45 protein-coding genes (1 of these 45 only partly in view) are annotated in these 55,477 nt (G+C 37.8%); 26 read left to right on the forward strand and 19 right to left on the reverse strand.

The features are described from left to right. From ACZIX2_RS08155 to ACZIX2_RS08230, 16 genes are all read left to right on the forward strand, one after another. On the forward strand, positions 1-424 hold the 3' portion of the coding sequence (locus ACZIX2_RS08155) for an acylneuraminate cytidylyltransferase family protein (protein ID WP_463339598.1). Its footprint begins 248 nt before the window's first position; only the last 424 of its 672 coding nucleotides appear in the window; its start codon lies off the left edge, out of view; it ends in the stop codon at positions 422-424. 202 nt (positions 425-626) lie between these two features. Then, complete coding sequence (locus tag ACZIX2_RS08160) at positions 627-1,667, forward strand: N-acetylneuraminate synthase family protein (protein ID WP_463339599.1); 1,041 nt, start codon at positions 627-629, stop codon at positions 1,665-1,667. 55 nt (positions 1,668-1,722) lie between these two features. Next, positions 1,723-2,844: a UDP-N-acetylglucosamine 2-epimerase gene (neuC, locus tag ACZIX2_RS08165; RefSeq protein WP_463339600.1), complete on the forward strand. Its 1,122-nt coding sequence runs from the start codon at positions 1,723-1,725 to the stop codon at positions 2,842-2,844. Positions 2,845-2,906: 62 nt separating this feature from the next. Then, positions 2,907-4,310 carry a UDP-glycosyltransferase gene (locus ACZIX2_RS08170; protein WP_463339601.1) on the forward strand — a complete coding sequence of 468 codons (1,404 nt, stop codon included), beginning with the start codon at positions 2,907-2,909 and terminating at the stop codon, positions 4,308-4,310. A 214-nt stretch (positions 4,311-4,524) separates the two neighbouring features. Next, a complete protein-coding gene (locus ACZIX2_RS08175; RefSeq protein WP_463339602.1) occupies positions 4,525-5,958 on the forward strand; it encodes an MBOAT family O-acyltransferase in 1,434 nt (477 codons plus the stop codon). Between the two features lie 985 nt (positions 5,959-6,943). After that, positions 6,944-7,822 carry a hypothetical protein gene (locus tag ACZIX2_RS08180; protein WP_463339603.1) on the forward strand — a complete coding sequence of 293 codons (879 nt, stop codon included), beginning with the start codon at positions 6,944-6,946 and terminating at the stop codon, positions 7,820-7,822. 54 nt (positions 7,823-7,876) lie between these two features. After that, the gene (locus tag ACZIX2_RS08185) at positions 7,877-9,034 is read left to right on the forward strand and encodes a glycosyltransferase family 4 protein (RefSeq protein ID WP_463339604.1); all 1,158 of its coding nucleotides are present in this window, start codon (positions 7,877-7,879) and stop codon (positions 9,032-9,034) included. Continuing rightward, positions 9,034-10,581 (forward strand): glycosyltransferase family 2 protein, encoded by a 1,548-nt coding sequence (locus ACZIX2_RS08190; protein ID WP_463339605.1) that lies wholly within the window; start codon positions 9,034-9,036, stop codon positions 10,579-10,581. Before ACZIX2_RS08185 ends, ACZIX2_RS08190 begins: the two co-directional genes overlap by 1 nt. A gap of 244 nt (positions 10,582-10,825) precedes the next feature. Then, complete coding sequence (locus tag ACZIX2_RS08195; protein ID WP_463339606.1) at positions 10,826-12,445, forward strand: hypothetical protein; 1,620 nt, start codon at positions 10,826-10,828, stop codon at positions 12,443-12,445. A gap of 30 nt (positions 12,446-12,475) precedes the next feature. Next, complete coding sequence (locus tag ACZIX2_RS08200; RefSeq protein ID WP_463339607.1) at positions 12,476-13,348, forward strand: hypothetical protein; 873 nt, start codon at positions 12,476-12,478, stop codon at positions 13,346-13,348. Between the two features lie 36 nt (positions 13,349-13,384). Beyond that, the gene (locus ACZIX2_RS08205; protein WP_463339608.1) at positions 13,385-14,383 is read left to right on the forward strand and encodes a glycosyltransferase family 2 protein; all 999 of its coding nucleotides are present in this window, start codon (positions 13,385-13,387) and stop codon (positions 14,381-14,383) included. A gap of 3 nt (positions 14,384-14,386) precedes the next feature. Next, the gene (locus ACZIX2_RS08210) at positions 14,387-15,358 is read left to right on the forward strand and encodes a glycosyltransferase (RefSeq protein WP_463339609.1); all 972 of its coding nucleotides are present in this window, start codon (positions 14,387-14,389) and stop codon (positions 15,356-15,358) included. After that, a complete protein-coding gene (locus ACZIX2_RS08215; RefSeq protein WP_463339610.1) occupies positions 15,355-16,476 on the forward strand; it encodes a glycosyltransferase family 4 protein in 1,122 nt (373 codons plus the stop codon). The genes ACZIX2_RS08210 and ACZIX2_RS08215 overlap by 4 nt, the downstream gene beginning before the upstream one ends. Before the next feature lie 524 nt (positions 16,477-17,000). Further along, complete coding sequence (locus ACZIX2_RS08220) at positions 17,001-18,077, forward strand: glycosyltransferase (RefSeq protein ID WP_463339611.1); 1,077 nt, start codon at positions 17,001-17,003, stop codon at positions 18,075-18,077. Position 18,078: 1 nt separating this feature from the next. Next, positions 18,079-19,419 carry an O-antigen ligase family protein gene (locus ACZIX2_RS08225; protein ID WP_463339612.1) on the forward strand — a complete coding sequence of 447 codons (1,341 nt, stop codon included), beginning with the start codon at positions 18,079-18,081 and terminating at the stop codon, positions 19,417-19,419. Next, the gene (locus ACZIX2_RS08230) at positions 19,391-20,416 is read left to right on the forward strand and encodes a glycosyltransferase family 4 protein (protein ID WP_463339613.1); all 1,026 of its coding nucleotides are present in this window, start codon (positions 19,391-19,393) and stop codon (positions 20,414-20,416) included. The genes ACZIX2_RS08225 and ACZIX2_RS08230 overlap by 29 nt, the downstream gene beginning before the upstream one ends. A 519-nt stretch (positions 20,417-20,935) precedes the next feature. Here the strand turns inward: ACZIX2_RS08230 and ACZIX2_RS08235 are convergent. Continuing rightward, positions 20,936-21,505 carry a transposase gene (locus ACZIX2_RS08235; RefSeq protein WP_463339614.1) on the reverse strand — a complete coding sequence of 190 codons (570 nt, stop codon included), beginning with the start codon at positions 21,503-21,505 and terminating at the stop codon, positions 20,936-20,938. A 290-nt stretch (positions 21,506-21,795) separates the two neighbouring features. Next, complete coding sequence (locus ACZIX2_RS08240; RefSeq protein ID WP_463339615.1) at positions 21,796-22,128, reverse strand: transposase; 333 nt, start codon at positions 22,126-22,128, stop codon at positions 21,796-21,798. Between the two features lie 365 nt (positions 22,129-22,493). Between ACZIX2_RS08240 and ACZIX2_RS08245 the strand changes: the two genes are divergently transcribed. Further along, positions 22,494-23,102, forward strand: a complete 609-nt coding sequence (locus ACZIX2_RS08245; RefSeq protein ID WP_463339616.1) for an acyloxyacyl hydrolase — start codon at positions 22,494-22,496, stop codon at positions 23,100-23,102. A 50-nt stretch (positions 23,103-23,152) separates the two neighbouring features. Here the strand turns inward: ACZIX2_RS08245 and lgt are convergent, their stop codons facing one another. From lgt to ACZIX2_RS08275, 6 genes are all read right to left on the reverse strand, one after another. Further along, complete coding sequence (gene lgt, locus ACZIX2_RS08250) at positions 23,153-24,076, reverse strand: prolipoprotein diacylglyceryl transferase (protein ID WP_463339617.1); 924 nt, start codon at positions 24,074-24,076, stop codon at positions 23,153-23,155. A gap of 63 nt (positions 24,077-24,139) precedes the next feature. Further along, positions 24,140-24,385: a membrane protein insertion efficiency factor YidD gene (yidD, locus tag ACZIX2_RS08255; protein ID WP_463339618.1), complete on the reverse strand. Its 246-nt coding sequence runs from the start codon at positions 24,383-24,385 to the stop codon at positions 24,140-24,142. Between the two features lie 212 nt (positions 24,386-24,597). Next, complete coding sequence (gene cysS / locus ACZIX2_RS08260) at positions 24,598-26,076, reverse strand: cysteine--tRNA ligase (protein ID WP_463339619.1); 1,479 nt, start codon at positions 26,074-26,076, stop codon at positions 24,598-24,600. 63 nt (positions 26,077-26,139) lie between these two features. After that, positions 26,140-26,529 carry a four helix bundle protein gene (locus ACZIX2_RS08265; protein ID WP_463339620.1) on the reverse strand — a complete coding sequence of 130 codons (390 nt, stop codon included), beginning with the start codon at positions 26,527-26,529 and terminating at the stop codon, positions 26,140-26,142. Positions 26,530-26,579: 50 nt separating this feature from the next. Next, positions 26,580-27,251, reverse strand: coding sequence for a GTP cyclohydrolase I FolE (folE, locus tag ACZIX2_RS08270; protein WP_463339621.1), 672 nt, complete (start codon positions 27,249-27,251; stop codon positions 26,580-26,582). Between the two features lie 202 nt (positions 27,252-27,453). After that, positions 27,454-28,650 (reverse strand): pyridoxal phosphate-dependent aminotransferase, encoded by a 1,197-nt coding sequence (locus ACZIX2_RS08275; protein ID WP_463339622.1) that lies wholly within the window; start codon positions 28,648-28,650, stop codon positions 27,454-27,456. Positions 28,651-28,774: 124 nt separating this feature from the next. Here ACZIX2_RS08275 and ACZIX2_RS08280 point away from each other — a divergent pair, with 124 nt between their 5' ends. Next, positions 28,775-30,130 carry an aspartyl protease family protein gene (locus ACZIX2_RS08280; RefSeq protein WP_463339623.1) on the forward strand — a complete coding sequence of 452 codons (1,356 nt, stop codon included), beginning with the start codon at positions 28,775-28,777 and terminating at the stop codon, positions 30,128-30,130. A 7-nt stretch (positions 30,131-30,137) separates the two neighbouring features. On the opposite strand, the gene ACZIX2_RS08285 is transcribed toward ACZIX2_RS08280, so the two are convergent. Continuing rightward, complete coding sequence (locus ACZIX2_RS08285; protein ID WP_463339624.1) at positions 30,138-30,521, reverse strand: DUF1573 domain-containing protein; 384 nt, start codon at positions 30,519-30,521, stop codon at positions 30,138-30,140. A 217-nt stretch (positions 30,522-30,738) separates the two neighbouring features. On the opposite strand from ACZIX2_RS08285, the gene ACZIX2_RS08290 reads away from it, so the two are divergent. Continuing rightward, positions 30,739-33,372 (forward strand): valine--tRNA ligase, encoded by a 2,634-nt coding sequence (locus ACZIX2_RS08290; RefSeq protein ID WP_463339625.1) that lies wholly within the window; start codon positions 30,739-30,741, stop codon positions 33,370-33,372. Positions 33,373-33,454: 82 nt separating this feature from the next. Here the strand turns inward: ACZIX2_RS08290 and ACZIX2_RS08295 are convergent, their stop codons facing one another. The 5 genes from ACZIX2_RS08295 to recQ form a co-directional block, all read right to left on the reverse strand. Continuing rightward, positions 33,455-34,768, reverse strand: a complete 1,314-nt coding sequence (locus tag ACZIX2_RS08295) for an APC family permease (RefSeq protein ID WP_463339626.1) — start codon at positions 34,766-34,768, stop codon at positions 33,455-33,457. A gap of 187 nt (positions 34,769-34,955) precedes the next feature. Beyond that, the gene (locus ACZIX2_RS08300) at positions 34,956-35,504 is read right to left on the reverse strand and encodes a PepSY-associated TM helix domain-containing protein (protein WP_463339627.1); all 549 of its coding nucleotides are present in this window, start codon (positions 35,502-35,504) and stop codon (positions 34,956-34,958) included. Between the two features lie 26 nt (positions 35,505-35,530). Beyond that, positions 35,531-37,825, reverse strand: a complete 2,295-nt coding sequence (locus ACZIX2_RS08305; RefSeq protein ID WP_463339628.1) for a TonB-dependent siderophore receptor — start codon at positions 37,823-37,825, stop codon at positions 35,531-35,533. Positions 37,826-38,008: 183 nt separating this feature from the next. Continuing rightward, positions 38,009-38,482 carry a DUF6265 family protein gene (locus tag ACZIX2_RS08310; protein ID WP_463339629.1) on the reverse strand — a complete coding sequence of 158 codons (474 nt, stop codon included), beginning with the start codon at positions 38,480-38,482 and terminating at the stop codon, positions 38,009-38,011. Between the two features lie 1,307 nt (positions 38,483-39,789). Continuing rightward, positions 39,790-41,985, reverse strand: a complete 2,196-nt coding sequence (gene recQ / locus ACZIX2_RS08315; RefSeq protein ID WP_463339630.1) for a DNA helicase RecQ — start codon at positions 41,983-41,985, stop codon at positions 39,790-39,792. A gap of 82 nt (positions 41,986-42,067) precedes the next feature. Here recQ and ACZIX2_RS08320 point away from each other — a divergent pair, with 82 nt between their 5' ends. The 4 genes from ACZIX2_RS08320 (at position 42,068) to lptB (ending at position 45,103) form a co-directional block, all read left to right on the forward strand. After that, positions 42,068-43,033 (forward strand): KpsF/GutQ family sugar-phosphate isomerase, encoded by a 966-nt coding sequence (locus tag ACZIX2_RS08320; RefSeq protein ID WP_463339631.1) that lies wholly within the window; start codon positions 42,068-42,070, stop codon positions 43,031-43,033. Further along, the gene (gene tatC, locus ACZIX2_RS08325) at positions 43,033-43,839 is read left to right on the forward strand and encodes a twin-arginine translocase subunit TatC (RefSeq protein WP_463339632.1); all 807 of its coding nucleotides are present in this window, start codon (positions 43,033-43,035) and stop codon (positions 43,837-43,839) included. The genes ACZIX2_RS08320 and tatC overlap by 1 nt, the downstream gene beginning before the upstream one ends. A gap of 2 nt (positions 43,840-43,841) precedes the next feature. Continuing rightward, positions 43,842-44,189, forward strand: coding sequence for a carboxymuconolactone decarboxylase family protein (locus ACZIX2_RS08330; RefSeq protein WP_463339633.1), 348 nt, complete (start codon positions 43,842-43,844; stop codon positions 44,187-44,189). Between the two features lie 161 nt (positions 44,190-44,350). After that, the gene (gene lptB, locus ACZIX2_RS08335) at positions 44,351-45,103 is read left to right on the forward strand and encodes an LPS export ABC transporter ATP-binding protein (RefSeq protein WP_463339634.1); all 753 of its coding nucleotides are present in this window, start codon (positions 44,351-44,353) and stop codon (positions 45,101-45,103) included. A 334-nt stretch (positions 45,104-45,437) separates the two neighbouring features. Here the strand turns inward: lptB and ACZIX2_RS08340 are convergent, their stop codons facing one another. After that, complete coding sequence (locus ACZIX2_RS08340; RefSeq protein ID WP_463339635.1) at positions 45,438-46,895, reverse strand: TonB-dependent receptor; 1,458 nt, start codon at positions 46,893-46,895, stop codon at positions 45,438-45,440. A 97-nt stretch (positions 46,896-46,992) separates the two neighbouring features. Here ACZIX2_RS08340 and ACZIX2_RS08345 point away from each other — a divergent pair, with 97 nt between their 5' ends. Together ACZIX2_RS08345 and ACZIX2_RS08350 are read left to right on the forward strand one after the other, a co-directional pair. Further along, positions 46,993-47,757 carry an MBL fold metallo-hydrolase gene (locus ACZIX2_RS08345; RefSeq protein ID WP_463339636.1) on the forward strand — a complete coding sequence of 255 codons (765 nt, stop codon included), beginning with the start codon at positions 46,993-46,995 and terminating at the stop codon, positions 47,755-47,757. Between the two features lie 177 nt (positions 47,758-47,934). Next, on the forward strand, positions 47,935-48,435 hold the full coding sequence (locus tag ACZIX2_RS08350; protein ID WP_463339637.1) for a hypothetical protein: 501 nt from the start codon (positions 47,935-47,937) through the stop codon (positions 48,433-48,435). 382 nt (positions 48,436-48,817) lie between these two features. Here ACZIX2_RS08350 and ACZIX2_RS08355 read toward each other — a convergent pair whose 3' ends face one another. The 4 genes from ACZIX2_RS08355 to ACZIX2_RS08370 all read right to left on the reverse strand — a co-directional run bounded on the left by ACZIX2_RS08355 (position 48,818) and on the right by ACZIX2_RS08370 (position 53,478). Beyond that, positions 48,818-49,456: an alpha/beta hydrolase gene (locus ACZIX2_RS08355; RefSeq protein WP_463339638.1), complete on the reverse strand. Its 639-nt coding sequence runs from the start codon at positions 49,454-49,456 to the stop codon at positions 48,818-48,820. 488 nt (positions 49,457-49,944) lie between these two features. After that, the gene (locus ACZIX2_RS08360) at positions 49,945-50,265 is read right to left on the reverse strand and encodes a DUF4870 domain-containing protein (protein WP_463339639.1); all 321 of its coding nucleotides are present in this window, start codon (positions 50,263-50,265) and stop codon (positions 49,945-49,947) included. Positions 50,266-50,277: 12 nt separating this feature from the next. Beyond that, on the reverse strand, positions 50,278-51,528 hold the full coding sequence (locus tag ACZIX2_RS08365; RefSeq protein ID WP_463339640.1) for a dihydroorotase: 1,251 nt from the start codon (positions 51,526-51,528) through the stop codon (positions 50,278-50,280). Between the two features lie 21 nt (positions 51,529-51,549). After that, entirely contained in the window at positions 51,550-53,478 is a 1,929-nt protein-coding gene (locus tag ACZIX2_RS08370) for a BatA domain-containing protein (protein WP_463339641.1), read from the reverse strand. Positions 53,479-54,150: 672 nt separating this feature from the next. Here ACZIX2_RS08370 and ACZIX2_RS08375 point away from each other — a divergent pair. Next, positions 54,151-55,272 (forward strand): lactonase family protein, encoded by a 1,122-nt coding sequence (locus ACZIX2_RS08375; RefSeq protein ID WP_463339642.1) that lies wholly within the window; start codon positions 54,151-54,153, stop codon positions 55,270-55,272. The last annotated feature ends 205 nt before the right edge of the window (positions 55,273-55,477 follow it).

The raw sequence follows: 55,477 nt of genomic DNA on the forward strand, positions 1-55,477 counted from the left end.
GGCCCTTCAACATGCCTTAGAGGTCCTTCCAGAATCAGTGCAGCATGTGGTGTTGTTACAACCTACTAATCCGTTGCGACCGGAAAGCTTATTACCCGAGGCACTACAGCTATATCGAGATGGGAACTATGAAAGTTTGTTTACCGTAAGCCGAAACCATCAAAAATTAGGAAAAATCATTGACAACCAATTTGTGCCCTTCAATTATGAGCTGGGGCAACGGAGCCAAGATTTGGAACCCTTGTATTTCGAAAACGGTCTCTTATATATTTTACAATCGAACTTGATCCGACAAGGTAAAATTATGGGTACACATTCAATTCCTTTTATAGTAGACAATCCGTTCTCCGAAGTAGACATCGACACCCAAGCCGATTTTGATTATGCTGCGTATTTGATGGGAAAAGTAAGAAGTGAAGAGTAAGAAGGCAGATGCGAGATGGCGGAAGTGAGAAGGCAGAAGATAGATTTGAGAAGGCAGAAGATGTGAGAAGGCAGAAGTGAGAACGCAGAAGATGTGGAGAAGGCAGAAAGCAGAAAACAGAAAGCAGAAAACCGAGAACACAGAACTGAAAACCGATAAACGACAACCGACAACAGAAAACAGATAACCGATAACAAAAACAATGACCCCATACATCGAAATAGCCGGCCGTAAAATTGGCCAAGAATATCCCCCATTAGTAATAGCCGAAATTGGCATCAATCACGAAGGCTCTTTAGCAGTAGCCAAAGCCATGGTGGATGCCGCCCACAGAGCAGGGGCAGAAATGGTGAAACACCAAACCCACATCGTGGAAGACGAAATGTGTGGAGCGGCCAAAAAGGTGATTCCAGGCAACGCCAACGTGTCTATCTATGAAATCATGGCCCGTTGTGCCCTGAATGAAGCTGACGAATGGGAACTAAAAAACTATGTGGAAAGCAAAGGGATGATTTTTACCAGTACGCCTTTTTCTCGTGCTGCGGCCGAACGCTTGAAAAAATTTGACGTACCGGCTTATAAAATTGGCTCGGGCGAATGCAACAATTACCCGCTGTTAGAACACATTGCGAAGTTTGGTAAACCGGTAATTTTGAGTACCGGAATGAATACCATTGAGAGTATTCGTAAAGCGGTGGCTATATTTGACCGTTACCAAGTGCCAGTAGCCTTGTTGCATACGACTAATTTGTATCCTACACCTGTGCATTTGGTTCGTTACGGCGCCATGATGGAGATGCATGAGGCCTTTCCGGATAAAGTTTTTGGTTTGTCGGATCATACCTTAAACAACAATGCGTGCCTAGGAGCAGTGGCTTTAGGAGCTTCTATTTTAGAACGCCATTTTACTGACCATAGGCAACGCACCGGACCGGATATCGTATGTAGTATGGACGAACAAGCTTGTCAAGAGTTAATTGTAGCCAGCGCCGAAATTGCGCAGATGCGAGGGGGAATTAAAAAACCAGCAGCTGAGGAGCAAGTCACCATCGATTTTGCCTTCGCAACGGTTTGTGCTATAGCCGATATTCAAGAAGGCGAAGTGTTGACTAAGGAAAATATTTGGGTCAAACGCCCAGGTACAGGAGCCATTTTGGCGGAACATTTTGAATCGTTGTTAGGTAAAAAAGCGACTCGAGCCATTAGTAATGACGAACAGTTGTGTTGGGAGGATGTAGTTTAATTTTAACCCTTTCAGAGTTCAAAACTCTGAAAGGGTTGATTAATCCAAAAAGTAAATGAAAAAAATAGTATTTCTAACCGGTACTCGAGCCGATTTTGGTAAAATAAAATCCTTGATTACCATTTTGGAAGCGCAACCGGAATTCGAAGTGTATGTTTTCGTTACGGGCATGCATTTGCAAGAAGAATATGGTTACACCTTGTTGGAAATCGAACGTTGTGGATTTCAAAACATTCATACGTTCTCCAATCATACGCATGAAACGACTATGGATTTGACACTAGCCAAAACCATAGAAGGCTTATCAGGCTATGTTAAAGAAATACAACCTGATTTAATTGTTGTTCATGGGGATCGTGTAGAGACTTTGGCAGGAGCGATTGTGGGTTCTTTGAATAATATTTTAGTAGCCCATATCGAAGGCGGAGAAGTATCAGGTACGGTGGATGAGTTAATCCGACACAGTGTAAGCAAGTTAAGTCATATTCATTTTGTGTCCAATAATGACGCAGCACGCAGGTTGCAACAAATGGGGGAAAGAGAGGACGCTATTTTTGAAATAGGCTCCCCGGATATAGATGTGATGTTTTCGAATACACTACCCAATAGCGAAGAGGCCAAACGGTACTATGAATTGCCCTTTGAACAATATGCTATTGCGATGTTTCATCCTGTGACAACAGAAATTGCGTCTATGGAGCAATACGCTCAGAACTTTGTTGCCGCTTTGTTGGAAGATCAACACAATTATTTGGTGGTCTATCCTAACAACGATTTAGGAAGCCAGTTGGTGTTGCAAGCCTACGAAGGGTTGAAAGGCAATCCAAGATTCCGTTTGATTCCGTCCTTGCGTTTTGAATATTTTTTGACGTTACTCAAAAACTGTCAATTCATCATTGGCAACAGCAGTGCGGGCATCCGTGAAGCACCCTATTATGGCATTCCCATTATCAATATCGGGACCCGTCAACAAAATAGAGCAGTGCATTCGGATATTGTACATGTAGATTATTCCAAAGAAGCGATTCTAACGGCATTACAACGTATCGATGGGCAACAGATAGCCCTTGCAGAGGCCGATTTTGGGCAGGGCAATAGTGCGCAATTATTTTTAGAATGCCTTCAAAAGGAGGTATTTTGGCAAAGAAATCATCAAAAACAGTTTAGGGATAGGTAAATAATAGGTAACCCTTTCAGAGTTCTAAACTCTGAAAGGGTTAATTAAATAAAAAATAATACTTGAAATCAAAACCAAAAATAGTCATACTCTTACCCGATGGTGTGGGGTTGCGCAACTTCGCCTATTCGGACTTTCATGCTATAGGCGAAAAGGAAAACGTTGACCTAATATTTTGGAACAACACGCCTTTTGATCTTAAAAGCTTAGGGCTGAATGAAATTAAGATTGAAAATTCCAAGTCGCATCCGCTGACGGAAACCTACAAAAATGCTCGGAAGCAAATTGAGTTAAATCTTAATATTCGTAGGACAAAGGATAAAGTGTATGACACCTATCGTTTTCCTTTTTCTTATAAGACGATAAAAAAAGCGTTAAAGAGTAGTGCTACTCAGTTTTTGTCATTTTTGCATTCTAACCCAAAAGGGTGGTATCGAATTCGAACTAAAATAAAGCAAGAAGAGCGTAAAACCTTGTATTATCACCAGTGTTTAAAAACCTTGCAAAAGGAGCAACCTGCATTGGTGTTTTGTACGAATCAGCGTCCGATGACAGCTATCGCGCCTTTATTAGCAGCTCAAGAATTGGGAATACCGACGGCTACTTTTATTTTCTCTTGGGATAATTTGCCCAAAGCCACAATGGTGGTCGAAACGGATTATTATTTCGTTTGGAGTGATTGGATGAAAAAAGAATTGCTTTTTTACTATCCTTATATCAAAAAGGAACAAATTATTGTTACGGGAACACCACAGTTTGAATCACATGTTGACCAGAGCAAGCTACGGTCTAGAGAAGATTTTTTTAAACAATTTCAATTAGATTCAAATAAAAAATACATCTGTTATTCAGGTGACGATGTCACAACATGTCCAGATGATCCAGATTATTTAAAAGAAGTAGCTTTGGCAGTGCGCAACTTAAATCAAAAAGGACATCACTTAGGAATTGTTTTTAGAAGATGTCCTGTAGATTTTTCTACCCGATTTGATGAGGTTTTAGAGGAGTTTAAAGATGTGATTACTCCAATAGCTCCCGCATGGCAAAGGATAGGTGAAAGTTGGAATACGATTTTACCTACTCCTGATGATGTAGATTTACAGAGGAATACCATAGCACATACAGAATTAGTGATTAATTTGGGGTCATCCATGATGTTTGACTATGTGGCTCATAAAAAGCCATGTGCGTACATCAACTACGATGTGCTGAATAAAAGAAAGTCAGATTGGTCGGTAAAAAAAATATACCAATACGTTCATTTTCGTTCCATGCCTGATAAAGACGCGGTTTTGTGGATTAATAGTCCTAAAGAAATCGAAGCAATAATTGAAAAAGGGCTAGCCAATCCAAAAGATATTGTAGAAAACGCCCAAAAATGGTTTGAAGTGATCAATCAACATCCACCTCAAGAAGCTTCTAAACGCATTTGGGAGGCTATAAAAACTATAATTGCTACAAAATAATTTGTTTCTTTGCACTTGGAAATTTTTTCCGAAAAGTATAACAATAGTAAACAACGTATTTTAATAAAAGCCAATAAATTAGTTTTAATTCGCTTTTAATTCGTTTTAATTCGTTTTAATTCGTTTTTTAATTCGCTTTTAATTCGTGTGTATTCGCTTTTAAATTCGTTTTTTAATTAGTGTTAATTAGTGTAATTAGTGTTCCCCCAATAATATGTTTTTCAATTCCCTGGCTTTTGCCATTTTTTTACCTATAGTTTTTTTCTTGTATTGGTTCGTTTGTAATAAAAACAAAAGCACGCAAAATGCAGTTCTCATTATAGCCAGTTATTATTTCTATTCCTGCTGGGATTGGCGATTTTTATTTTTGCTGGTGTTCTCAACCTTTTTGGACTATTACACCGGAATCCGAATCGAAAAGAGCAGCAATGAAAAGGGCAGAAAGTTTTGGTTTTGGTTGAGTATCCTGGTCAATTTAGGCTTTTTGGGGGTATTCAAATACTTTAACTTTTTTGCGACCTCCTTTACCCAACTCCTCAACGGTTTTGGCTTCCACACCCAACCCTTCTTATTGCAGTTAGTATTACCCGTGGGGATTTCCTTTTATACCTTTCACGGCTTGTCGTATGTGATTGATATTTATTACAAACGCATCAAAGCGGAATATAACTTTGTCGATTATTCTTTGTTTGTGAGTTATTTTCCTCTGTTGGTAGCAGGGCCTATTGAAAGAGCCACACATTTATTGCCACAAGTAAAAGTAAAACGCAGCTTTGATCTAGAAAAAGCCAAAGAAGGCATGGCACAACTGCTTTGGGGATTGGTCAAAAAAGTAGTCATAGCCGATACTTGTGCCACGTACGCCAATGCAGTATTTGACAATTATCCTTCGATGAATGCGCTCTCTTTGATTTTGGGAGCGGTGTATTTTGCCTTTCAAATCTATGGCGATTTCTCAGGTTATTCAGATATGGCCCTAGGAATGTCCAAATTGTTCGGTATCGACTTACTCAAAAACTTCAATTACCCTTATTTTTCAAGAGATATAGCCGAATTTTGGCGCCGTTGGCACATCTCCTTATCCTCTTGGTTTCGGGATTATTTATACATTCCACTCGGAGGAAGTCAGGGCGGCATGGCGTATAAAATCCGTAACACCTTTATTATTTTTTTAGTGAGTGGGTTTTGGCATGGGGCGAATTGGACCTTTATCGTTTGGGGACTCTTAAATGCGGTGTACTTTTTACCCTTATTGGTGTTGCAAAAAAACAGAAACCATACCGGACCCATAGTAGTAACCTATGATACACGCGGACTCAAGACCTTGGGCAACATCCTGCTGACGTTCACCTTGAGCACTATCGCTTGGGTTTTCTTTAGGGCCAAGTCGATTACAGAAGCGGTCGGCTACCTAAAACAAATGATCATCAATGGTGATTTCAGTGCACAATATTTAGCCAACGAACGCTACAATTACGAGATACTCCTTTTAATTGGTGTTTTTGTAATGGTAGAATGGAACAACAGAAACCGTGTCGAGCCCCTTTCAGGGAAATATAGCTTAGTAAAAATTGGACTCGCCATTGCCGCCATTATGGCTTTGGGCACTTTTTCGGATTATAAGGAATTTATTTATTTTCAGTTTTAGGAATTAAGCGTCTCGACTGCGCTCGACGTGACAGAGAGATTTGATTTAATTAGTTGTCAAATCGAGCTTAGCCTGTCTCAAGTTTACCGAAGGATAGAGATGCTATTAAACGAATTGGGATAATTAAAGTAATAAGCAGTTTGTCAAATCGAGCTGAGCCTGTCCCGAGTTCATCGAGGGATCGAGATTAGTTGTTGTAAAAAAAATGTGGCTATAAAAAGGTCTCGACTCCGCTCGACCTGACAAGTTGAGTGATGAGGTTTCGTTGTCAAATCGAGTAGAGAATGTCACGAGTTTACCGAAGGATAGAGATGCTATTAAACGAATTGGGATAATTAAAGTAATAAGCAGTTTGTCAAATCGAGCTTAGCCTGTCCCGAGTTTATCGAGGGATCGAGATTATCGTTTATCAAGAGGATTAGTTATAAAAGGGTCTCGACTCCGCTCGACCTGACAGAGAGATTTGATTTAATTAGTTGTCAAATCGAGCGCAGTCGAGATTATTGTTTATAAAGAGGATTAGTTATAAAAAAGGGTCTCGACTCCGCTCGACCTGACAAAGCAAAGGGTGATTTTTTCATTTTCGAAATGAGGACGCATTGTACAACGTTAAAGGGGATTTAAAATGGTGTAAAGCAAATGCTCTTAGAAGGTTGCCGCCCATTGACTGTGGCAGCCGGGCACCCACTTTTCGAAAATTCTGAAAAAATCCAACGCTGTTTGAGCGAAGCGAGTTCGTTGGATTTCAGAATTGAGAAAATAGTGGGTCGGCGAACAGTCCAGGGCTAGCGTTTTTTGGTTCTTTTTTGGGCGATGCAAAAAAGAACAATAGTTCAATGATATGGGATTTTTTCAATCTAAAAAAAAAGGGTTTATAAAGCTTTACATACAAAATAAAGTAGTTAGATGATGTTGTTTTTTTACAGATTTTCAAAAGCAATAGAGAACAAGAAGAATTGGGAATTAAAAAAAGAAGAATAAAAAAATGAAACATTTTTTAAAATACACCATACAAGTAATGGCAATCACCATCATCATTGCATTCTTACTGGATCTTGCCTACACCAAAATATACCTCCAATCCACCAAGCGAGGAAAAATTGAAAAAGTGTTCAATTCCAGCGCCGAGCAATACGATGTGGTGATCTTGGGTTCCTCCCGGGCCAACAATCATTTTGTAGCGCCTATGTTTGAAGCACAGGGATTAAAAACCTTCAACTACGGCATGAGTGGCGGGCATTTGTTCGAAGCGGCCTTACTGTTAAAATTGATGGTAGAGCGCAACTATGCGATCAAGACGGTACTATTAGAAGCCGACTTGAACTTGTCCAACGACCAGCAAGCAGAGGGCATTTCGGCTAAATTTTTGCCCTTTCTCCATGAATCCGAAACGGTGCGCCATCATTTTGAAAAGGAAGCCGATTTTGCCGAATTGTACTACCTGCCCTTTTACCGCTATGTGAAATACGATAGTAAGATTGGGATAAGAGAAGTTTTTTTTACAGCTATTGGGAAGAAAACAGCGCTAATGGAAAATAACGGCTACTATCCTCTCGGGAAAAAGCCCAACGCCAACATGAAAAACAATTTGGTGAATTTAAATCCTTTAGTAAAAAATCCCTATTACGAAGAAATCAAGCAAATTTGTCAACAAAAAAACATTAAGTTTATACCCCTGATGACGCCCATGTGCGAAAATACTAAAGGGATGAATTATTTTGAGAAAGTGAAAAAACTGTACCCAGAAATTCACAATTACGAAGACGTAGTTAAGGAAGATCGCTATTTCTCCTCTTGCGGGCACATGAACGATGCAGGGGCTAGAATTTTTACAGCTAGAATAATAAAGGACTTTTTTGAATAGTAAAACCTACTTGTCTGACAAATAAAAGGATAATTAACAAAACTCTATTTTTGCATGCATATTGCTTTTCTTACTCCAGAATACCCACATCCTAAGGTTAAACATGCAGCAGGCATAGGGACAAGTATCCACAACTTAGCCATAGCCTTGAGAGCTTCGGGAGTTAAGGTAACAGTGGTAGTCTATGGACAAGCAACAACAATGCATTTTGAGGAGGAAGGAATTAAGATTCACTTACTTCAAAATAGAAAGTACAGAATCTTAGGGTGGTATTTGCATCGAAATTTTATTCAGAACTATTTGAATAAGTTAGTTGTAGCACAGGGGATAGATTTGATAGAAGCAGCCGATTGGACAGGAATTACAGCCTTGATGAGTTTGAGAGTACCTTTGGTCATTCGTTTGCATGGTACTGACGCCTATTTTTGCCATTTGGAGGCAAGAAAACAAAAATGGAAAAATTTTGTGTTGGAAAAATTAGCCATAAAAAGAGCTAAAGCCTATGTTTCCCCTACTCAATTTGCCGCTACTATTACGAAGCAATTATTTAAACTAGTTGAGCGAAAAATAGAGGTGATTCCTAATGGATTGAATTTAAAATATTTTCAAAACCAGGAACCGGACTGTTATGAAGAAGGTGTTATACTTTATGTGGGAACTCTTATTCGAAAGAAAGGGGTATTAGAATTACCAGACATTTTTCATGAAGTGCGAAAGCAATATCCAAATGCGCAAATGCGATTAGTGGGCAGTGATTCGTTTGATATCCAAACCCAATCGGCTTCCACATGGGCAGTACTACAACAGTATGTAAACGAGAAAGACAAAGCAAATATCCATTATTTGGGTAAGATGCCTTATCAGGAGATACAAAAACAGATAAAAAGAGCGCATATTTGTATCTTTCCAACCTTTGCAGAAACACAAGGAATGGTCACCATCGAGGCCATGGCAATGCAAAAACCGGTAGTCAACTCTAATATCGGCTGGGCTAAGGAGTTGATTGTGGACGGAGAAAGCGGCTTTTTAGTACATCCTCAAGATTATACCAACTTTGCAAACAAAATTGTGCAATTACTAAAGCATCCCGACTTGGGCCAACAAATGGGGATGCAAGCTAGAAAAAGGGTCGAAGAAAAATTTGATATTGTAAAAATTGCACAACAAAATCTTGACTTTTACGCTAACGTTTTAAAGAATAGTAAAAAGTAATGGTAATTGTCTATCATAACAGGAATCGTGTGGTTCGAGTACAAGCAAATGGAATTCAAGTCGGCTGTACTTCCAAAACAGTAGCAGCAGCATTAGTAGAAATGGCAACTACTTTTCCAGAGCAACAAATCATCTGGTGTCATGAGGATCTACAACAAGAGTTACAACTAGTGGATTTACCTCTTATTTTCCACCATAAAAAAATCATGGCTTCGTACAATCCTTTTCAAGGAAGCTATTTATCCGATCGAATAGGCTATGTAGAAAGTTCTCCTTTTATTAAATTCAATAAAGAAGTGCGATATCCCACTTGGCAAATGAGCAGTTGGGGAGGGGGAATCTCAGCGCAAGTCCTCTTGGCGGTAGCTAAAACGATACCCATAGAAGAGGATTTGGATTATTTTTTGCACTCCATTGCTAAAGTACTGATGCCTTTGGGAGTGTTTTGTTATTCGGAGCCTCGTTTTTTTAAAAAGCGAGTGGAAAACAAAACACCAAGGACATCCAAATCGGTCTTGTTTCGTTTTGTACAACAACATTATAAAACCAGATGGTTGTTTTTGTTACTATTTAACGTGATACTTTACGAAAAGCGATGGCCAATACTAGCCTTTTTTAAAGCGGTTTTTTATAAAAAGAGAAATAGATTAGCGATTAACCTTGATCATATAAAGGTGGCATCCAATAAAACAGTGGTGCAAGAGGGGACTATAGATGTGATCATTCCAACCATTGGTAGAAAGCAGTATTTGTATGGGGTGTTGCAAGATTTGGCCCAACAAACTCATTTACCAAAGAATGTGATTATTGTAGAGCAAAACCCTTTGCCCGGAAGTGGTTCCGAATTAGACTATTTACAAAGTGAAACTTGGCCGTTTAAGATTAAACATACTTTTACACACCAACCCGGGGCTTGCAATGCCAGAAATGTAGCCTTGGAACAGGTGGAAAGTGAGTGGGTGTTTTTAAACGATGACGATAATCGATTTGAAGCAGATTTGATTGAAAAAACGTTTGAGAATATTAAACAGTATGGCGAAAAGTGTGTAACTAACTCCTATTTACAGCCACATGAAAAAATAAATCAAACTCAGATCAATCAGTCTAGTATTTTCGGTTCAGGCAATAGTTTTTTAAAAACAGAATTACTACAACATTTGGCTTTTGATGGGGCTTTGGAATTTGGGTATGGTGAGGATACTGATTTTGGACGTCAAATTAGAAACTTAGGGGTGGATGTGGTGTATTTTCCTAATCCACCTATCACACATCTTAAAGCACCTATGGGAGGCTTTAGAACCAAGCCAAAATTACAATGGCAAGAGGAAACTATTCAACCCAAACCTTCGCCAACGATTATGTATGTCAAACAAAAATACGATAGCCAAGAGCAAATTTTAGGGTATAAAACCCTTTTATTTTTCAAATTTTACAAAGTACAAAAAATTAAAAACCCTTTACGTTATCTAACCACTTTTAGAAAACAATGGAGAGTGAGCGAATATTGGGCAATGCAGTTAAAAATGAAAGGTATTAAAGAGCAATAAAAGAAGAAATAGGAGATGAATATTGATGATAAAATACTATAATTTTCATTTATTTCTTCAAACAGTATGCAACTGTTAAATCAGTTTTAGTGAGTTAGAGAGGGGTAAGAAACGGTTATTTTAGTATTTTAATAGCTTAACTTTAGGACACTTTTTTATCTTTGTTTTTTAAATGTATCCTGTTATAATCAAAACAATGTATGTATAACTTGAATACAACCTAATTACATTAGCCCCAAATATTTTGATACAATCTATTGCCATAATTTTGCCGACGGGCAGAAAAGAAGTTAGTTTCAATTACAGCAATCCGTATAAAGTAACGATTGGGCTTGAAGACTTTTTAAGTTCCAATCTAAGAGCGTTTGATTTGGAATTCAATTTAACTCAGCCAATAGCTTTTTTTCGCACCCACGATTATCAATGGAAGAAAGCAAATTTCGATTGGGTCGCCAATGAGTTGTGTCCTAAAATTGTAAAATTTGCGGATGGTACGTTACTTCAGGCCAATATTTTGGCAGGTATTTGGGAAGTACATACAAAAAACAAATCGGTACTTTTATGGCGTTTCAATCCACAAGGGGCAGCTTCTATTTCGCACTATGGTTTACCAGCCAATGATAGGTATTTAAAGACAGTTACACCCAATTTTTCCGCTTTACCGCCTTTGGCGTTGTTGTTTTCCAAGAAGTATGCTGTTGAATGTAGTAGATCTAAAATTCCTTTTTCGGCCGTCGTTTGTTTTACAGATCATTGCGATTTTGATACAGCAGATAATTTAGTACTTCAAAGACAGTTTTTTAAAGAGCATAATATCAAGGTAACCAAGGGGTTTTTCGTTGAACATTTTTCAAAAAGAGCCGATAACGCCTCTTATGAAAAGGATGCGGCCGAACTGAACCTTTGGCGCAAGGACGGACATGAATTGTGTTATCATTCGTTGACGCAATCCTTGAGGACAGTTGAGGACAGTAAAAGCGAGTTTTTTAGTTTCACTCCGCCTTGTCCCGATCTTACAACTTGGATAGATCATGGGTATCAGCCGTATAATTTGTCACTCTTTGAGCAACACGCTATAGATACCCGCGAGTATGAAGCGAATTTGAAGAATAAAAAGATTGCTATTCTTTGGAATTATATCGATTCGGGGACCGCTACTCAAGGGGTAATCAATCAATTAAATCCCCAGCATTTTACGTTACAAAACTTCTGGAAAGGTATTAAAGGATTGGGGGCTGCCTCTAGTGTCCCCATGATGATCAAAAACATAGTATTTCATTTTTATGAACATCCCACGATTTTGCGTCAGTACCGAAAAGTAGCGGGGCTTTTCAAACAAGTGGTTTACCAAAAGCGCATGCGTTCTTTTTTAGCCTTGTGTCGAACAAGTGGGGGCTTAGGGATTAAGATTTTGAAAGTGTTTTGGCATTGGAACACTGTAAAAAGTAAGCCATATCCTTTAGCAAAATACCAGCCTTTGTTTTTTAAGCACCGACTTTTTGAGCATGATTTTTATATCTTTCAAACCCTAGAAATGGTGGATTTTAAAAAGGCCTTATGCAGTGACAACCTTGATATATTGGTCAAAGAAAAAGGAGTTTTCATTGCGCATACTTATTTTTCTGTTCCAATGTCATATCATACTGGAAAACTAATGAATACCCCCTCGACCATTGATGCTATAGTAGCGCAAAATTTTAAAGTGTTAGGACAAAAAATTAAAGAGAGAGAAATATGGAATCCAACCTTAAAGGAATGGGTAAGGTATTGGAGTACAATGGAATGTGTTGTGTTTGATGTAGAGGAAAATGGGAGTATTATGATATGCCGTACTGGGACAATTGAATATAGGTATATAACATAATTTTTAATTACTAAGAGAAGAAAAAAAGGAATGAATCATCAATTAAAAACAAAGTTGTTCCAAACATTAGAGCTGTTCCCTAATAGGATAGATGATTATTTATATCATAAAATTCAAAAGTTTTTTGAAAAGAGTACATTAGAGAATAAATTAAAAAGCGCTGAAGCAACACTAAATAGATTAGATGTTGTTTTTGATAAGTTATCGATATCAGTTAAAGGTAAATCAATCCTAGAGATTGGTTCGGGATGGTTTCCTGCTATGCCATATTTTTTTAAATATAAATTGAAAACAGGAAATATTACAACGGTAGATATTAATCGACATTTCAATAGAAAAAGAATAATTGAATTGAATACCTTATTTTCAAGTAAGTATTCCTGTGAAATAATTCCTAATATTAAATGCAAATTTGGATTGCCTGAAGGGATAGATTATTTTTCTAATTATGACATTGTTAAATATAAAATTCCTGAAGTTGATTTAGTATTTTCCCGTTATGTGTTATCACATATGAAGGAAGAAGATGTTATCACATTTCACAAAAAATGTAAGAAAGAGTTATTGCAAGGAACTATTATTGTACATTTTATTTCTCCAAGTGATTTAAGAGCGCATGGTGATGCTAGTTTATCTCTTCACGATTTTTTGAGATTTAGTAAATCGGAATGGGAAAAAATACACACAAAATTTGATTTTCATAATCGACTGCGATTACCTCAATTTTTAAGAATTTTTGATAAATGTGGATTGGAAGTGTTGTATTTAGAATATCAAAGTATAGATATAAATTCCAAACAATTTGAGTTGTTTAAAAAAGTACCATTAAATGAAGACTACTCAGGATACTCGGTAGACGAGTTGACGGCGGGAAATATTTTAGTTGTTTTAAAAGTTAATTGAATAGTCCTCTTCAAAAAGGCTCAAAAATAAAAGTTAATGAAATTTTCCCTTATCATCTGTACCTACCAACGCCCCAAACCTTTGTTGGAATTGTTACAATCGGTGCAACAGCAAACGCGGTATCCTGATGAAATCCTGATCATTGATGGATCTTCAGACGAAGCAACGCAAACACTAATAGCGCAACAGGATTTTCAAAGGCTACAGTATTTCAAGGTCCCAGACGAAGCCCGAGGACTAACCCGACAGCGCAATTATGGCATTGCTCGAGTGGGAAAAGCTATGGAGTTAGTATCTTTTTTAGACGATGATACGGTTCTCGAAAAAGACTATTTTGAGGAGTTGGTTAATACATTTCAATCAGATAAGGCTATTGCTGGAGTAGGAGGAGTAGCAATTAATGAGAATAAATGGAAAAAAGTTACTCTAGATAAAAAATATGCTGCAAATTGGTATTATCTATTGGAGGGCTATGTGTATAAGGAAGGCCAACGAAATGTGGTGCGAAACTATTTAGGATTACAATCCAATCTAGGCCCTGGGAAAATGCCTACTTTTTCACATGGACGCACTTGTGGATTTCCTTTGAATGGGAAAACCTATGAAGTAGATTTATTAATAGGCATGTCGATGGCCTTTAGAAAAAAGGTGGTGGAACACATTCAATTTTCTCCGTATTTTGAAGGCTATGGCTTATATGAAGATGCCGATTTTAGCATCAGGGCTTTACAATTCGGTAAAAATGTGATAAATACGAAAGTACAATTAAGTCATTTTCATCATCCTTCTGGAAGACCAAACCAATTCCAATATGGTAAAATGGTGGTCCGCAACGGCTGGTACGTGTGGCGAATAAAAAATCCCAACCCACTCTTTAAAGACCGTTTCAAATGGCATGCGATTACAGTACTCCTAACCCTAATTCGTTTTACCAATGTTGTGACGACTTCCAAAAGAAAAGCGGCTTTTACGGAAGCTTTGGGAAGAACCGTGGGCTGGTGGAGTTTGAAGTTAAATAAACCTAATTTAGAATAGTAAATGGAAAAGAAGGTATATGTTTATGGTTTGTGTAATGTGTATTATGATGCTTATTACCTCAAAGGATTTAGAGACAACAAATTCAAAATTAAATTTAATACGTCTAAGTTCCCAAACTTTAGGCAAGGTACTTTTGCTGCAATTGTTAGACAAAATGGAATCGAAAAAAAAATCGGAATTGACTCAAGGGATTCAAACGAGATCGATCCAGAAGTAATCGAATGGTGTGATATATATGGCAAAGTGAATTATAATAGCAATCAAATAGCTTCAGATTATAAGCATAAAGTTACTGCGATAGGGCCTAGTTTTGGAATTAGGATTTGGAATAGTTTCAGATCTTTTGGATTAGCTTTTTATAATTTAGTTGTTTTTTATAATAGAATAACTTATAAACGAGAGTTTTTGGCTAATTATTGGCGGCAATACAGAAGAGAAGCACTAGAAAGTTACACTTTTGAAAAATCAACTAAAAGTTACGTTTTTTTTATAACAAGTATTTGGAAAAAAGAACCTACTACTAATGATTATAGGGCAAAGTTTATCAAAGAATGTATAGATAATATTGATGTGGATTTTGAAGGTGGTTTTGCACCAAGAAACGATGGAGATAATTTAGGATATGATAATTTAGTATATTCTTCAAGAATTCAATTAAAAGATTATTTATCAAAAATAAAAAAATCAGCTTTTGTATTTTCAACACCAGCCGTTCTATTATGTCACGGATGGAAATTAGCAGAATTTTTGGCTTTAGGTAAAGCAATAATTACAACCCCTCATACGAATAGTTTTCCAGAAGAATTAAATGATAATATACATGTTTTATATGCAAAAGATGTGGATTCAATTAAAGAGAAAATTCAAAAATTGTTAAAAGATGAAGAATTTAAAATGAAGCTAGAAAGTGGAAGTCGTCAATATTTTGATAATAATTTAACGCCGAAAGTGGTAATTAATAAACTTATATGAAATTCGCCCTAATTACGCACGTGGTCCACAAAGTCAAAGACAAAAGTTACTTTGGCTATGCCCCCTATGTGCGAGAGATGAATTTGTGGTTGTCTAAGGTGGATGAAGTCCAAATCGTGGCACCTTGTAGTGTAGACAGCTTAACGCCAATCGAGGAAGGCTACCAGCACGAAAACCTCACGTTTTCTAAAATTCCGAGCATCGATTTGAAATCTTGGAGTGCCCGAATAAAGGCGTGTTGGAACAGCCCCCTTATCCTTTGGCAAGTTTTCAGAGCGATGTATTGGGCAGACCACATCCATTTGCGCTGTCCGGGCAACATTGGTTTGTTAGGCTGTGTGGTGCAAATCTTTTTTCCCCACAAACCCAAAACGGCCAAATATGCGGGCAATTGGGATCCCAATGCGCAACAGCCATGGAGTTATCGCTTGCAAAAATGGCTGTTGAGTTATACTTTTTTAACGCGAAACATGCAGGTTTTGGTCTATGGGGAATGGGAAGGAATGTCCAAAAATATCCGACCTTGTTTTACGGCTACCTATGCAGCCTCAGAAATAGAGCCCTTACCCCGCCTGGATTTACAAGGAACAAAGCGTTTTATTTTTGTGGGGACACTTTCCAAAGGCAAACGCCCTAGCTATGCGGTGCAACTCATCGAAGCCTTGCGCCAAAAAGGACAAGACGTACATTTAGCCTTGTATGGCGAAGGACCCGAACGAGCGACTTTGCAAGACTACATCACAACCCATCAATTGGAATCTTGCATACAGTTAATGGGCAACCAAAACAAAGCCACACTTAAAGGCGCTTACCAAAACAGCCATTTTGTGATCTTACCCTCCCAAAGCGAGGGCTGGCCCAAAGCCATAGCCGAAGGCATGTTTTGGGGGTGCGTACCCTTGGCGACTCCCGTGTCTTGTGTGCCTTTTATGCTCCACCAAGGAGCTAGAGGCGAACTGTTGACCCTAGAATTGCAACAAGATGTGGCCCAACTGGAAAAGCTTTTCTCTGATAGCGAGGCATGGCACACCAAGAGAGAAAAAGCAGCCGCTTGGTCCCGCCAGTACACCTTAGAAGTATTGGAACAAGAAATACAACAATGCCTAAAAGGAAAATGATATTCGAAGTAGGATTAAGGTAAGGGGCACTACTTTTTTTCTATTTTTGAAAATTTATAGGGGTTAAGTGAAATTAAGAAAAAAATATATACTATAGTAGGGGCTTTAAAAATAAAATAAGATGTTAGTACATAAGGAGGATAAGTTTAAATGCAGTACGGCTCCCCTCTTAAGAGGGGCTGGGGGTGTGTTTTTTTGTCGGTAAAAATGGAATGTAGGATTTCAGTAAAAGCGTTAGCCGCTAGTCTACAGCGAAAACAAAGGACAACCCTGAAATGAGCGTCCTTTGCGTAATCCTTTGCGAACCTCGCGGTTAAAATTAGGTACACAGTTAATACAAATCAGAAAAAACGTGAGATACTTTCAATATCAAGCCAAGATCCCAAAAAAAAATATATGTTTTTAACCCATAACCCATAACCCATAACCCATAACCGATACCCATAGCCCACAACCCACAACGCACAACCCAGTTAACTTTAAACTTTAAACTTTAAATCCAAAACAATTTAACCCCTTCCCCAATGCGCATCCTTCAACTAATCGATTCTCTAGAAACCGGCGGCGCCGAACGCATGGCAGTGCACTACGCCAATGCGCTAGTGGCTCATGCTGAAGTTTCGGCTTTAGTAGCCACGCGCAAAGAAGGCTTCTTGCGGCAACAACTGCATCCCAAAGTGAGCTACAGTTGTTTGCACAAACAAGGAGCATTCGATGGGAAAGTGTTTTGGAAATTGCGGTGCTTTGTGCAACAACACCAAATTACCCACATTCAAGCACACAGCACTTCTTTTTTTTGGGCGGTGTTGTTAAAGTGTACTTTACCCAAACTCATATTAATCCGTCACGACCATTACGGTAAAGCGGAATTTTTAGCCAATCGACCCAAAAAGACACTGCAACTAACCGCTCCTTTTTTTAACGGAGTTATCGTGGTAAATCAATTGCTGAAAGATTGGACACTGGAGGTTCTGAAAGCTAAAAATGTGGTGTATTTACCCAATTTTGTTTCGCATTCACCAGAGACTACAACTAAAACTACTCAGTTATTTGGAATAGAGAGGAAACGCATCCTGTTGTTGGCCAATTTACGAGAACAGAAAAACCACTTGCTGTTACTAACCGTTGCTGAAATGCTGAAAAAGTCGCACCCCGATTGGACTTGGCATTTGGTGGGCAAAGATTTTGGGGATGACTATGCCCGAGAAATAAAATCCAAAATTCAAGAAAAACAACTCCAAAATCAAGTATTTTTGTACGGAGCCCAATCGGATATAGAGCACATTTTACAACAAAGCACTATTGGGGTGCTCACTTCAGTATCTGAAGGATTACCAGTGGCCGTGTTAGAATATGGGCAACAGCAATTGCCAATAGTGGTAACTGCCGTGGGCGAATTGCCAGCGATGCTCACCCACAACAGCAATGCGTTACTAGTGCCTTCGGAAGATTCAGTAGGCTTTTATGAAGCGCTAAGCGGACTCATTCAGGAGGAGAGTAAACGAAACGAGTTAGGGAAAGCCTTACACGAAACCATAAAACAACACTACAGCAGCGAAGGGGTACTCCAAAAGTATTTACAATGGCTAGCACAATTATAAAATGAAAAGAGAAGAAGTGTACTATGGATATGCCTTAGCCGCTCATGCGGGCTTAGGATTACTGTTTTTTATGGTACCCTTGTTGTCTAAGGTATATGCCCTCGCTATTTTGATAGTGGGAGCGTATTGGATGGCGAAAACCAAAAACAGCAACCACCAAGCCTTATTGATCAGTGCTTACATCATCAGTGCCGAAATCGTATTGCGGATGACGGGAGGAAGTTGGATTAACGAATACGGCAAGTTTTCAGTAGTCTTTTTTTTATTGCTGGGGATGTTTTATGCCGGTTTTTCCAAAAACGCTTTAGTGTATTGGATTTTCTTGATCCTGCTGATCCCTGCTATCCTACTATCCTTTTTTACTTTAAACCTATCTACCGATGTTAAAAAAGCCATATTTTTTAACATTACCGGACCTATTTGTTTAGGGATAGCAGCGATCTATTGTTATCAGAGAGTCATACCCATGCAGCGACTGCTAACTGTGGTCACAGCTCTAGGACTCCCTTTAATCACTCTGTTAGTCTATTTGATGTTGTACAATCCCAGTGTGCGCGATGTAGTAACGGGGACCCAATCCAATTTTGAAACCTCTGGTGGGTTCGGACCCAATCAAGTCTCCACCATGTTGGGCTTGGGTACTTTTGTCTTTTTCGTGCATGTACTTTTACAATCCCCCAATCGCTTTTGGCAACTCCTCAACGGAGGGGTGATGCTGTTGTTCGCCTATCGAGGCTTAGTGACTTTTTCTAGAGGGGGCATGCTTACTGCCTTAGTGATGATTGGCGTGTTTTTGTTGCTCTTGTTCTATCAAGCCAAGGGAAGCCTAAAGCCCAAAATTGGAATCATCATAGGAATGGCTTTTTTAGCAGGTTTGGGGGTTTGGACTTATAGTTCATTGCAAACCAATGGTATGTTGGACAAACGGTATGCGAATCAAGATGCAGCGGGTAGAGTAAAAAAAAGTAAATTGTCGGGTAGGGAAGAGTTGATGGCAACGGAACTTCAAATGTTTTTCGAAAACCCCATTTTAGGAGTAGGAGTAGGAAAAAATAAAGAATTGCGAGAGGCGCAAACGGGGATTGAAGCGGCCTCACACAACGAAATAACCCGTATGCTAGCAGAGCATGGAGTCTTCGGACTGCTGGGTTTAATGTTGTTAGTGGCGACTCCTTTGTTACATTGGATGGGGAATCGACAACACCTGTTGGCTTTGTCTTTTTTGGTGTTTTGGGCACTCACCATCAACCATGCCGCCATGCGCTTGGCAGCACCCGCTTTTGTCTATGCCTTGTCACTTTTAAAAATTACGCGTGAAACAACTGATTTACATAGGAAATAAATTAGCCCAACATGGTGCCAATCCCACGGGTATTGACACCTTGGGACCGCTTTTGGAAAATGAGGGGTATAACATAAAGTATGCCTCCTCCTATAAAAACAAAATCTTACGCTTGGGGCACATGCTTTGGACCGTAATCCGCTACCGCAAAGCCGACGCAGTGCTGATAGATACTTACAGCACCACTAATTTTTGGTATGCTTATGCGGTGAGTTTACTGTGTAGAGTACAAAAAATCCCCTATATCCCCATATTACATGGTGGCAATTTGCCCCAACGCTGGCAAACCCATACCAAAAGTTGTCAGCAACTTTTTCACTATGCGTATGGCAATGTGTGTCCTTCTGCTTATTTACTAGAAGCCTTCGAAGCGCTAGAGGTACCACGCTTAGTACATATTCCCAATACGATTGAAGCAGCTAATTATACGTTTCAATCACGCCCGAATCCACGACCCAAGCTGTTATGGGTGAGAGCCTTGGCGCATTTGTACCATCCTCAAATGGCTATTGAGGTAGTAGCCGAACTCGCCAAACAGTACCCAGAGGCGGAGCTCTGTTTGGTGGGGCCAGATAAAGAAAAGTTTTGGCCTATCTTGGAGAAAGAAGCGGCAAGAGCAGGGGCCAACGTACACTATAAAGGGCCAATGACCAAAGCAGATTGGATCAGCTTAGCCGCCGATTACGATTTTTTCCTGAATACTACCCATTTCGACAACACGCCGGTGAGTGTCATCGAAGCCATGAGTTTAGGGCTTGCCGTGGTCTCCACCAACGTGGGAGGAATGCCTTTCTTAATTCAAGACCAAGTCAACGGCCTCCTTGTGCCCGACAGTGCCACCCAAGCAATGACCCAAGCCATCCATAATCTATTGAAAAACCCCGAAAGGTTCAATGTTTTAACGCACAACGCCCACCAAAAAGCCGCCACCTTCGATTGGCAAACCCAAAAACACCAATGGCACCAACTTTTGAAATCCATACATCCAATGGAGTAATCAGTTATCTGTTGTGAGTTTCAATTGTGAGTTATAAGTTATGAGTTATGTGTTTGACCTTTGACCTTTCATGATTTTGGTTTACAAGAAGTTTGGTTTTTAAACTTTATTGTTAACAAATTGATTTACATTTTTCAATATACTTTTTTTTCTTTGTTATGTCATTGAGAAGCGGAAGATGTTTTGTTGTGCGGACTCAAAGCATCCAGGAATATCTAATGACCAACGAAAAAGTTGTTTAATTTTTGACTATTTAGGGTCTGCTGAAAAACTCAGAGACGCATTTATTTCATATTTTCATAACAACGCTAATTCATAGGTGCGATTTTCGTTTAAATCGCACCTATTTTTGTTTTCGTCTGTTTTTAGCAAAAAGTATTCGGATAAACTAGCCATTATCAGAATGAGTAGCCACTGTAGTGCCACCCCAGCCAATTTGACTAGGTTGAGCACTAAAATGATACTGGCAATCCAAGATTCACTTGTGTCTTGCAGCCTTGCTTTTACACGTTCTAAACCCTATCCCGACTTTGCTTGACCAAATTTACCTTCTATCGGATTTCTTTCCCCTGGACTTAAGACGTTTTGCGCTGCCAGTGAAGGTCGCCCCAAGGGCTTTCCAATTGGGTTGACTCCTTTTTCTTTGAGCTTTCTCCGATTTTCTCTGGTGCTGTATATTTTATCGACCATAAGGTTTTTGGGATAGCAACCAAATCTGTTTTTGTACAGCTCCACATATTCCGATAAATGGCTTCCTTCGTTATAAGCATCCCAACTCAGCTCGTCTAAAAAGGCAATTCCGTCAATCATTGAACAATGTATTTTTGCCCCAAATTCTACTTTATCTTGGATTTTTCCTCTAAAAATTGGTCGAACATGTGGTTGATGAATGCTTACAATTCGGTGCTCAACCGATTTGGTATTTTCTTTAAACATCTCCTTTTGTTGGTCATTAAAAGTTTGTATCAGGTACCAATATTTCAACTCCTTTTCTTTAAGCGGAATACAGGTGTATTTGTCTAATAATCGGTTAATATGTCGAATATTTCGTTTCAAATAGCGGAGTTGTTGGCCAACTCCTTTGCGCACTATTTTGCCTGTTTTACACTTTTTTTGTGCCGTTTGAAGATATACTGTTCTGGCTTTTTCTTGATAAATTCTTGGCTTTTTTCCGTGAAGGTCTTAGGCATACAAAAGGTCTATAAGCATCCCGCATTTCTCTCTAGTATCGTTGAGCAAATTCAAATCAGTAGGATAAGCAATGTCCTGAGGACAAGCCGTTGCGTCGATCAAAACCGTTCCTCCGTTGGGTTTTTCGGGTTTGTTATCCGGGTCTGAGCCGTCTTTTTTGACGCTTTTATTTTGCTCAAGTTTGGTTTTTATGGCAATGATTTTTTGTTAATGCTGTTCAAAACATCTAAACTTAAATGCTTTCGAAGGCTCACAAACAAAGAAGCATCAAAGGGTGGTTCGTCTGAAAAACTCGAATAGCCCAAGAAGTGTTGCATATAAATGTTCTCCGAAATTTGAGCCACAGTTTCCCTGTCATCTATATCACACAAATGTTTGATGATTACAGCTCCCAAAACCACTCTGGGACTCAATCCAGGTCGCCCACTTGCTTTTTTGGGAATCGCCTTGAGGTAAATGTTGCAAATTTCATCCCAAGGAATTAGATTTGCTAGAACAACCCAGCGGTTTTCAGGATTCATTTTTTTTTAAAAGGGGACTCAAATCCCTCGAAAATTAGCTGATTTTGGCTCACAAAATCAGGCGTTGATGCACGCTTTTTTGGACTTTTTTGCATAATACCTTGCACTTAGTAGCTCAAATGTAAATATATCTGATTGATTTGCAATTTTATAGGGGTTTTTCAGTAGACCCTATGTAAATATATAAAAGGTTAAAAAGTTATTTCCGAAAATTTGGAGCTTTTTGAATTAGCTCAAATTTTCAGAATAACTTTTCAACTTACACAGTTAGCGAGACACTACCTAAATAATACAATTTTTTAGTTTACTTTTGAAAGCATTCCTAGATTCCTAGGAATGCTTTTTTATTTAAACCAATCAAGTGCATGCGATTATTTATTTCTTTTTTATTCCTCCTTTGTAGTAATTTTATATGGTGTCAATCGAGTAAGGATAGTTGGGAATTTGGTTTTTCTTGTGGAACAGGAAATGCTATTAAAAACACCGATTATACCTATACCAATTCTACATATAAATTGCTTTTTTATAAAAAGTGGCGGACGTACAAGAAAGTTGATTTTACTTTTTTCTTTGGTCCCGAGTACAATCGTGCTACGCATCAATTACTCAATTTTTATTTTGTAAAGCCAGAAACGCCAAATTATGAAGCTAAACGCGATGCTTTTATGCAATTAAAAACTATAAATGAAGGTGTAATACATCTAGGTATGACGGTTCAGAAAAAGATTAGTAAACGAAGTGCTATTTATGTTTTGGGAAGTATAAGTCCAATGCTTACGGATACAGAAACCGAACGATTGTCGAAAGGATTTGCTTTTTGTGATATTATAGCCCTAGGGTATACTTTAGATTTGAAGTATTTTGCATTGGATGTACGACCTAGCTTTCGGCACACTTCTAATGCAGGTTTGAATTCTTCCAATGCAGGGTTCAATACTAAAAACATCGAATTAGGGCTTGTTTTTCCGATATAAAAAAAGCGCTACTACAAAGTAACGCTTGATTGATATAAAATTCGATTGTATTAGGCTTCTTTTTTGGCTCTAAATACAAAGAATACACCTATTAGTACAAATGGTATGCTGAGCCATTGACCTGTTGAAAGAATATTGCCAAGACTACTTTCAAATCCACCTTGACTTTCTTTAACCGATTCGACAATGATACGTACTGTGAATAATAAGACTAGGAATAAACCAAACAAATAGCCTGATTTCTTTCTTGCTTCTGTTTTCCAATACAAGAAAAATAAGATCGCAAAAACGAAAACATAGCAAAATGCTTCGTACAATTGTGTAGGGTGTTTCGCAGGAACTTGAGCTAGCAATTCTGAAAATTTAGGATCAGATGCGATGGCGTGATAGGCTTCTTTTGGATTAGGAATACCGGTGGCTTGTACTGCTTCTCTAGGGCTAAATTGGTCGTGTAAAAAACGAATTCCAAAAGTAGAAGTAGTTTCTTTTCCAATGATTTCAGAATTGAAAAAATTGCCAAGTCTTACAAAGATTGCCCCACTTGCAACAGGTATTACAATACGATCCAAGATCCAAAGTTGAGGACGTCTCAATATGTTTTTGCTATACAAATACATAGCTATAATAATAGAAATAGCTGCGCCATGACTGGCTAATCCCTGAAATCCTGTGAATTGAAATTCTGGTTCAAAACGAACAGGAAGTAATATTTCTAGCAAATGATTGCGATAGTATTCCCAATCGTAAAAAAATACATGTCCAAGTCTAGCGCCTAATAGAGTAGCCAAAACGGTCCAAACAAAAAGAGAATCTAGTTTATCGATGGATTCTCCTTCGCGAACAAAAATGTGTTTCATTATGTACCAACCCAAACCAAATGCAACTACAAACATGAGGCTGTAATAGCGAATCATAAAAAAGCCCAAATCAATTCCCTCAGAAGGATTCCAAACTAAGTGTAAATCTTGTGTCATTATGTGTTTTTGTTTTTCGTAAAAATAAAGATTTAATGTAATAAAAAGGCCAATTATTTATGACTATTTGTGTTGGCATTTTTTTTCAGGTACAGGATCGTAGCCTTTACCTCCCCAAGGATGACAGCTCAAAATTCGCTTAATTCCTAAATAGCTACCATATAAAAAACCATGGGTTTGTAAGGCCTGAATCATATAGCTGGAGCAGGTTGGTTCATAACGACAAGCCGCAGGAGTAAATGGCGAAATAGCCCCTTGGTAAAAACGAACCAAAACAATCAGTGGATAGGTAAGTATTCGATTCAGCATACATTCAGATTCAGAAACTTTGTTTTAAAAACTGTTTGGAGCAGTAAACATAGGTGTTTTTTTAGTAATCATAAGTCCCGCTGTCCGTTATATCTTTGCCTTTTTAAAGGAAAAAGGCAAAGGATGTCACTCCCATCGGGGCTAAAAGTATAGAAATTGTGTGTTTGGAAACATTAATCACCTACTTCTAACTTCTAATTTCTAACTTCAAATTATATACTAAAAGTTGTTCCTTCTTTACCGTCCTTCAGTTGAATACCCAATGCCAATAATTGGTCTCTAATTTGATCAGAAAGTGCAAAGTTTTTATTCTCTCTGGCTTGCTTTCTCATTTCTATCAATAACTGGATAGTGCCTTCTAATTTGTCGTTGTTACTATCGGCAACTTTTTCGTTTTCAAGACCCAAAACCTCAAAAACAAAGGCTTCGATAGCAGTTTTGAAGGTGGCTAGATCTTGAGACGAAAGGGTTTCTTTACCGTCTTTTACTAGATTAATAAAACGAACGCCTTCAAATAAATGTGCAATTAAAATTGGTGTGTTAAAATCGTCATTCATGGCGTCATAGCACAATTGTTTCCAATCTTCAATAGCAAGAGATGATTGAGCGCTTGTAGGTAAGTCTTTTAGTAAAGAAAGCGCTTCCATTAATCGTTTGTATCCTTTTTCGGCTGCTACAATAGCATCATCCGAAAAGTCAAGAATGCTTCTGTAATGTGCTTGCAACATGAAGAAACGAGTTACCGATGCAGAAAAAGGTTTGCTTAAAATAGTATTCTCTCCTGATAATATTTCTCCAGGCAAAATATTGTTACCGGTCGATTTTGCCATTTTCTTACCATTCAAGGTAAGCATATTGGCATGCATCCAATAATTCACAGGTGTGTGTCCTGTGCATGCTTCATTTTGAGCAATTTCACATTCGTGATGTGGGAATTTCAAATCCATTCCACCACCGTGAATGTCAAAATGATTGCCCAAGTATTTGGTGCTCATAGCGGTACATTCTAGGTGCCAACCTGGGAATCCATCGCTCCAGGGCGAAGGCCAGCGCATGATGTGTTGTGGTTCGGCTTTTTTCCACAAAGCAAAATCTTGTGGATTGCGTTTGTCTGATTGACCGTCTAAGTCTCTAGTGTTAGCCAACATGTCTTCTATGTTTCTGCCACTCAAGATACCATAATGATGGTCTTCGTTAAATTTTACCACATCAAAATAAATCGAACCATTAGCTTCATAAGCAAAACCTTTTTCGATTATTTTTTTGATAATTTCAATTTGCTCAATGATGTGCCCGGTAGCCGTTGGTTCAATACTCGGCGGTAGAAAATTAAAAGCACTTAAAATTTTATGAAAATCAACGGTGTAACGTTGAACTACTTCCATCGGTTCAATTTGTTCGAGTCTTGCTTTTTTGGCAATTTTATCTTCGCCCTCATCTACATCATCTACAATATGTCCTACATCGGTAATGTTACGAACATAACGTACTTTGTATTCCAAATGCTGTAAATAACGGAATATTACGTCAAAAGACATGAATGTTCTTAAGTTGCCTAAGTGTACATTGCTGTATACTGTGGGGCCACAAACATACATTCCTACATTTCCTTCATGAACGGGTACAAAAGCTTCTTTTTCTCCAGAAAGAGAATTATAGATTTTAAGGGGTTGATGGGTATATAAAGGCATATTTATTGACGGTTTGTTGTTTGTTGTTTATTGTTCTTAGTTCGTTGTTTTGTGTAGATTAAATCATTTGAATTTGAGACCTTTCATCTCACAATTATTTAAATAATTCATCATTGCACCGATTTTGTTTTTTTCTAATTCAACTATTTCATTCAATTTGAAATGTTGTTCTTTTGTAATTAGATTTTTGTCAAAAGCTCTGTAGGATTGTGATTTTACTTCCCCAGCAGAACCTTTTGCAATACTTAAAAATTGAATAAACTCTCGATTGCCATTTCGCTCAAAACCTTCGGCAATATTGTCCATTATTGACCCTGAACTTCTATCGATTTGGTCTCTCAGTGAATAATTAGTTTTTAAGTTAGTGTTTTGAATGAGAAATTCAACAAGCTGGCATATTTCTCGTGCCAAACTCCAAATTTCTAAATCTTCAAATTTTTGAATTTTCCCCATCAGAACTATAAACTATGAACTAAGAACTAAGAACAACAAACCATAAACTCTTAGAATTTTGTATCTAATTTAATGTAATCCAAAAATTCCCTTTTAGTTTGAGCTTCTTTGAATTTTCCTCCAAATTCTGAGGTAACTGTACTGCTTTCAATATCTTGAATTCCTCTGGAATTAACACACAAATGCTTGGCATCAATAACACAGGCAACATCTTCTGTTCCTAAAGCTTTTTGAAGTTCTTGAACAATTTGCATGGTTAAGCGTTCTTGTACTTGAGGACGTTTGGCATAATATTCCACGATTCGGTTCATTTTGGATAATCCAATAACTTTTCCGTTAGAAATATAAGCCACATGTGCTCTTCCGATAATGGGTAGTAAATGATGTTCGCAAGTTGAATACACAGTTATGTTTTTCTCCACTAGCATTTCTCCATATTTGTAATTGTTGTCAAAAGTGGAAGCTTTTGGTTTTTTATTGGGGTTTAGACCACCAAAAATTTCTTTTACAAACATTTTGGCTACACGATTTGGGGTGCCTTTTAAACTGTCATCAGTCAAATCCATACCCAATGTGAGTAGCATATTTTCTACATCATGCTTTATACGTGCAATTTTTTCTTCGTCAGAGAGGTCAAAAGCATCGTCTCTTAAAGGGTTAACAGCACTCGTACCTATATGATTGTTTCCAATTTCGTCCTGAAGTTCTTCGTTGTTCATCATTAAAAATCCTATTAATTGAGGGGTCAGTTTTTAAGGGGTAAAGATAATTAATTAATGTCAACAATTTCAAGGCTATTTTTGAATTATTGGATTGTTTTCCTTTGTAAAAAGAGGCTAAAATCAAAAAAAGCAATATTTTCAATTGAAGTATTGCTTTTTTGTTGCTTTTTAAACTTAGTTTTAAGTTTAATATTGTCAATATTTAAAATAATTTTCTGTACTCTTCTAGGCCTGTTTTTAAAATGTTTATAGCTTTTATTAAGTCTTCTTTTTTCAATACATAGGCAATTCGCACTTGCTGAAGTCCCATACCGGGAGTTGAATAAAATCCGGCAGCAGGGGCAATCATCACGGTCTCTCCCTCTAATTGGTAGTTTTCTAGGAGCCATTGGGCGAAATGATCGGTATTGTCGATAGGCAATTGCGCAATGCAGTAAAAAGCACCCTTTGGAGTGGTGACTTCAACGCCATCAATTTTTTGGAGCTCATGTATAACGGTATTTCGTCTGTCTCGGTACTCATTAATTACTTCTTCGAAATAACTAGAAGGGACGTCTATAGCTGCCTCACAAGCAATTTGTTCAACAGTTGGGGGGCTTAAGCGTGCTTGGGCAAATTTCATGGATGCAGCAATTACTTCTCTGTTTTTAGTAACCATACAACCAATTCGTGCGCCACACATGCTGTAGCGTTTGGAGACAGAATCTATCATGATAACATTTTGTTCAATGCCTTTGAGATTCATAACCGAATAATGTGGATCGCCATCATAAATAAATTCTCGATACACTTCGTCTGCTATCAAATATAAATCATGCTTTTTTACCAATTCACCTAATTGTTCGATTTCTTCTTTGGAATACAAATAACCTGTTGGGTTATTAGGATTGCATATCAAAATGGCTTTGGTTTTATTGGATATAAGTTTTTCAAATTCGGCAATAGCTGGCAGGGCAAATCCGGTTTCTATGGTAGAATTTACGGGGACAACCTTTGCATCTGAAGCAGCAGAAAAAGCGCTGTAGTTAGCATAGAATGGTTCGGGGATTATCACCTCATCATCAGGATCCATAATGCTTCCTAAGGCAAATAACAAAGCCTCGGATCCGCCAGTTGTTACTAGGATATCTTCGAAATCTACCTCAACATTTTGATTTCTGTAAAATGAAACTAATTTTTTTCTATAGCTTTCATAACCTGCCGATGGGCTGTATTCAAGCAAATCTAAATGAATGTTTTTTATGGCATCAATGGCCACTTTTGGACTTTTTATGTCCGGTTGACCAATGTTGAGATGGTATACTTTGATTCCTTTTTTCTTAGCAGATTCAGCAAATGGTGCTAATTTACGAATGGGAGACTCGGGCATTAATCGGCCTCTATTGGATATTTTTGGCATTGTTGAAAAATTGAAATGCAAATTTGCGCATTTTTTTCTAAAATAAGCGTACTTTTAAGTTCAATTTGACTCTAAAATATAACAAAAATGTTAAATTTTTTGAAAAATATTATGTATAAATAATATGAAAGGCTTTAAGCTAATGGGGGTACTTTTCTTCTTGTCTTGGGCTGTACTATCTCAAGAAGGTTTTGTTATTCCTTCAAATAAAAATAAAGTAGAGATTCCTTTCAAGCTGATCAATAATTTGATTTTTATCCCCATAACTGTAAATGGAGTAACCTTAAATTTTTTATTGGATTCTGGAGTAGAGGAAACATTGTTGTTTAGTTTGGACGAATCTCAATCGTTAAATTTAAAAAATGTTGAGAAAATACAATTGCGAGGGTTAGGAAGTGAAGAATCCATAGAGGGGTTGAAGTCTACTAATAATGAAATGTTTAGTTGTGGATTGGTGGCGCATAATCAATTGTTTTACGTGGTATTAGATCCGAGTTTTAATTTATCGTCTCATATTGGAATTCCGGTAAATGGCATTATAGGGGCTCAATTTTTTAAAAATAATGTCATACAAATTGATTATATCAAAAAAAAAATAACCGTGCTTAAACCAGGTTCTTCGTATTTGCGAAAAATCGAAAGATCCTTTGTTAGGTTGCCGATATCTATTGAAAGAGGAAAGCCCTATTTTCAAACAAAACTATTAAATGATGGCAATCTTTTTGAAGCCAAAATGCTTATCGATATAGGAAATAGTGATGCTGTTTGGGTTTTTCAAAACGATAACCATTCCATTAAGATACCTCGAAAAAACTTTGATGATTTTTTAGGAAAGGGGTTTAGTGGCGATATTTTAGGGAAAAGAGCTATTTTGAAAGAAGTTACTATAGCTAGTTTTAAGTTTTTGAACCCAATTGTTTCTTTCCCAGATTCTTCTTCTTTGAAATATGTGAAAGTAGTACAGGGCAGAGTGGGGTCTATAGGGGGCGAGATATTTAGACGATTCAAGTTGGTGCTTGATTATCAAAATGGGAGTATGTTTTTGAAAAAAAATAGCCACTATGCATCAAAATTCAAATACAATCGAAGTGGAATTGAAATTGAGCAAAGAGGGATGAAATGGGTAGAAGGACTGGTTCGAGTCGAAAATTCAACCTCAAACTTAAATCCCGCCTCTGCTACTAATGTAAATAAATCGGATGGTTGGCAAGTGACTTCGCAGGTGAATAATTTTAAAGTAAAGTTTGAGTTGAAACCCAATTATTTTATTGGAGGTATTCGAAAGAATTCGGCCGCCGAAAAGTGTGGTTTGAAAAAAGATGACGAAATTATTTCCATTAATGGTATTCCCGTACATCGTTATTCTTTAGAAAAAATCAACGCACTTTTTTCAGAGGATTCTAATAAGAATATTGCAATTGTTGTAGTTCGGCAAGAAATGCAATTAAAGTTTAGCTTTCAATTAGAAAGTGAGTTATAAGGCACAATTAGAGGACTTCTCCTTTTATTTTAATGGCAACCCTTCCGTTTTCGTAGTTTACTGCATTGGTCTCAACTGTGATGGTTTTCCTAATAGGACCTGGACTCATGTTGTATTTTACTTCGATTTTTCCGTTTTGCCCAGGAGCAATAGCCGATGAGGGTTTGCTAAGGATGCTGCATTCTTTGGTAGATAAAATATTGAGGATTTGTAATGGAGCATCACCGGTGTTTTTAAACTCGAAAGTTCGAATACCGTTATCGCTATTTTTACTAACTTTTCCGTAATCAATAGTATTTTCGTTGGCTAAAAATTCAATTTTAGGCCCAATTTGACAGAATGAAAATTGAGAAATTAAAAGTGTTACTAGAGTCAATAACCACTGTTTCATGATAGATTTTTATTAGGGTTATGTAAATGTACTTGGTTTTAAAGAAAGTTCAAAACTATTTTTTGTTTTTTATAGTCTACTTTATTAGTTACTTTTGCCAAAATGTTTTAAAGAACTAAATACTTTTGTCAAGTTTTTAGTAATTCTGTTTTTTTATTATCCACGCCCAAAAGATGTTTTTATAAAATTTTGACAGTAAAAATTATATCCAAATAAAATGAGTATTCCTGCACAATTTGACGCAAAAACCATAGAAAATAAATGGTACGACTATTGGATGAAAAACAAGTATTTTCATTCCAAACCAGATCATAGAACCCCATATACTATTGTAATACCTCCTCCAAATGTAACAGGTGTATTGCACATGGGGCATATGTTGAATAATACCATTCAAGATGTACTTATTAGAAGAGCTCGTTTGAAAGGTTTTAATGCATGCTGGGTGCCAGGAACAGATCATGCCTCTATCGCAACTGAAGCCAAAGTGGTGGCTAAGCTAAAATCAGAAGGCATAAACAAAGCGGATTTAACTCGTGAGGAGTTCTTAAAGCATGCCTATGATTGGACAGACAAATACGGCGGAACCATTTTAGAACAATTGAAACAGTTAGGTTGTTCTTGTGATTGGGATAGAACCAAATTCACAATGGATCCAGATATGTCGGCTTCTGTAATTAAATCTTTTGTGGATTTATATAACAAAGGCTTAATTTATCGTGGCTACCGAATGGTGAATTGGGATCCCGAGGCAAAAACTACTTTGTCTGATGAAGAGGTAATTTACGAAGAACAACAAGGAAAATTATTTTTTCTAAAATACAAGATTGAAGGGTCAGAAGACTTCTTGACTGTGGCAACCACTCGCCCTGAGACAATTTTTGGAGATACTGCTATTTGTATCAATCCAAATGATGAACGTTTTACACATTTGAAAGGAAAGAAAGCGATTGTGCCAATTTGCGGTCGTGTAATTCCTATTATAGAAGATGAATATGTTGATGTTGAATTTGGAACCGGTTGCTTGAAAGTAACCCCAGCTCACGACGTTAACGATAAAACACTTGGAGATAAACATAATTTAGAAATTGTTGATATTTTCAATGAAGATGCCAGTTTGAATAGTTATGGTTTGCATTATCAAGGAAAAGATCGTTTTGTAGTTCGTGCCGAAATTGCTCAAGAATTAGAGTCCATTGGTGCTTTGGTTAAGACTGAAATTCATTTGAATAAAGTAGGAACTTCCGAAAGAACTAAGGCGGTAATCGAACCTAGATTGTCTGACCAATGGTTCTTAAAAATGGAGGAATTAGTAAAGCCAGCCATAAAAGCGGTTTTAGAAGATGGGGATATAAAATTACATCCTTCGCGTTTTAACAATACCTATGCGCATTGGTTAAACAATATTCGTGATTGGAATATTTCTCGTCAATTGTGGTGGGGACAGCAAATTCCTGCCTATTTCTATGGAGATGGAAAAGAAGATTTTGTGGTGGCTGAAAACATTGAAGAGGCTTTGGTTTTGGCCAAGGAAAAAACTTCTAACCCTTCACTTCTCGCTTCTGACCTTAAACAAGATCCAGATGCTCTTGATACTTGGTTCTCTTCTTGGTTATGGCCGATGTCAGTTTTTGGTGGAATTATGGATCCTGAAAATGAGGAATTTAAATACTATTATCCAACCAATGATTTGGTGACGGGTCCCGATATTTTATTTTTCTGGGTGGCCAGAATGATAATTGCAGGATATGAATATGCTGGAGAGAAACCGTTTACTAATGTGTATCTGACAGGATTGGTTCGTGATAAACAACGTCGTAAAATGTCAAAATCTTTAGGGAATTCGCCTGAGCCATTGGAATTAATTGAAAAGTTTGGTGCCGATGGTGTACGAGTAGGATTGCTATTGAGTGCTTCTGCTGGAAACGATATTATGTTTGACGAAGAGTTGTGTAATCAAGGAAAAGGTTTTTCTAATAAAATCTGGAACGCTTTCAAATTGATCAAAGGATGGGAAGTTTCTGAAACGATACCACAACCCGAATCCTCAAAAGTAGCCATTGAATGGTACGAAGCGAAGTTGCAACAGACTCTAGCAGAAATAGAAGATAATTTTGAAAAATATCGCATTTCGGATGCCTTAATGGCAATTTATAAATTGGTTTGGGACGATTTCTGCTCGTGGTTCTTAGAAATGATCAAACCAGGGTATCAACAACCTATTGATAAGTTGACTTTTGAAAAAGCTATCGAAATGTTGGAAAATAACTTGAAATTGTTGCATCCGTTTATGCCATTTTTAACCGAAGAAATTTGGCAACATATACAAGATAGAACTCCAGAGGAAGCTTTGATTGTATCAACATGGCCAGAAATTAAACCGTTTAATGCGAGTTTGATAACTGAATTTGAAACAACAATTGATGTAATTTCCGGTATTAGAACCATTCGCAAAGACAAGAACATTCCGTTTAAAGATGCTATTGAATTGAAAGTGGTAAACCATGACAATACTTCTGTTTATTTTGATGCAATAGTAGCTAAATTGGGGAATATAGCTTCCTTAACTTATGTTTCTGAAAAAGTAGAAGGCGCATTGTCTTTCCGTGTAAAATCTAATGAATATTTTATACCAATTACTGGAAATATTGATGTTGAGGCTGAAATTGCCAAATTGACTGAAGAACTTAATTACACTAAAGGGTTCTTGAAGTCAGTTCAAGGTAAATTATCTAATGAAAAATTTGTCAATGGCGCCCCAGAGAAAGTAATCGCTATGGAACGTAAAAAAGAAGCCGATGCTTTGGCTAAAATTGCAACGATAGAGCAAAGTTTAGCTGGGTTGAAATAAAAAGGTTTTAATGATAAAAAAAGAGCTTTTCAAATCCGAAAAGCTCTTTTTTTTTTTTTTTAGCTATAATTTAGAAAACTATTTATTTCGTGTGATTCAATTTTTTGGTCAATAAATATAAAGGATAGGATAGAATAACTAGTGCGATAATTATGATAAACCCGTTTGGATCGCTGAAAATAAATCCTATAAAAAGGCCAAAAGAGGCTAGAATTGCAATAATTGTGGTCCATGGATTTCCAACTGCTTTATAAGGTCTTGGCAATTCAGGTTCGGTTTTTCTGAGTTTTAATAGGGAGAAAAAGGCTAGTGCCCAAACCACAATTGAAATAAAAGCAGTAAAAGAAAACAGTACTTCGAAAGAACCAATAACAATTAATAAAAAACTAAAAGCACTAGATATCAAAAGTGCTACAATTGGTGTTCCACCTTTATTTACTACAGCGCCTTTTTGAATAAAAAAACCATCACGACTCAATCCATAAAGAATTCTTGGTGGAATCATCATGAAAGCATTTAATATGCTTAGTAACGAAAAAATTGAAATCACCGTTACAATAGTTGCGCCATATTCACCAAAAATGACTTTGGCGACATCAGCTGCAGCTAAATTGGATTGAGCAATATCTTGTAAGGATAGTACATTGAAAAACGCAATATTCACTAACACATAGATAACTATAACTAAAAGTACTCCTCTAAACAAAGATTTTGGTATGTCAAGGCTAGGATTTTCATTTTCTTCGGCAAAAAAGCAAACACCATTCCAACCATTATAAGTACCGATGATAAGTTGTAAGGATTTGAACAAACTCACCCAAATACCAGCAGTGACTACTGATGAAGAATAATTGATTTGCGGAGGTTCATTGTTACTTACTATAAAGCAAGCTATAATTAGGGCAACAAAACAAATCACTTTCAGTAAACTCGTAAATTGTTGAATAATATTCCCGTTTTTAACTCCTTGAAGATGCAATCCTAAAAAAGCTACTAATAAAGCCAAGGAAAGTACCGTTTTAAAATTACTCAAATCGGGAAACAAAATGATAGTATACTCGCTGATAACAATACAAAAAAAGGCTGGGGGAATGGCGTTTAGTATATAATCGAACCAGCCGGTCAAAAAACCCAAATAATCACCAAATGCTCTTTTGACATAATTGTAAGAGCCACCTGCTTTTGGTAACATGGTAGCCAATTCAGCATAGGCATTAGCTCCCATAAGTACATATAAACCTCCAATGATCCAAGCGAATAGTATTAGCCAATAATTAGCCAATTGTTCTGCTATGGTGCCCGGTGTTCTCAAAATACCTACACCAATTGTGCCTCCAACTAGAACAGCAATGTTAAAACTTTGCCCTAAATTTTTCTTCAATTGATGCGTAGCCATAGAAAAGTTATTTTTAAAGTTAAAAAAGGATCTCAAATATACTGAATTTGAGGAGTATTTAAAAAAGTAAAACCTCGCTTTACAAAGCGAGGCTTTACTTTTTTGACAAAATGGATTGTTAATGTCTGATGAATAAGCTTACAGTTGTATTAGTACTGCTAAAAAGGTATATACTTTATGCTGTATATTAGCTGAAAAAGATTAAGAATAGCAGTGGGAAAACTACGCCGGCAACGGCTAATTTCCAACCGCGATTTTTCCAACTGTATTTTCCTGCTTTAATCATTATAGTTCCAGTTAAAGCGATAATAATCAAACTTATCGCAAAAATATCAGAGTAATAAATCCAAAAATTGGAAGTGTTTTTATGCAGTTTCATTGTTTGGCTGATAATTGGTGTTTTGATGAAAGTAACCAATTCGCCTTTGCCTGTTTTGGTGTCAATCTCGATATCATGTTTTTCAAAAGATACTTTCAGTACGCCTTTTTTAATGTTGTGTCGTCTGAATTTATCTTCGAAACCTAATTTTTCTGCTAGACTTTCAGCATATTCTTCTGTGATTTTATCTTTTTCTGGTAACTGAATTTCAACCGGTTTTACTTCTGTGGTATATTTTTCAGGATGCCACATATCTCTGTGATTCATTAATAAACCTGAAAAAGCAAACGAAACAATTAGACCTATATAAAAGTATCCTAAATCACGATGTAAATTTCTAAAATTAATTTTTTTCATAATGAGAATTTGATTGGGTTAAGGTTTTAAATTTTGTAGCGCAAAGTAGCCATAATTTGAGTAGGAGCAATAGGATTGACACTGTAATTTTCATGTACTGTATAGTTCAATTCATTGGTTACGTTCGAAATTTTACACAAAAGTGATACTTTTTTCCAGTCGTATCCAATAGAAAGATCTAAGGTAGCATAGCCTTCCAAAGGAATGTCACGGTCTTCAATGGTTACAATGTAAGATTTTGGGTTAGTAGCGGGTTTAGTTTCGGTCCAAACATAACGGTCGTTCCAACCTCCTACACGGTCACCGATATAGCTAGCCATAGCACCAAAACTTATTCCTTTCAAAAGACCTTCGGGAACTTTGTAAAACACACTAAAGTTGGCGGTGTGTTTTGGGGTGCGAGTAAGTACATCACCTTCTACCAAGCTGCCATTAGTTCCTGAGGTTTTTGTGATTTTGGTTTCGTTAAAACTATATCCAGCAATTAGGTTTAGTCCTTTCATTGGATTGGCATTGATGTCAATTTCAATACCTTTACCTTCGGTTCCTCCAACCAATTCTTTAAAATCAGTATTAGCGTTGGGAGTTTTGCCATCAGCGCCAAAGGCAGCAGTTTGTGCTAGATTATTGTTTTGAATAATGTAAGCCGTAAGATTTGTAGTGATCAAACCTTTCATGAAATCTTTTTTAATTCCTACCTCATATTGGTCAATAATTGAAGGGTTCAGTGGTTTAAAGTCAACCGTGGTTCCTGTATTTGGTGTAAAAGAGTTGGAATAACTTCCGAAAATTGTAGTGGTTTTGTTAGGTTGGTAAACTAAACCAGCTTTTGGAGAAAACGCTCTGTTTAAATTTTTTATCCCTATGGTTACGGTGTTCTTTTCCAAATCTCTAGTGGTAACTTGTGCTTCTTGCCAAGACCAACGAATACCTGCTAACAATTTTAATTTATCGGTAAAAGAAATTAAATCTTGTACATATCCACCAAAACGTGTGGTTTCAGTAGTAGCTATTCGAGTGTTGGTGGCTTTGGGGATATCATTTCTTTGTGTGTTTGGGTCAAATGTAAAAAGATTTATGGTGTCATAAAGATTAGGGTCGTATTTGCCGTTAACTATTACTGCTTTTTCTTTAAAAGCGTAGGTGTAATTGTCTGCAATTGAAAGTTCATAATCGACTCCAGTGAAAATTTGATGTTTTACTTTACCTGTATGAAAAACTCCTTGTAAACTTAATTGATCACCAAATATTTTTTCTAAGTTTTTGTTTTGCACCAAACCTCTGTTCCAAGTTCCAGGAACGGCATAGGTGTCTAACGCTGAAATCTGTGCGGTAGACTTTTGAGTTCTGTTATAGTTCTGAAATGAAGTATTAAAATTCAGTTTCCAATCTTTATTAAAATCGTGTTCTAATAAGACAGAGGTGCTTGATGATTTGGTATTTCCATTGGACCATTTAGCACCAAAGAATTGATTTCTTGGTAAGTCTAAGATTTTTTTACCAATTATACCGGTTCCGAAATCGGGTGTCCAATCTGCATCCAAATAATCTCCCTGTAATGTAATCTGTGTTTTTTCTGAAAGTAAAAATAAAAACGAAGGGTTAAAATAGATTCGCTCATTTTTGACAACATCTCTAAAACTTTCCGAGTTTTCATAAGAACCATTGAAGCGATAGGCAATAGATTGATTTATTGGGCCATACACATCGAAGGCGGGTTTGTAATAGTTGTAACTTCCAATTTGTAAAGCAACTTCTCCTCCTTCGTTGAATTTTGGAGTTTTTGTAATTAAGTTCAAAATACCACCAGGAGCAACATTTCCATACAAAAGTGCAGCACCTCCTTTAAGAAATTCTACTTTTTCTAAGCCCGAAATTTCTGGAATTGAACCTCCGTTAAAGCGAAATCCATTTTTAAACATGTTGTTGGCAGTCATGTCATAACCTCTTGACCAAAACGATTCTTGAGCGCCCCCTCGTGCAGAACCTACATAGATGCCATTCGCGTTTTTTATAACATCACTCAATCGAATGGATTGTTGTTGTTCAATAACTTCAGCACCAATTATTTGTACAGTTTGAGGGTTGTCCATTGGCTTTAATCCTGAACGTATTGCAGAAACTGGTTTTCTTTGTTTGTGAGCTTTTACAAAAACTTCGTTCAAAATACCTCCTTTTTTGTTTTTTACGGTATCATTTTCACTTGTAAACAATTCACTTTGTGTTTTTATGTTTTCTGAAGTAATGCTTGCAGTAGTGTTTTCTTGTGCATGACTCAGTAAGCCACTCATTAATAATAAAGTTAATACGTTATATTTCATGCTTATTTGGATTTATTAAAAATAACGCTGCAAATATAAAATCTTTTTCGGGTTTTTTATACTTTATTTAGATTAAATATTAATAAAAAAATAAAAAAATAAAAATTCTTCTTTAGTGTTAAAAATCAAGCACAAAAAAACCTCGAGAGTTAGTCTCGAGGTTGTGTTTTAGTGTGTGTAGGATTACTTTACCTTTTTCATGGTAAAAGATTCGATGTTTTTTTTTCCAAATTGAATACCCGATATAGTTGCGGTAAGTTGGTCTTTGTTGTTGCTATACGTTATTTTTTGAGGATAGTCGTGTTTTGGGTTTTCAAAAATTAAGCTTTTGTCGTTGTTTGATGTTAACGGAAAGATTACTGCTTCATCTTCATTTTCACCTTTGATGGTAGCTATATACAACAAATTGTTGTCTTTTTCTTGAAGTACGATAGTTTCGTGATGAAGCGTGTCTTTGTCCTTAATAAAAAAGGAAGTGCCTTCAAGGGTGCTATCGTTTACCGAAGTCCATGTTTCTTTAAGAATACCCTGATTCGATTGATATTCCCATTGTCCTATCAGCCATTGTGAAGCTTTAATTTTTGAAAAGTCATTCGATTCATTTTTACAAGAGATCAAATAAAGGAGAGTGGCTATAAGCAAAGTGTTTCGAAACATATTTTAAATTGTTAATGGTATTGGACAGCTAAATTAGTAAAAATATACCATTTTGATGGCTGTAATTATAGGTGTTGAAGGTGTTGTTTAAAAGAGTGTTTTTTTTATGAGATTCATCTGATGTTTTTATTTTATAGAAATACAGGAGATTACATCTAATAGTTTTTTAGTGTAAAGAGTAAAGATTAAGAAAAAACGTTAGCCGTTAGTCTACATCGAAAACTAAAGGACAACCCTGAAATGAGCGACCTTTGCGAAAGTCTTTGCGAACCTTGCGGTTAAATTTTCCACCATTTCAGAGTTCTCTTTGCGCCCTTTGCGTAAGTCTTTGCGAACCTTGCGGTTAAAAAAAAACGTCAAGCACAGCAATAATTAGGGTACATTTCACTCAACGGTTACATTAAAAATAAAATAGGATGATAGTACATAAGGAGGATAGGTTTAAAAGCAGTACTGCTCCCCTCTTGAGAGGGGTTGGGGTGTGTTTGTTGTCGGTAAAAATTGAATGTATAATTACAGTAAAAAAGTTAGCCGTTAGTCTACATAGAAGACCAAAGGACAACCCTGAAATGAGCGCCCTTTGTGTAAGTCTTTGCGAACCTTGCGGTTAAATTTTCCACCATTTAAGAATTCTCTTTGTGACCTTTGCGTAAGTCTTTGCGATCCTTGCGGTTAAAAAAAAAACGTCAAGCACAGCAATAATTAGGGTACATTTCACTCAACGGTTACATTAAAAATAAAATAGGATGATAGTACATAAGGAGGATAGGTTTAAAAGCAGTACTGCTCCCCTCTTGAGAGGGGCTGGGGGTGTGTTTGTTGTCGGTAAAAATTGAATGTATAATTACAGTAAAAAAGTTAGCCGTTAGTCTACATAGAAGACCAAAGGACAACCCTGAAATGAGCGCCCTTTGCGTAAGCCTTTGCGACCCTTGCGGTTAAATTTTCCACCATTTCAGAGTTCTCTTTGCGACCTTTGCGTAAGACTTTGCGAACCTTGCGGTTAAATTTTCCACCATTTAAGAATTCTCTTTGTGATCTTTGCGTAAGTCTTTGTGAAACTTGCGGTTAAAATTGTAATCATATACAATTTCTCTTTGTGACCTTTGCGTAAGTCTTTGCACTCCTTGCGGTTAAATTTTCCACCATTTAAGAATTCTCTTTGTGATCTTTGCGTAAGTCTTTGCGCTCCTTGCGGTTAAAATAAAACAATCAATTATTAATGTTAGTATTCATTTATAACACTCAAAACCCACAACTCACACCTCACAACCCATAACCCAAAACCCACACCTCACAACCACTCCCTAATTCGCTACTTCACTAATAAACTTAATACGCATCAAACGCAATTCGTCTATATCGTAATCACCATCAAATTCTTTCAATGCAATCTCAATATTATCAGAATGCGAATCCATGAAGTAATCGTGTATTTCTTCTTGTTGGTCCTCATCGAGCAGTTCGTCTACCCAATAACTAATATTCAATTTAGTACCCGAATACACAATTTGCTCCATCTCTTTGATAAGGGCTTCCATGCTTAAGCCTTTGGCAGCGGCGATATCAGTTAGAGCCAATTTGCGGTCGATACTCTGGATGATATAAAGTTTGTTGGCCGAGTTGACACCAGTAGTTTTAACCACCAAGTCATCAGGACGGATAATGTCGTTTTCTTCTACATACTGTTGGATAAGCGAGACAAACGCCTTACCGTATTTACGGGCTTTACCTTCACCTACACCGTGGATGTTGGTCAATTCGGATAAGGAGATAGGGTATTTTAAAGCCATGTCCTCTAACGAAGGATCTTGGAATACCACAAAAGGAGGGACGCCCAGTTTTTTGGCTTCTTTTTTACGCAAATCTTTAAGTAATACCATCAAGTTTTCATCGGCGGCTACCGAAGTTTTGGTATTGCTGATGATAGCATCATCGTCAGCATCGGTGTACTCATGGTCTTCGGTCATTTCAAACGACACGGGATGTTGCAAAAAGTCTAAACCTTTAGGGGTGATTTTAACAATACCATAGGTTTCGATGTCTTTGGCCAAATAACCGTTGACTAAGACCTGACGCAATAAGGCCATCCAGAATTTGTCGTCATGAGCAGCACCACAGCCAAAAAACGATTGACTATCGGTTTTATGTGCTTTGATAACGGCATTGACTTTACCCAATAAAGTGTGTACAATTTCTTTGGATTTATAGATATGTTTGGTTTTTTGTACGACTTCCAGCAGTTGGACCACTTCATTCATGGCTTCCACTTTGGTTTTAGGGTGACGAACGTTGTCGTCCATGTTACCGCCTTCCCCTGTTTCATTGTCGTACTCTTCACCAAAATAATGCAAAAGGAATTTACGTCTAGACATAGAGGTCTCGGCATATGCCACCACTTCTTGGAGTAGCGCAAAACCAATTTCTTGCTCAGCCACAGGTTTGCCCGCCAAGAATTTTTCTAATTTTTCGACATCTTTATAGGAGTAATAGGCAAGACAGTGACCTTCTCCACCATCGCGACCCGCACGCCCAGTTTCTTGATAGTAACTTTCTAGCGATTTAGGAATGTCGTGGTGAATGACATAGCGGACATCGGGTTTGTCGATTCCCATACCAAAAGCAATCGTGGCCACTACCACATCAACATCCTCCATCAAAAACATGTCTTGGTGTTTGGCTCGGGTTTTAGCGTCTAAGCCAGCGTGATAGGGAACAGCACTAATGCCGTTTACTTGCAACACCTCGGCTATCGATTCTACTTTTTTGCGACTCAAGCAATAAATAATGCCCGATTTGCCCTTGTGTTGACGGATGTATCGGATGATATCCGATTCAATCGTTTTGGTTTTAGGACGCACTTCATAATAGAGATTCGGACGATTGAAGGAAGCTTTATAGGTTTTGGCATCCGACATTTCTAGATTTTTCAAAATGTCTTCTTGTACTTTCGGGGTAGCGGTCGCGGTCAATCCAATAACGGGAACTTTGCCCAATTGACGTATAATATGACGCAAATTTCGATACTCAGGACGGAAATCATGACCCCATTCCGAGATACAGTGCGCTTCATCAATGGCTACAAAGGACAAGGGAACTTGTTGCAAAAACTGTACATACTCTTCTTTGGTCAGCGACTCTGGAGCCACGTACAACAACTTGGTTATGCCTGAGGTAATGTCTTTTTTTACTTGGGCAATTTCTGTTTTGGTGAGCGAAGAGTTCAGTACGTGGGCTACACCTTGCTCCGAAGACAAACTCCTAATCGCGTCTACTTGGTTCTTCATTAAGGCAATTAAAGGAGAAACTACTATTGCCGTTCCTTCTAAAATAAGAGCGGGCAATTGATAACATAAAGATTTTCCTCCACCGGTCGGCATAATTACAAAAGTGTTTTCTTTATTAAGAAGACTGGTAATTACTTGTTCTTGCAATCCTTTAAATTGACTGAAGCCGAAATACTTTTTTAATTCTTTGTGTAAATCAATTTCGTGTGAATTCATGCTATTTTGTGGTATTTTGTATAAATTTGCATCTCTTAAAGATACAAAAATCTTTTATTAATACAAATTTAATAATTCTGTTTTGATAAGCAACGAAAACCTACTGGCTTTAGCCCAAAAAACAATTCTTTCGGAAAGTGAATCCATTTTGAAATTGGCTTCCTATCTAGACGATCAGTTTCTTTTAACACTACATAAAATATACCAATCCAAAGGGCGCGTGGTGATTACGGGAATTGGAAAGAGTGCCATTATCGCTCAAAAAATTGTAGCCTCACTCAATTCCACAGGAACACCTGCTTTATTTTTACATGCTTCAGAAGCCATTCATGGCGATTTAGGTATGATTCAAGACGAAGATGTGATCATTTGCATCTCCAAAAGTGGGAACAGTCCCGAAATTAAAGTCTTAGTGCCCCTGTTGAAACGTTTTGGGAATACCTTAATAGGAATGACTGGAAATATGAGTTCGTTTTTGGCCAAAGGGTCGCATTATGTACTCAATACTACGGTAGAAGCTGAATCTTGTCCAATGAATTTAGCACCTACCAACAGTACAACTGCTCAATTGGTGATGGGGGATGCCCTAACGGTTTGTTTGATGGAAATGCGCGGTTTCCAAGCCGAAGATTTTGCCAAATACCATCCGGGAGGTGCTTTGGGGAAAAAATTACTATTGAAAGTAAAAGATGTCATAGAACATTCTCAAAAACCACAAGTAAGCCCTGATACCTCAATAAAGAAAGCCATTTTTGAAATTTCCGAAAAACGTTTGGGAGTTACCGCCGTAATCGAAGACGAAAAAGTGGTGGGAATCATTACCGATGGTGATGTGCGTCGCATGCTCAACGACCGCGACAGTATAGCTGGTGTAATCGCAAGCGATATTATGACGCGCAATCCCAAACAAATCCATTCCGAAGCCATGGCCATAGACGCATTCAATATGATGGAGGATTTTTCGATTACCCAACTCATCGTGGTAGACAATGGAGTGTACCAAGGGGTGTTGCATTTGCATGACATTTTAAAAGAAGGGATTGTATAATGGCTAAAAAAAACCTGAACGAAATGTCGTTTTTAGACCATCTCGAAGAACTGAGATGGGTGTTAGTAAGAAGTACAACGGCCATTTTAATTATGGCTTTTGTGACGTATTTTTTTAGCGATTATCTCTTTGATACGCTGATATTCGGACCCACACGTCCTTCCTTTTTTACGTATCGCTTTTTTTGCGACTTGTCGCATCAATTGGGTTTTGTGGATAGTATTTGTATAACCGAATTGCCTTTTATCATCCAAAATACCCAAATGGAAGGGCAGGTCAACATCTTTGTATGGATGTGTTTGCTGTCGGGCTTTATCCTGAGTTTTCCCTTTATTCTATTTGAAGTGTGGAAATTTATCAGTCCTGCATTGTACGAACAAGAAAAAAAAGGGGCCAAATTTTTCATCAGTGTCTCTTCATTATTGTTCTTTTTAGGGGTGCTTTTTGGCTATTTTGTCATCATTCCGATGTCGATCAATTTTGTGGCTACTTTTACGGTTTCAGATATTGTCAAGAATCAATTTACGCTAGATTCCTATATGGGATTGGTGAAAACCTCTGTTTTGGCAGGCGGATTGTTCTTTGAATTACCGATTATTATTTATTTTCTAACCAAACTCGGACTCGTAACTCCTGAATTTTTAAGAAAATATTGGAAATATGCAGTAATCATTATCTTGATTGTGGCGGCTATTGTAACACCTCCCGATGTGGTGAGTCAAACTATTGTAGCCATTCCGATGCTTCTTATTTACGAAGTGAGTATTTTAATTTCTAAATTGGTAGTCCGTAAACAAAACAACTAAGTATGGCTGATATAGTTCAAGAATTCAACGAATACCGTTCCAAGATGAACGAGAAATTGTTGGCAGACAACAATAAAATTGTAAAGCGTATTTTTAATTTGGATACCAACGCCTATGCGGCAGGAGCTTTGGATGTAAAAACCAAAGAGTTGTTGGGTTTGGTAGCTTCAGCCGTCTTGCGCTGCGACGATTGTATCAAGTACCATTTGGAAACCAGTTATAAAGAAGGGGTGACTCGCGAAGAAATGATGGAAGCCATGGGGATTGCTACTTTAGTTGGAGGGACCATTGTAGTACCGCATTTGCGCAGAGCCTATGAATTTTGGGAAGCTTTAGAAGCGCAAGAATAATAGAATAAAATTGGTGGCTAAAACGCTAAGAAACGAAGAGGCTTAGCTAGGCAACAACTCCAAATAAAAGAAGAATAAAACGCCTACGGCTAGTATAATGATGCATAGCGATATAATTTTAGGGGTTCCGTCTTCCAATAAAAAACAAATAGTATAAACTGATGAAATTAAGAGCCGATAATCTGGTAAAAACCTATAAAGGGCGAAGTGTAGTAAAAGGAATCTCCTTAGAAGTAAATCAAGGACAAATTGTTGGATTGTTAGGACCTAATGGAGCAGGGAAAACCACCTCGTTTTATATGATAGTGGGATTGGTGAAGCCCAATGCAGGGCACATCTATTTGGACGATTTGGACATTACTGAGTATCCTATGTATAAGCGCGCCCAACACGGGGTAGGCTATTTAGCACAAGAAGCTTCAGTTTTTCGAAAATTGAGTATTGAAGACAATATTTTGAGTGTGTTGCAATTGACCAATTATACCAAGGAAGAGCAAATAGCCAAAATGGAGAGTTTGATTGCCGAATTCAGTTTGGAACACATTCGCACCAATAGGGGAGATTTGCTTTCGGGAGGGGAACGACGTCGTACCGAAATCGCGCGTTGCTTGGCTACGGATCCTAAGTTTATTTTGCTTGACGAACCCTTTGCAGGGGTCGACCCTGTAGCGGTGGAGGACATTCAACGCATTGTGGCGCAATTAAAAAATAAAAACATCGGGATTCTAATTACCGACCATAACGTGCAAGAAACTTTAGCCATCACGGATAAAACCTATTTGATGTTTGAAGGAGGCATCCTCAAAGCCGGTACACCAGAAGAATTAGTAGAAGATGAAATGGTGCGTAGAGTCTATCTCGGCCAAAACTTTGAACTCCGCCGAACTAAAATCGACTTCAATGCTACAAAATAGAACAGTGAAAAAAGTGTTCAGTGTTCAGTAATCAGTATTAAGTATTCAGTGTTAAGTGAGTATTTTTGATTAGTATTGGCTAATTACTATTCACTATTCACCATTCACTATTCACTATTAAGTGAGTATTTCTGATTGGAATTGGCTAGTTACTAATTACTATTCACTAATTACTATTCACCATTCACCATTCACTATTCACTATTAAGTGAGTATTTCTGATTGGAATTGGCTAGTTACTTATTACTATTCACTATTCACCATTCACCATTCACCATTCACTATCTAAAAAAAACCAAGTCTATCAAATAAACTTGGTTTTGTAAGTATACCGTTAAGATTGCAGTACTTTATCAGGGTGATAGCCAAACAAATGTTTCTTTTTGATGATTTCGGCCACACCTTTAGGGAGCATACTTTCCCAACCAGGTTTGCCTTGGCTGATCATTTTAAGGACTTCTCTGGAGAATACTTCCAATATGGTAGGATCGTATTCGGTAATGTCTTCTACTTTGCCGTTGAATTTGAAGAATTTGTACAATTCTTTCATACGAGGGTGTACTTTTAGATTGTCTGAGGTAATGATTTCTCCGTTTTCGCCCAACATAGGGTATAAGAAGACTTTCAAATCACGGTAGAATAATTTACCAAAAGCTTCGAGTATTCCACCGCTCAAATGACGGTAATATTTCTCGTCAAAGATATCAACTAGGTTGTTTACCCCCATGGCCAATCCCATTCTTGCTTTGGTATAATTGGCAAAATATTCCACTACTTTGTAGTATTCTTGGAAATTAGAAATCATTACAGTTTGCCCCAAAGAACACAACAATTCTGCACGATCCATAAAATCTCTCTCGTCAATTTCACCATCAGAACGCAAGTTCGATAAGGTGATTTCGAAGATAACTTGAGTGTTTTCTTTGACTACTTTGTTTTCGTCTAAAAACATTTTTATAGAGTTTTCGTACATGTCCATGTTTACTTTGGTTACTGGACGGAAACTACCTCTAAAAGCCAAAATGTTTTTCTTGTACAGTACAGCAGCCGGTAATACATTCATTCCTTCAGGGTTGAACATTACGGCATCGGTCATGCCATTTTTAACCAATTGCAAACTCATCAATCGGTTGTCTACCTCGCTAAAACGGGGTCCTGAAAAATTGATGGTGTCGATTTCCAATTGATCTTTGTCGAGGTGGTCATACAAATAACGCAACAGTTTTTTAGGATCATTGTATTTGTAAAAGGCACCATAAATTAGGTTAACCCCCAAAATCCCTAAAGTTTCTTGTTGCAAACGCGAATCGTTTTCTTTAAAACGGATGTGAAGAATGATTTCGTTGTAGGCTTCGTTAGGGTCCAGTTGATAACGAATTCCGACCCATCCATGTCCTTTAAATTGTTTGGCAAAATCGATGGTGGCTACCGTATTGGCATAACTGAAAAACAATTTGTTAGGGTGTTTGGCGCGACTCAATCGTTCTTCTATTAACTCCCCTTCAAAGGTTAACATTTTCTTGAGGCGACTTTCAGTAACGTAGCGACCGTCTTTTTCTACGCCATAAACGGCATCACTAAAGTCTTTGTCGTAAGCCGACATGGCCTTGGCTATGGTTCCCGAGGATCCTCCAGCTCTAAAAAAATGGCGAACCGTCTCTTGTCCTGCACCAATTTCTGCAAACGTTCCGTAAATATTCTCGTTGAGGTTGATGCGTAAGGCTTTGTCTTTAATCGAAGGGATTTGTTCTATAAACTTATCGCCTTTGAGTTTGATTTTGTGTGTGTCCATTAGATTAGTAATAGTGGTGTTTTTGCTACAAAGTTAATTAAATCGATTTCGAAATGAATCATAAATAATTCTATTTTTGTAAAAAAATTATACTGCATTGACTATCTATTTTTTAGGCACAGGCACTTCTCAAGGCATTCCAATTATCGGGAGCACACATCCCGTATGTAAAAGTACTGATACTAAGGATAAAAGGCTCCGGGTGTCCCTCTGGATCGCATGGGAAGGCCATTCGTACGTAATCGATTGCGGTCCCGATTTTAGGCAACAAATGTTGGCTTCCAATTGCCAGAAACTAGATGGTATTTTGTTTACCCACGAACATGCCGATCATACCGCCGGATTAGACGATATTCGCCCTTTCAATTTCAAACAGGGACCCATGCCAATTTATGCTCAACAACGAGTAATTGACAATTTAAAGAAACGATTCGATTATATCTTTGAAACCGAAAACCGTTATCCCGGTGCACCCTCAGTACGTACCATTGAAGTGGTGTCGGATCAAAATTTTACATTAGGCGATAAAACCGTGATACCTGTTAAAGTGTGGCATGGTGATCTGGAAGTGTTGGGGTACCGACTGGATAATTTTGCCTATTTGACCGATGTTAAAACGATACCGGAATCCGAATTTGATAAACTACAAGGATTAGAGATTTTGGTAATCAATGCGTTGCGTGTAGAACCCCACAGCACTCACTTTAACCTGCAAGAAGCATTGGATTGTATCAAGCAATTACAGCCACAAAAGGCCTATCTGACGCATATCAGTCATTTGTTAGGTTTTCATGAAGAAGTGCAAAAAATGTTGCCAGAAAATGTATTTTTGGCCTACGATAATTTGTCCATCACCTTGTAAAGCATCACCATGCATCGAGTGGAGAAAAGCACAGTCTAAGTCAGGAAAAATAAAATCAAAAGAGACTGAAAATCAATTAAATTGTAATTTATGAAACGCTCAATCTAATTCGTGTTGAAATATAGGGATAGGATTATGGGCGTTACATTTTACCCAAAAAACAAATAAGACAAACAAATGAAACAATCTTTCTTGCTGTACGGTTTAATTTTAGCAATTTTATTCAATGTGTATACGTATGTGTATTTGAGTAAAGAATTGAAATTTGAACAAGAAAAAAATAAAGTAGCTACTGAAAAGCATAACGCTAAAGTGCAAAAGCTACAATTGGAAATAGAGGAAGCGAATTACTTTTCGTTGGCCAAAAACGAAAATGCACAAAATTATTTTGAAGCCACCAATCCTAATAAATCCATTTTGGTTGAAAAATTAATTCCGGTGGTTACTGAAAAGTTATTAGACTTTAATGCCAATCCAAAAGGCAATCCCTATACTGGGCAAGACGCTATTGGCGCCAATAAATTTGTAATCAACAAAGTGCGCTTGTTGAACCATCGTTGGATCATAGCCGATTTCAGTGATGGCGAATATTGGGGAGAAGTACTGTTGAAGTATTTTGTCAATGACGACGAATCCATCAGTTTTGAAGTACAACAATCGTTATTGTACAATAAATAATGGTGTCAAGGCTAACTTTTATCAGAGTTAAAAATAATCCCGAAGCCTTGTAATAAACAAAACTTCGGGATGTAATCTTTCACTAAATTGTGCCCCTGTGTAGTTTATGCTGAGCGAAGCCGAAGTACAGTCGAAAGCTAACCTCTACCCGTCATCCTGACTAGTTTATGCTGAGCGAAGCCGAAGTACAGTCGAAGGCTAACTTCTAACCTCTAACTTCTAACCTCTAACCTCTAACTTCTAACCTCTAACTTCTAATATCTAACCTTTAGCCGTCACCCTGAGTAGTTTATGCTGAGCGAAGCCAAAGTACAGCTGAAGAGCTAATCACCAATTACTAATTACTAATCACTTCTCACTTCTCACTTCTCACCATTCACTCTTACAACCACTGCTTAAAATCATAAAAATTCTGTGGCGAAACCCCATGACCTACTGGGTATTCTTTGTAGGTAACTGCTACCCCAAGTTTTTCTAAAAACGGTGCCGTTTTTCTGGCCCATTCTACAGGGATTACTTGGTCTACGGTGCCATGAGAGGCAAAAACACGCAACCTATGAAGGTCGTTTTTTAAATAGTCTTCGGTCAATAGCTCCGGATTCAAGTAGCCACTCATCGCGACAATCTGTTTTATTTTTTCGGGATACGACAAAGCGACGGCATAGCTCAAAATGGCGCCTTGGCTAAATCCGATTAGGGTGACTTGATGGGGATCTATAGGATACTGTTGTTTTAATTCTTCTAAAAAAGTAACAATCAAATCTCGTGAAGCACGAGCCTGTTCGTTGTCGGAAAATTTGTTTTGATCGGCATCAAAATTAATGGCATACCAAGCATAGCTACCGTATTGTAAGTCAAATGGCGCTCGTGCAGATATGATATAATAATGATCGGGGAGTTCAGGGGCAAAGGAGAACAAATCGGCCTCGTTACTGCCGTATCCATGCAATAATAGCAATACGGGATTTTGGGGTAAGATGACAGTAGGTTCTTTTATTTTATAGTCTAGCGATAGCTTCATACAAGAATAATATGGAATGGATTAATAAATAGGTGTCGGCAAAAAAATAGTTCCGACCTTGGATTCGTGCAAAAATAAGCACGATTCAGTCGGTAACAAAGCGTTGACCTACTTTTTTCGTGCCATGAAATTATCCGTTACAATGCCTTTTGAAGCAGAAACTTCTGAAAGCAATCTTTTTTTTCTTTATGTGTATTGTGGTTAATAAGGATTATTCCCAAACTGCTGTAGGCTACTCTCGTTCCATTTGTCTTCCCAACAATGAAGGAATTTCCTCAACGAGAAGCAAACCAAAGAGAGAATAAAATCTGAAGTAGCTCTTAAAAAGGTAATTTTTATTGATAACCGTAACCTTAAAACTTAAACTTCTAACCTCTAATTTCTAACCTCTAATTTCTTACATCTAACCGTCACCCTGAGCGCAGTCGAAGGGCTAACTTCTAATTTCTGCCTTCTAATTTCTGCCTTCTAATTTCTAACCTCTAACCTCAAATATTTTTAAAAATCTTTTGAAATTGCGCGCCCAAAAGTGGTACTTCTTTGGTTTCTCCTTGTAAAGCAGCAATGAAACCATAAATCCATAGCACAAAATAAAAAAGATAAAAAGCAGAAGAAATCATCCAACTATCAAAATAGCCAATGAAATACCCAATTAAAAAAAAGGAAGCAAAAATACCTAGCGCCTGACGTATGTGAAATGAGGCAAAAGGATCTTTCTTTTCTGTATTCATAAAAATGGCAATGACGGCGCCAATAATCGTAAGGTAACTTACTATAGCAATGTTTTTTCCTTCTTTAGTAACTATCATTTTTATAATTTTTTAAGATAAAACCATTTGATGCTCACGGATACATCCATACACTTTGCCTTGGAGCACTTGTCCTAAAAAGGCCGAGTTTTGGGATTTGGAAAGTATAGAAGCTTTGGTAAATACGGAACTTCCCTCAGGTGTAAAAAGGGTTACATTGGCCTTTTGTCCCTCAACGATACTAGGGGTGTCGACTTGGAAAAGCGTTCTGCCATAAGTCAGTTTTTCTATGACTACATCTAAAGGTAACACGTTGAGTAAAGCTCCAAAAGCACTTTCTAATCCTATCGTGCCATTTTTGGCGGTGTCAAATTCCATTTTCTTATGTTCAATATCGATGGGGTTGTGGTCTGTAGTAATCACGTCGATAGTGCCATCGAGCACACCAGCAAGTAAGGCTTGCCTGTCGGATTCGCTTCGCAATGGCGGGCTTACTTTGTATCGCGTGTCAAAGCCATCCAACACGGCATCGGTCAACACCAAATGGTGTACGCTTACACTACAGCTTACGGCTAGTCCTTTGGCTTTGGCCTCGCGAATCAAAGCTACAGACTCGGCCGAAGACAGGGTAGGAATGTGTAGTTTTCCACCAGTATATTCCAATAAAAAGAGGTTTCTAGCAATATGAAGCGTTTCGGCCAAACTCGGGATGCCTTTCAGTCCTAAACGGGTGGCGGCAACACCTTCATGAACCAATCCGTTGCCTTTAATTTTTTCATCTTGGCAATAAGCAATAACTAAACCATCAAAATCTTGTACGTATTGTAAAGCTATTTTTAGCAAATTGGCATTTTCTAAACTTTTGTTATAATCACCAAAGGCAATTGCACCCGAATTTTTCATATCGTATAATTCGGCCAAATCTTTTCCCTCACTATTTACGGTCAAAGCGCCTATTGGATAAAGGGCGGTAAGTGTATTTTGGGCTTTGTGTTGTACAAAATGTATTTGCGCTTGATTGTCAATAACAGGAAAAGTATTGGGTTGAAGTGCGATACCTGTAAAACCACTTTTGGCAGCTACTTCCAGCCCATGTACTAAGGTTTCTCGGTCTTCAAATCCAGGTTCCCCGAGCGAGACACTGCTGTCAAACCAGCCAGTAGATAGGTGAAGATTTGGAAATTGAAGCACTTGAGCTTCAGCATCTTCTAGGTTTGGGCTTATTTTTTGAAGGAGACCATCTTGAATTAAGACATCCATAACTTTTTGATGGTAAGGGCTTTTGCTGTCAAGAATAGTAGCGGATTTAAGTAGGATTTTCATGGAGTGAGCTCAGTATTATACTTATTTTACAAATCGGATGATGGCCATTTCTATCAATAAAAAGGCTAGGGCAAAGATAAGAAACCATTTCCAAAGATAGGAATCTGTGGTGTCGGTTTCTAAGGTTTGAAACACCGTTTTTATACTGTTTTCGGTTTTAAAATGACTCGGAACAGCAATGGGACGTGTGGTAAGATCACTTTCTGTTCGGGCATAGTTGAAACTCAAACGATCTAAGGCTTTGTTTTTGTGGTAAATCGAATAGTTACCCGCCTGCTTAGGCAAGGCCCCAAAATGACAACGTACTTTTCCATCGGCCAGTTGTTGTAAGGGGATAAAAGATTCGGTAGAACCTTTCACTTGCAAAACACCTGATTGATCTAAGGCTGCGGGGACCCAATAGGGACGATCATCACCTATGGTAATAGCGCGCATAGCAGTAGTTTGCTTGTCGATACCCATTTGATAAAATACAGGAACTATCAAAGGCGATTGCTGAAAGTTGGAATTCACTGTATTGATGGGAGCGGCAAACACATATACACGGCCATTTGATTTGGAGAGGGCAGTCAGAAATACACTTTCGTCATCATAGGAGAGTACACTTGGATACCGACTGTTCAAGGCAAAACCTTGTTCGATTTTTGGGTATTCAAAATTGCGGACACTACGTTCAAACACGCCTTTGAAAAGCGGGTGGTTGAAATGAATGGTGCTGATAGGTTTTGATTGAGGTGCCATGGGGAGCAGTTGCAACTGTCCAAAGCGCTTCAAAAAACTATTCATGGATTCCAAGGGAGTGGCTAGGGAGGGGATAATAATAAGATTCCCTCCTTTTGTAACAAAGGAAAGTAAGGTAGTTTGTAGGGCTTGCGGAAGCACGTCTAATTCGTTAAGCACTACGGTGTTTTGCTGTTCTATGAGGTTGTAATCTAAGGTCTTGAGTTCAGAGGAGACCATTTGAAAGGCGTCAGACGTGAAAATCCGACTTAAGAATTCATTCTTTTGGGCTGTGCCTAGGCACAATACGCGGGTTTTGGGTTTGTCGGCAAGACTAAAATAGTAGGTGTCATCATAGGGCAAGCCTGTATGGGTCAGTTTAGCGTAACCGTGAAACGGTTGTTGTCGTAACGTAAAGTGTACCGCTTTTTTGGGGGCATCCATTCGTATCATCGATTGGGCTACCAACTGATTTTCGTTGTAGATGGCAACAGCAACGGGCGATTGATCTTGTCCGTAGCCTTGTAGTTGTACCGTCAAATCATAGAAATCTTCCGAAGTGGGAGCTACAAACACACTGTCAATACTTATGTTTTTAGTGTGCTCTGCCTCTGGCTGTATCCAAAATACCTGATCTTCTTTGGGAAGGGGCATCCATTTTGAAACGGCGGGTTCTAATCCGTCAGTGATGATGAGAATCTCCTTAGGAGCGGTTTTATGGGTAGCATATATTTTTTGTAATTGCAACTGACTATCAAATGCTGTGGCGCTATAGGGAAGTTGTTGCAACTCTTTTTGTATCGAAGCTTTGTCGGTGTGCCAAAAGGCAGTTTCGTTAGTGAGCAATGAAAAAGTGGCATTAGCAGGGGTATTCTCTAACAGGTCTTGTATGGCTCGTTGTAACAACTCGCCGCGATTGCCCTTGGCTTGCATGCTGAATGAATTGTCTAAGATGATATACAATTCTTTAGTTGTTTTTGATCTAGTAGGGTCTTCCCAAAAAGGTTGGGCAAAGGCTAAAATCAGAAAAAATAACAAGAGTAACCGACTCGCTAATAGCAATCGTTTTTTGATTTTGGAACTTTTTCTGGATTCAACGGATAGCTGTTGTAAAAAGCGAACATTGGTAAAATACTCCGTCTTAAATCGCCTGAGTTGAAACAAGTGGATCAAAAGGGGAACCAACAGAAAAAATAAAAAGTATAAAATTTCAGGATGTTTAAACTGCATACTATGGCTGGCTTTGGATATAAAATGGAGTGGCTATGGAACAAAAGGTGGTTTACCCATAGTTATCACCATTCAAAAATACGAATTTGAACGATGTTTTTATGAGATTTTTTTGAAAGTTTAGAGTCTAGTTTCAAGGGTACGCACCCGATGCTTGAAATCAGTAGCAAATCTATGCCCAAAGCATCTTTTTTGTCTAAAAAAAACGCCAAACCCCAAGCTAATAGCTAACCGCTAACCCACACTTCTCACTTCTACCCGTCACCCTGAACGAAGTCGAAGGGCTAACTTCTCACTTCTAATATCTAATATCTAATTTCTCACTTCTACCCGTCACCCTGAGCGAAGTCGAAGGGCTAATTTCTCACCTCTAACTTCTCACTTTTAACTTCTCACTTCTAATATCTAATATCTAATTTCTCACTTCTACCCGTCACCCTGAGCGAAGACGAAGGGCTAACTTCTCACTTCTCACTCTTCACTCTTCACTTCTCTTAAACGTAGCCGAAAAAAAGCCTCCAAAAACAAATGGGTTCCTAAGGTTAAGATTATAAATTATTGTTTATTTTCGCGCCTCAAAAAAGGATTTCAATGCAACGTCCACGAAAGAATCATTAACCCATTGGGTAATGTTTTTGACATTCCATTTTCCTGTAAAAAAAAAATAGACAGATGAAGATAAAATTTATTTTATTGGCTTTAAGTGTGTTTTGTACGACGGCACAGGCACAACAGGATTTATATCATTTAGTAGTAGGTACTTATACAAAATCTTGCGAAAATAAAGGGATTTATAATTATAAATTCGATGTGATATCGGGCAATTCCTTATTGCATGGTACTACGGTCAACATTCAGAACCCTAGTTTTGTAGCCTTGTCGCCAGACAACAAATATTTATATGCGGTAAACGAAACAGGAGCCAATAGTACGGTAACTTCCTTTAGCTACGATGGTAAAGCGGGTAAAATGATAGTGTTGAACAAGCAAGCTACACAAGGAGCCAATCCGTGTCATATTATTACCGATGATAAAAACGTCATTACGGCCAATTATTCTGGAGGGAACATTACGGTGTTTTTTAAAAATGCCGATGGTAGTATCACCGATGCCAAACAAGTGATTCAGTTTTCGGGCAATGGCCCAAATACGGCACGTCAGGAAAGTGCCCACTTGCATATGGTAGCCTTTTCTCCTGATAAAAAGTATGTGTTAGCGGTAGATCTTGGGACAGATAAAATTTATGTATACCAATACAATGCCGATGCTAGTAAAGACATCTTAACCTTTAAAGGAAGTGTCAGTGTACGTGCAGGTGGAGGGCCACGTCATCTAACTTTTGATGAAGAGGGAAAAACGGTTTATGTATTAAATGAATTGGACGGAGGGCTGTCTGTATTTAGTTTCATCAAAGGCGAATTGAAGTTGATTGAAGATACCTCGGTGATGCCTAGGGACTATCAAGGCGATTTTGGTGCAGCGGCTATTGGACTTTCTCCAGACGGTAAGTTTTTATATGCCACCAACAGAGCACAAGCCAATACGATTTCTGTTTTCAAAGTATTGAAAAATGGTCGATTAGAATGGGTTGATACGACAAGTACTTTGGGGGTTGGTCCGCGTAGTTTTACCATCGATCCAACGGGAAATCTTTTATTGGTAGCCAACCAAAAAAGCAATGAAGTGGTGGTGTTCAGAAGGGATAAAAATTCTGGAAAATTAACCGATACCGAAAAACGAATCGCTGTTTGCGAACCCGTTTGCTTGTTGTTTGAACCCCGATTAAAGAAATAAGAATACAACAAAATAGAGGCGTAAGCCTCTTTTTTTATCTCTAATCCTTACACTTCCAACTTCTATCTTTTTCTTCGTCACCCTGAGTAGTTTATGCTGAGCGAAGTCGAAGTACAGTCAAAGGGCTAACGTCTAACCTCTAACCTCTAACGTCTAACCTCTAACTTCTAACTTCTAACCTCTAACTTCTAACTTCTAACTTCTA

This window comes from Flavobacterium riviphilum (genome assembly GCF_055231795.1).

Coding starts and splice junctions, on each gene's coding strand:
- ACZIX2_RS08160 (WP_463339599.1), top strand. CDS start 627: ATGACCCCATACATCGAAATAGCCGGCCGTAAAATTGGCCAAGAATAT.
- neuC (WP_463339600.1), top strand. CDS start 1,723: ATGAAAAAAATAGTATTTCTAACCGGTACTCGAGCCGATTTTGGTAAA.
- ACZIX2_RS08175 (WP_463339602.1), top strand. CDS start 4,525: ATGTTTTTCAATTCCCTGGCTTTTGCCATTTTTTTACCTATAGTTTTT.
- ACZIX2_RS08180 (WP_463339603.1), top strand. CDS start 6,944: ATGAAACATTTTTTAAAATACACCATACAAGTAATGGCAATCACCATC.
- ACZIX2_RS08185 (WP_463339604.1), top strand. CDS start 7,877: ATGCATATTGCTTTTCTTACTCCAGAATACCCACATCCTAAGGTTAAA.
- ACZIX2_RS08190 (WP_463339605.1), top strand. CDS start 9,034: ATGGTAATTGTCTATCATAACAGGAATCGTGTGGTTCGAGTACAAGCA.
- ACZIX2_RS08200 (WP_463339607.1), top strand. CDS start 12,476: ATGAATCATCAATTAAAAACAAAGTTGTTCCAAACATTAGAGCTGTTC.
- ACZIX2_RS08205 (WP_463339608.1), top strand. CDS start 13,385: ATGAAATTTTCCCTTATCATCTGTACCTACCAACGCCCCAAACCTTTG.
- ACZIX2_RS08210 (WP_463339609.1), top strand. CDS start 14,387: ATGGAAAAGAAGGTATATGTTTATGGTTTGTGTAATGTGTATTATGAT.
- ACZIX2_RS08215 (WP_463339610.1), top strand. CDS start 15,355: ATGAAATTCGCCCTAATTACGCACGTGGTCCACAAAGTCAAAGACAAA.
- ACZIX2_RS08220 (WP_463339611.1), top strand. CDS start 17,001: ATGCGCATCCTTCAACTAATCGATTCTCTAGAAACCGGCGGCGCCGAA.
- ACZIX2_RS08225 (WP_463339612.1), top strand. CDS start 18,079: ATGAAAAGAGAAGAAGTGTACTATGGATATGCCTTAGCCGCTCATGCG.
- ACZIX2_RS08240 (WP_463339615.1), bottom strand. CDS start 22,128: ATGAATCCTGAAAACCGCTGGGTTGTTCTAGCAAATCTAATTCCTTGG.
- ACZIX2_RS08245 (WP_463339616.1), top strand. CDS start 22,494: ATGCGATTATTTATTTCTTTTTTATTCCTCCTTTGTAGTAATTTTATA.
- lgt (WP_463339617.1), bottom strand. CDS start 24,076: ATGACACAAGATTTACACTTAGTTTGGAATCCTTCTGAGGGAATTGAT.
- yidD (WP_463339618.1), bottom strand. CDS start 24,385: ATGCTGAATCGAATACTTACCTATCCACTGATTGTTTTGGTTCGTTTT.
- cysS (WP_463339619.1), bottom strand. CDS start 26,076: ATGCCTTTATATACCCATCAACCCCTTAAAATCTATAATTCTCTTTCT.
- ACZIX2_RS08265 (WP_463339620.1), bottom strand. CDS start 26,529: ATGGGGAAAATTCAAAAATTTGAAGATTTAGAAATTTGGAGTTTGGCA.
- folE (WP_463339621.1), bottom strand. CDS start 27,251: ATGATGAACAACGAAGAACTTCAGGACGAAATTGGAAACAATCATATA.
- ACZIX2_RS08275 (WP_463339622.1), bottom strand. CDS start 28,650: ATGCCAAAAATATCCAATAGAGGCCGATTAATGCCCGAGTCTCCCATT.
- ACZIX2_RS08280 (WP_463339623.1), top strand. CDS start 28,775: ATGAAAGGCTTTAAGCTAATGGGGGTACTTTTCTTCTTGTCTTGGGCT.
- ACZIX2_RS08285 (WP_463339624.1), bottom strand. CDS start 30,521: ATGAAACAGTGGTTATTGACTCTAGTAACACTTTTAATTTCTCAATTT.
- ACZIX2_RS08290 (WP_463339625.1), top strand. CDS start 30,739: ATGAGTATTCCTGCACAATTTGACGCAAAAACCATAGAAAATAAATGG.
- ACZIX2_RS08295 (WP_463339626.1), bottom strand. CDS start 34,768: ATGGCTACGCATCAATTGAAGAAAAATTTAGGGCAAAGTTTTAACATT.
- ACZIX2_RS08300 (WP_463339627.1), bottom strand. CDS start 35,504: ATGAAAAAAATTAATTTTAGAAATTTACATCGTGATTTAGGATACTTT.
- ACZIX2_RS08305 (WP_463339628.1), bottom strand. CDS start 37,825: ATGAAATATAACGTATTAACTTTATTATTAATGAGTGGCTTACTGAGT.
- ACZIX2_RS08310 (WP_463339629.1), bottom strand. CDS start 38,482: ATGTTTCGAAACACTTTGCTTATAGCCACTCTCCTTTATTTGATCTCT.
- recQ (WP_463339630.1), bottom strand. CDS start 41,985: ATGAATTCACACGAAATTGATTTACACAAAGAATTAAAAAAGTATTTC.
- tatC (WP_463339632.1), top strand. CDS start 43,033: ATGGCTAAAAAAAACCTGAACGAAATGTCGTTTTTAGACCATCTCGAA.
- ACZIX2_RS08330 (WP_463339633.1), top strand. CDS start 43,842: ATGGCTGATATAGTTCAAGAATTCAACGAATACCGTTCCAAGATGAAC.
- lptB (WP_463339634.1), top strand. CDS start 44,351: ATGAAATTAAGAGCCGATAATCTGGTAAAAACCTATAAAGGGCGAAGT.
- ACZIX2_RS08340 (WP_463339635.1), bottom strand. CDS start 46,895: ATGGACACACACAAAATCAAACTCAAAGGCGATAAGTTTATAGAACAA.
- ACZIX2_RS08350 (WP_463339637.1), top strand. CDS start 47,935: ATGAAACAATCTTTCTTGCTGTACGGTTTAATTTTAGCAATTTTATTC.
- ACZIX2_RS08355 (WP_463339638.1), bottom strand. CDS start 49,456: ATGAAGCTATCGCTAGACTATAAAATAAAAGAACCTACTGTCATCTTA.
- ACZIX2_RS08360 (WP_463339639.1), bottom strand. CDS start 50,265: ATGATAGTTACTAAAGAAGGAAAAAACATTGCTATAGTAAGTTACCTT.
- ACZIX2_RS08365 (WP_463339640.1), bottom strand. CDS start 51,528: ATGAAAATCCTACTTAAATCCGCTACTATTCTTGACAGCAAAAGCCCT.
- ACZIX2_RS08370 (WP_463339641.1), bottom strand. CDS start 53,478: ATGCAGTTTAAACATCCTGAAATTTTATACTTTTTATTTTTTCTGTTG.
- ACZIX2_RS08375 (WP_463339642.1), top strand. CDS start 54,151: ATGAAGATAAAATTTATTTTATTGGCTTTAAGTGTGTTTTGTACGACG.